This window comes from Metabacillus kandeliae, from assembly GCF_021166585.1.
Taxonomy (GTDB): Bacteria; Bacillota; Bacilli; order Bacillales; family Bacillaceae; genus Metabacillus_B; species Metabacillus_B kandeliae.
Map to the genome: position 1 here is coordinate 346,030 of NZ_JAJOZE010000001.1, position 57,671 is coordinate 403,700.

General features: G+C 45.1%; 59 protein-coding genes, 1 pseudogene and 1 other annotated feature (2 of these 61 only partly in view). Of the genes and pseudogenes, 53 read left to right on the forward strand and 7 right to left on the reverse strand.

Annotation, left to right across the window (positions count from 1 at the left end):
- The 28 genes from LRR81_RS01620 to pheA all read left to right on the forward strand — a co-directional run.
- On the forward strand, nt 1-870 hold the 3' portion of the coding sequence (locus LRR81_RS01620) for a type II secretion system F family protein (protein WP_231787555.1). The gene continues 339 nt to the left of window position 1, outside the view; only the last 870 of its 1,209 coding nucleotides appear in the window; the start codon falls outside the window, past its left edge; the stop codon is at nt 868-870.
- Between the two features lie 93 nt (nt 871-963).
- On the forward strand, nt 964-1,416 hold the full coding sequence (locus LRR81_RS01625; RefSeq protein ID WP_231787556.1) for a type II secretion system protein: 453 nt from the start codon (nt 964-966) through the stop codon (nt 1,414-1,416).
- Nucleotides 1,417-1,479: 63 nt separating this feature from the next.
- Nucleotides 1,480-2,253 carry a prepilin peptidase gene (locus tag LRR81_RS01630; protein ID WP_231787557.1) on the forward strand — a complete coding sequence of 258 codons (774 nt, stop codon included), beginning with the start codon at nt 1,480-1,482 and terminating at the stop codon, nt 2,251-2,253.
- A gap of 38 nt (nt 2,254-2,291) precedes the next feature.
- Nucleotides 2,292-3,290 (forward strand): type IV pilus biogenesis protein PilM, encoded by a 999-nt coding sequence (gene pilM / locus LRR81_RS01635; RefSeq protein WP_231787558.1) that lies wholly within the window; start codon nt 2,292-2,294, stop codon nt 3,288-3,290.
- On the forward strand, nt 3,291-3,881 hold the full coding sequence (locus LRR81_RS01640; protein ID WP_231787559.1) for a hypothetical protein: 591 nt from the start codon (nt 3,291-3,293) through the stop codon (nt 3,879-3,881).
- Nucleotides 3,878-4,654: a hypothetical protein gene (locus tag LRR81_RS01645; protein WP_231787560.1), complete on the forward strand. Its 777-nt coding sequence runs from the start codon at nt 3,878-3,880 to the stop codon at nt 4,652-4,654. The genes LRR81_RS01640 and LRR81_RS01645 overlap by 4 nt, the downstream gene beginning before the upstream one ends.
- A gap of 115 nt (nt 4,655-4,769) precedes the next feature.
- Nucleotides 4,770-5,783 (forward strand): SPOR domain-containing protein, encoded by a 1,014-nt coding sequence (locus LRR81_RS01650; protein WP_231787561.1) that lies wholly within the window; start codon nt 4,770-4,772, stop codon nt 5,781-5,783.
- A gap of 140 nt (nt 5,784-5,923) precedes the next feature.
- The gene (locus LRR81_RS01655; protein ID WP_231787562.1) at nt 5,924-7,447 is read left to right on the forward strand and encodes a spore germination protein; all 1,524 of its coding nucleotides are present in this window, start codon (nt 5,924-5,926) and stop codon (nt 7,445-7,447) included.
- A 5-nt stretch (nt 7,448-7,452) separates the two neighbouring features.
- Entirely contained in the window at nt 7,453-8,658 is a 1,206-nt protein-coding gene (locus LRR81_RS01660; RefSeq protein ID WP_231787563.1) for a Ger(x)C family spore germination protein, read from the forward strand.
- Nucleotides 8,627-8,788, forward strand: a complete 162-nt coding sequence (locus LRR81_RS01665) for a hypothetical protein (RefSeq protein WP_231787564.1) — start codon at nt 8,627-8,629, stop codon at nt 8,786-8,788. Before LRR81_RS01660 ends, LRR81_RS01665 begins: the two co-directional genes overlap by 32 nt.
- A 3-nt stretch (nt 8,789-8,791) precedes the next feature.
- Nucleotides 8,792-9,922: a GerAB/ArcD/ProY family transporter gene (locus LRR81_RS01670; RefSeq protein WP_231787565.1), complete on the forward strand. Its 1,131-nt coding sequence runs from the start codon at nt 8,792-8,794 to the stop codon at nt 9,920-9,922.
- A 102-nt stretch (nt 9,923-10,024) separates the two neighbouring features.
- Nucleotides 10,025-10,591, forward strand: a complete 567-nt coding sequence (locus LRR81_RS01675; RefSeq protein WP_231787566.1) for a Maf family protein — start codon at nt 10,025-10,027, stop codon at nt 10,589-10,591.
- A gap of 42 nt (nt 10,592-10,633) precedes the next feature.
- A complete protein-coding gene (gene radC, locus LRR81_RS01680) occupies nt 10,634-11,299 on the forward strand; it encodes a RadC family protein (protein ID WP_231788578.1) in 666 nt (221 codons plus the stop codon).
- A 276-nt stretch (nt 11,300-11,575) separates the two neighbouring features.
- Nucleotides 11,576-12,598: a rod shape-determining protein gene (locus tag LRR81_RS01685; RefSeq protein ID WP_231787567.1), complete on the forward strand. Its 1,023-nt coding sequence runs from the start codon at nt 11,576-11,578 to the stop codon at nt 12,596-12,598.
- 158 nt (nt 12,599-12,756) lie between these two features.
- Nucleotides 12,757-13,647 carry a rod shape-determining protein MreC gene (gene mreC, locus LRR81_RS01690; RefSeq protein WP_231787568.1) on the forward strand — a complete coding sequence of 297 codons (891 nt, stop codon included), beginning with the start codon at nt 12,757-12,759 and terminating at the stop codon, nt 13,645-13,647.
- Entirely contained in the window at nt 13,644-14,156 is a 513-nt protein-coding gene (gene mreD / locus LRR81_RS01695; RefSeq protein ID WP_231787569.1) for a rod shape-determining protein MreD, read from the forward strand. Before mreC ends, mreD begins: the two co-directional genes overlap by 4 nt.
- 124 nt (nt 14,157-14,280) lie before the next feature.
- Nucleotides 14,281-14,952 carry a septum site-determining protein MinC gene (gene minC / locus LRR81_RS01700; protein WP_231787570.1) on the forward strand — a complete coding sequence of 224 codons (672 nt, stop codon included), beginning with the start codon at nt 14,281-14,283 and terminating at the stop codon, nt 14,950-14,952.
- 15 nt (nt 14,953-14,967) lie between these two features.
- Nucleotides 14,968-15,771 carry a septum site-determining protein MinD gene (minD, locus tag LRR81_RS01705; protein WP_231787571.1) on the forward strand — a complete coding sequence of 268 codons (804 nt, stop codon included), beginning with the start codon at nt 14,968-14,970 and terminating at the stop codon, nt 15,769-15,771.
- A gap of 531 nt (nt 15,772-16,302) precedes the next feature.
- On the forward strand, nt 16,303-17,088 hold the full coding sequence (locus LRR81_RS01710) for a M23 family metallopeptidase (protein ID WP_231787572.1): 786 nt from the start codon (nt 16,303-16,305) through the stop codon (nt 17,086-17,088).
- Nucleotides 17,081-17,947, forward strand: a complete 867-nt coding sequence (locus LRR81_RS01715; protein WP_231787573.1) for a M50 family metallopeptidase — start codon at nt 17,081-17,083, stop codon at nt 17,945-17,947. The genes LRR81_RS01710 and LRR81_RS01715 overlap by 8 nt, the downstream gene beginning before the upstream one ends.
- A 59-nt stretch (nt 17,948-18,006) precedes the next feature.
- Complete coding sequence (locus LRR81_RS01720) at nt 18,007-19,473, forward strand: Rne/Rng family ribonuclease (protein WP_231787574.1); 1,467 nt, start codon at nt 18,007-18,009, stop codon at nt 19,471-19,473.
- 45 nt (nt 19,474-19,518) lie between these two features.
- Nucleotides 19,519-19,600, forward strand: a sequence feature (ribosomal protein L21 leader region).
- 15 nt (nt 19,601-19,615) lie between these two features.
- Nucleotides 19,616-19,924, forward strand: a complete 309-nt coding sequence (rplU, locus tag LRR81_RS01725) for a 50S ribosomal protein L21 (RefSeq protein ID WP_231787575.1) — start codon at nt 19,616-19,618, stop codon at nt 19,922-19,924.
- Between the two features lie 12 nt (nt 19,925-19,936).
- Nucleotides 19,937-20,275 carry a ribosomal-processing cysteine protease Prp gene (locus LRR81_RS01730; RefSeq protein WP_231787576.1) on the forward strand — a complete coding sequence of 113 codons (339 nt, stop codon included), beginning with the start codon at nt 19,937-19,939 and terminating at the stop codon, nt 20,273-20,275.
- A gap of 12 nt (nt 20,276-20,287) precedes the next feature.
- Nucleotides 20,288-20,578 carry a 50S ribosomal protein L27 gene (rpmA, locus tag LRR81_RS01735; protein WP_231787577.1) on the forward strand — a complete coding sequence of 97 codons (291 nt, stop codon included), beginning with the start codon at nt 20,288-20,290 and terminating at the stop codon, nt 20,576-20,578.
- A 349-nt stretch (nt 20,579-20,927) separates the two neighbouring features.
- The gene (locus LRR81_RS01740; RefSeq protein ID WP_231787578.1) at nt 20,928-21,479 is read left to right on the forward strand and encodes a Spo0B C-terminal domain-containing protein; all 552 of its coding nucleotides are present in this window, start codon (nt 20,928-20,930) and stop codon (nt 21,477-21,479) included.
- 33 nt (nt 21,480-21,512) lie between these two features.
- Nucleotides 21,513-22,805 (forward strand): GTPase ObgE, encoded by a 1,293-nt coding sequence (gene obgE / locus LRR81_RS01745; protein WP_231787579.1) that lies wholly within the window; start codon nt 21,513-21,515, stop codon nt 22,803-22,805.
- A 67-nt stretch (nt 22,806-22,872) separates the two neighbouring features.
- Nucleotides 22,873-23,316, forward strand: coding sequence for an ACT domain-containing protein (locus tag LRR81_RS01750; RefSeq protein ID WP_231788579.1), 444 nt, complete (start codon nt 22,873-22,875; stop codon nt 23,314-23,316).
- A gap of 15 nt (nt 23,317-23,331) precedes the next feature.
- On the forward strand, nt 23,332-24,189 hold the full coding sequence (gene pheA / locus LRR81_RS01755; protein WP_231787580.1) for a prephenate dehydratase: 858 nt from the start codon (nt 23,332-23,334) through the stop codon (nt 24,187-24,189).
- Nucleotides 24,190-24,534: 345 nt separating this feature from the next.
- Here the strand turns inward: pheA and LRR81_RS01760 are convergent, their stop codons facing one another.
- Nucleotides 24,535-25,083, reverse strand: coding sequence for a transcription repressor NadR (locus LRR81_RS01760; RefSeq protein ID WP_231787581.1), 549 nt, complete (start codon nt 25,081-25,083; stop codon nt 24,535-24,537).
- A 24-nt stretch (nt 25,084-25,107) separates the two neighbouring features.
- Entirely contained in the window at nt 25,108-26,229 is a 1,122-nt protein-coding gene (locus tag LRR81_RS01765) for an IscS subfamily cysteine desulfurase (protein ID WP_231787582.1), read from the reverse strand.
- A 112-nt stretch (nt 26,230-26,341) separates the two neighbouring features.
- Here LRR81_RS01765 and nadB point away from each other — a divergent pair, with 112 nt between their 5' ends.
- From nadB to yajC, 11 genes and pseudogenes are all read left to right on the forward strand, one after another.
- Nucleotides 26,342-27,904, forward strand: a complete 1,563-nt coding sequence (gene nadB / locus LRR81_RS01770) for an L-aspartate oxidase (RefSeq protein WP_231787583.1) — start codon at nt 26,342-26,344, stop codon at nt 27,902-27,904.
- Entirely contained in the window at nt 27,905-28,765 is an 861-nt protein-coding gene (nadC, locus tag LRR81_RS01775; RefSeq protein ID WP_231787584.1) for a carboxylating nicotinate-nucleotide diphosphorylase, read from the forward strand.
- Nucleotides 28,762-29,877 carry a quinolinate synthase NadA gene (nadA, locus tag LRR81_RS01780; RefSeq protein ID WP_231787585.1) on the forward strand — a complete coding sequence of 372 codons (1,116 nt, stop codon included), beginning with the start codon at nt 28,762-28,764 and terminating at the stop codon, nt 29,875-29,877. The genes nadC and nadA overlap by 4 nt, the downstream gene beginning before the upstream one ends.
- Before the next feature lie 870 nt (nt 29,878-30,747).
- Nucleotides 30,748-30,894 (forward strand): annotated as a pseudogene (gene safA, locus LRR81_RS21400) (SafA/ExsA family spore coat assembly protein); the annotation flags it as partial.
- A gap of 1,623 nt (nt 30,895-32,517) precedes the next feature.
- Complete coding sequence (locus tag LRR81_RS01790) at nt 32,518-33,048, forward strand: intercompartmental signaling factor BofC (RefSeq protein WP_231787587.1); 531 nt, start codon at nt 32,518-32,520, stop codon at nt 33,046-33,048.
- Nucleotides 33,049-33,207: 159 nt separating this feature from the next.
- Nucleotides 33,208-33,810 (forward strand): Holliday junction branch migration protein RuvA, encoded by a 603-nt coding sequence (gene ruvA, locus LRR81_RS01795; RefSeq protein ID WP_231787588.1) that lies wholly within the window; start codon nt 33,208-33,210, stop codon nt 33,808-33,810.
- A 10-nt stretch (nt 33,811-33,820) separates the two neighbouring features.
- On the forward strand, nt 33,821-34,825 hold the full coding sequence (ruvB, locus tag LRR81_RS01800) for a Holliday junction branch migration DNA helicase RuvB (RefSeq protein WP_231788580.1): 1,005 nt from the start codon (nt 33,821-33,823) through the stop codon (nt 34,823-34,825).
- A complete protein-coding gene (locus LRR81_RS01805) occupies nt 34,818-35,018 on the forward strand; it encodes a DUF2905 domain-containing protein (protein WP_231787589.1) in 201 nt (66 codons plus the stop codon). Before ruvB ends, LRR81_RS01805 begins: the two co-directional genes overlap by 8 nt.
- A gap of 76 nt (nt 35,019-35,094) precedes the next feature.
- Nucleotides 35,095-36,123, forward strand: coding sequence for a tRNA preQ1(34) S-adenosylmethionine ribosyltransferase-isomerase QueA (gene queA / locus LRR81_RS01810; RefSeq protein ID WP_231787590.1), 1,029 nt, complete (start codon nt 35,095-35,097; stop codon nt 36,121-36,123).
- Between the two features lie 49 nt (nt 36,124-36,172).
- Nucleotides 36,173-37,321 (forward strand): tRNA guanosine(34) transglycosylase Tgt, encoded by a 1,149-nt coding sequence (gene tgt, locus LRR81_RS01815; RefSeq protein ID WP_331716323.1) that lies wholly within the window; start codon nt 36,173-36,175, stop codon nt 37,319-37,321.
- A gap of 99 nt (nt 37,322-37,420) precedes the next feature.
- A complete protein-coding gene (yajC, locus tag LRR81_RS01820; protein ID WP_231787591.1) occupies nt 37,421-37,705 on the forward strand; it encodes a preprotein translocase subunit YajC in 285 nt (94 codons plus the stop codon).
- A gap of 107 nt (nt 37,706-37,812) precedes the next feature.
- On the opposite strand, the gene LRR81_RS01825 is transcribed toward yajC, so the two are convergent.
- Nucleotides 37,813-38,190, reverse strand: a complete 378-nt coding sequence (locus LRR81_RS01825) for a TIGR04086 family membrane protein (protein WP_231787592.1) — start codon at nt 38,188-38,190, stop codon at nt 37,813-37,815.
- A gap of 162 nt (nt 38,191-38,352) precedes the next feature.
- Between LRR81_RS01825 and LRR81_RS01830 the strand changes: the two genes are divergently transcribed.
- Nucleotides 38,353-39,009: a DUF421 domain-containing protein gene (locus LRR81_RS01830; RefSeq protein WP_231787593.1), complete on the forward strand. Its 657-nt coding sequence runs from the start codon at nt 38,353-38,355 to the stop codon at nt 39,007-39,009.
- A gap of 2 nt (nt 39,010-39,011) precedes the next feature.
- Here LRR81_RS01830 and spoVB read toward each other — a convergent pair whose 3' ends face one another.
- Complete coding sequence (gene spoVB, locus LRR81_RS01835) at nt 39,012-40,574, reverse strand: stage V sporulation protein B (RefSeq protein WP_231787594.1); 1,563 nt, start codon at nt 40,572-40,574, stop codon at nt 39,012-39,014.
- 119 nt (nt 40,575-40,693) lie between these two features.
- On the opposite strand from spoVB, the gene LRR81_RS01840 reads away from it, so the two are divergent.
- The 4 genes from LRR81_RS01840 to LRR81_RS01855 all read left to right on the forward strand — a co-directional run bounded on the left by LRR81_RS01840 (nt 40,694) and on the right by LRR81_RS01855 (nt 44,664).
- A complete protein-coding gene (locus LRR81_RS01840; protein WP_231787595.1) occupies nt 40,694-40,987 on the forward strand; it encodes a post-transcriptional regulator in 294 nt (97 codons plus the stop codon).
- A gap of 37 nt (nt 40,988-41,024) precedes the next feature.
- Complete coding sequence (gene secDF / locus LRR81_RS01845) at nt 41,025-43,265, forward strand: protein translocase subunit SecDF (protein WP_231788582.1); 2,241 nt, start codon at nt 41,025-41,027, stop codon at nt 43,263-43,265.
- A 164-nt stretch (nt 43,266-43,429) separates the two neighbouring features.
- Nucleotides 43,430-43,870, forward strand: a complete 441-nt coding sequence (locus LRR81_RS21405) for a LapA family protein (RefSeq protein WP_408631574.1) — start codon at nt 43,430-43,432, stop codon at nt 43,868-43,870.
- 227 nt (nt 43,871-44,097) lie between these two features.
- A complete protein-coding gene (locus LRR81_RS01855; RefSeq protein WP_231787596.1) occupies nt 44,098-44,664 on the forward strand; it encodes a YhcN/YlaJ family sporulation lipoprotein in 567 nt (188 codons plus the stop codon).
- A 356-nt stretch (nt 44,665-45,020) separates the two neighbouring features.
- Here LRR81_RS01855 and LRR81_RS01860 read toward each other — a convergent pair whose 3' ends face one another.
- Both LRR81_RS01860 and LRR81_RS01865 read right to left on the reverse strand, forming a co-directional pair.
- Entirely contained in the window at nt 45,021-45,254 is a 234-nt protein-coding gene (locus LRR81_RS01860) for a hypothetical protein (protein WP_231787597.1), read from the reverse strand.
- Nucleotides 45,251-45,520: a hypothetical protein gene (locus LRR81_RS01865; protein WP_231787598.1), complete on the reverse strand. Its 270-nt coding sequence runs from the start codon at nt 45,518-45,520 to the stop codon at nt 45,251-45,253. The genes LRR81_RS01860 and LRR81_RS01865 overlap by 4 nt, the downstream gene beginning before the upstream one ends.
- A gap of 74 nt (nt 45,521-45,594) precedes the next feature.
- On the opposite strand from LRR81_RS01865, the gene LRR81_RS01870 reads away from it, so the two are divergent.
- Nucleotides 45,595-46,065 (forward strand): Hsp20/alpha crystallin family protein, encoded by a 471-nt coding sequence (locus LRR81_RS01870; protein ID WP_231787599.1) that lies wholly within the window; start codon nt 45,595-45,597, stop codon nt 46,063-46,065.
- On the opposite strand, the gene LRR81_RS01875 is transcribed toward LRR81_RS01870, so the two are convergent.
- Entirely contained in the window at nt 46,049-46,294 is a 246-nt protein-coding gene (locus tag LRR81_RS01875) for a hypothetical protein (protein ID WP_231787600.1), read from the reverse strand. The genes LRR81_RS01870 and LRR81_RS01875 overlap by 17 nt on opposite strands.
- 85 nt (nt 46,295-46,379) lie before the next feature.
- Here LRR81_RS01875 and LRR81_RS01880 point away from each other — a divergent pair, with 85 nt between their 5' ends.
- From LRR81_RS01880 to LRR81_RS01915, 8 genes are all read left to right on the forward strand, one after another.
- The gene (locus LRR81_RS01880; protein WP_231787601.1) at nt 46,380-46,793 is read left to right on the forward strand and encodes a hypothetical protein; all 414 of its coding nucleotides are present in this window, start codon (nt 46,380-46,382) and stop codon (nt 46,791-46,793) included.
- A gap of 165 nt (nt 46,794-46,958) precedes the next feature.
- Nucleotides 46,959-48,674: an NHL repeat-containing protein gene (locus LRR81_RS01885; RefSeq protein ID WP_231787602.1), complete on the forward strand. Its 1,716-nt coding sequence runs from the start codon at nt 46,959-46,961 to the stop codon at nt 48,672-48,674.
- Nucleotides 48,658-49,656 carry an alpha/beta hydrolase family protein gene (locus tag LRR81_RS01890; protein WP_231787603.1) on the forward strand — a complete coding sequence of 333 codons (999 nt, stop codon included), beginning with the start codon at nt 48,658-48,660 and terminating at the stop codon, nt 49,654-49,656. Before LRR81_RS01885 ends, LRR81_RS01890 begins: the two co-directional genes overlap by 17 nt.
- 28 nt (nt 49,657-49,684) lie before the next feature.
- Nucleotides 49,685-51,106 carry an extracellular solute-binding protein gene (locus LRR81_RS01895; RefSeq protein WP_231787604.1) on the forward strand — a complete coding sequence of 474 codons (1,422 nt, stop codon included), beginning with the start codon at nt 49,685-49,687 and terminating at the stop codon, nt 51,104-51,106.
- A 117-nt stretch (nt 51,107-51,223) separates the two neighbouring features.
- Nucleotides 51,224-54,112, forward strand: a complete 2,889-nt coding sequence (locus LRR81_RS01900) for an Ig-like domain-containing protein (protein ID WP_231787605.1) — start codon at nt 51,224-51,226, stop codon at nt 54,110-54,112.
- A 231-nt stretch (nt 54,113-54,343) separates the two neighbouring features.
- Nucleotides 54,344-56,425 carry a heparinase II/III domain-containing protein gene (locus tag LRR81_RS01905; RefSeq protein ID WP_231787606.1) on the forward strand — a complete coding sequence of 694 codons (2,082 nt, stop codon included), beginning with the start codon at nt 54,344-54,346 and terminating at the stop codon, nt 56,423-56,425.
- Between the two features lie 27 nt (nt 56,426-56,452).
- Nucleotides 56,453-57,055, forward strand: a complete 603-nt coding sequence (locus LRR81_RS01910) for a YesL family protein (protein ID WP_231787607.1) — start codon at nt 56,453-56,455, stop codon at nt 57,053-57,055.
- A 54-nt stretch (nt 57,056-57,109) separates the two neighbouring features.
- Nucleotides 57,110-57,671 carry the 5' portion of an ABC transporter permease gene (locus LRR81_RS01915; RefSeq protein WP_408631575.1) on the forward strand. It continues 410 nt past the right edge of the window, so only the first 562 of its 972 coding nucleotides appear in the window; its start codon is at nt 57,110-57,112; its stop codon lies off the right edge, out of view.

The following is a 57,671-nucleotide window of genomic DNA, read 5'->3' on the forward strand; positions in this document are numbered from 1 at the left end:
CTTTCTTCTGCTGCAGCCAAGCACTCGAAAATCTTCTCCAGCATGTTCATTAACATGATCAGGGCAGGAGAAGCCGGGGGAAACATGGATGAAACGCTTGACAGACTAGCTGTTCACTATGAAAAGCAAAACAAGACAAAGCAGAAAATCCAGTCTGCGCTAGCCTATCCAATTACAGTAGCATTTGTTGCAGTTGGTGTTGTCATCTTTCTATTAGTTTCTGTTGTGCCAACCTTTGTGACCATGTTTGAAGGATTTGGTGCCCAGCTTCCTGCCATTACACTGTTTGTCCTGAATTCCAGTAATTTTATGCAGGCTTACTGGTGGCTTGTGATCGGTATAATGGTGCTTCTGGCCGTGATTTTTATTTTGCTCAGAAGAAACCCTGCCAGTAAATATTACTTGGATTTAATAGGACTGAAGATTCCGTTCTTCGGCAAAATGATTCAAAAAGCCGTACTTGCCAGAATGACGAGAACGCTCAGTTCGCTCTTTTCAAGCTCTGTTCCTATCCTACAGGCAATGGGAATTGTAGAGAAGATTGTTGAAAACGAAGTCATTGCAAAAGTGATTGGCCAATCAAAGGTTTCACTTGAGAATGGACTCTCCTTAACAGATCCTATGAAAAAGCATTGGGCCTTTCCTCCGCTGGTCACACAAATGATCGCGATCGGGGAAGAAACAGGTTCACTGGACGCCATGCTGGGCAAAGTCGCGGACTTTTATGAAGAAGAAGTAGAGAACAGCACAGATCAATTAAAAGCCATTATTGAGCCAATAATGATTGTAGTGCTTGCAGCTATAGTAGGGACTATTGTAATAGCTATAATGATTCCAATGTTTGATATATTCAACCATATTAAGAAATAATTTTACAAAATAGTAGTATATTTAATCTAGTTCTTCAGTTATAATAATCATGTAATTTAGGAATTATTTACTAATCCTTAGGGGGAAAACAAATTGTTGAAAAAACTGTCGAAAGATCAGCGCGGTATGACCCTGATCGAACTATTGGCTGTTGTTGTTATTTTGGGGATTATTGCTGCTATTGCGATTCCGGCTGTTGGTGGGATGATTAAGAACTCTAAAATTGATGCGCATATTGCTAATGCTCAGCAAATTGCTAATGGTGCAAGATTATATGTGACTTCCGAAAAAATCGAGGTCCCTGCAGGAGGAGTTACTGTACCAATATCCACCCTCATAACTAACGGCCATTTAGAAAGTATCAAGAACCCTAGCGCGAGTGGTGAGTATGATACAACAAATACAACAGTAGTAATAAAGAAATCAGGTAGCAATTATGAATATGATGTAACATTGGCGGCAAGTGCAACTGTTAAATATACTACTGATGCAGGAGCAATAAAAGATGCTAAAAATTTAACAAGAACTGATATACAAAATCCATAATGTGATTAAAGGTAGCCCCAATTGGGACTACCTTTATAATTTATTAATTACGGGGTGAAACAAATGGCTATAATATCACTTTTTATTCACACCTACCTATTCATCCTAGGCGCCGCACTCGGCTCCTTCTTCAATGTCGTCGGTCTCCGCGTCCCGCAAAATCAGTCCATCGTTTCACCAGGCTCATCCTGCCCTGTATGCGGCCATAGAATTAAACCGTTAGAGTTAGTCCCGATTTTTTCTTATATTGTTCAAAAAGGAAAATGCAAGTCTTGCAAAACATCAATCTCTCCTATTTATCCAGTGATGGAATTGATCACTGCCATTCTTTTTACGACTTCGCCTCTAATGGCGGGATGGTCAAAGGAACTGGCGATTGCCTGGACGTTAATTTCACTCTGTATGATTGTCAGTGTGTCAGATTTGGCTTATATGATTATTCCTGATAAGGTGCTTCTTTTCTTTTTGCCTTTAGTGCTGATTGAGCGCCTCTTTTTCATCCCGCTTGATCCTTGGTATGACGCGCTGATCGGTTTGTTTGCCGGCGCCTTTATCCCTTTTGTGATCATCCTGATCAGCAGGGGAGGCATGGGGGGCGGCGATATGAAGCTGCTTGCTGTGCTTGGCGTCTTGCTTGGCTGGAAGCTTGTGCTGCTTGCCTTCTTTCTTGCGACTGTCATAGGAACGCTTGCGGGTGTTTTCGGCATGCTTCTCGGCAAGGTGAAAAGAGGAAAACCGTTTCCGTTCGGTCCGTTTCTTGTGATCGGTGCTCTCTTGGCTTACTTTTTCGGCAGCAGCCTGATCCAGTGGTACACCGGCACTTTTTTTACTTACTAACGTCATCCTGATGAAATTTGCTTAAAAGGAGCATTACTATGAATCTGCCATTCTTTCGCTCTCAAAACAGCTTTTCCAATATCCTGATAACGGATTATGCTATTCAGTTTCTGGAGCTTCGGTCTGCAAACCCGCTTGTTGTGCAGCGGTTCGGCGAGCACTTTCTGCCGGCCGGTATTGTGGTGAACGGTAAAATTATCGATCAGGACAAACTGTCATTAATCATGGATGAATGCATCCAGGAGTGGTCCTTAAAAAGAAAAAATATCCGGTTTGTTGTACCGGATGCTTTTGTCATTATCAAAAAAATCACCATTCCCTCAGATATTAAAAATGACGAAATCAAAGGCTACCTTTATTTGGAACTTGGCAGCAATATTCATTTGCCTTTCGAAGAGCCTGTTTTTGATTATCAGGTCATTGGCAGCAGCGAAGGAGAAAGGGAAGCGATCCTTTTTGCCGCTCCTGAGCAAGAGGTGAAAAATTATGCCGACTTTTTTGAATCAAGAAAACTGAAGCTTTCCGCAGCTGATATTTCGCCCCTTTGCGGTTTCAGAGTGCTGAGCGATTTGAAAAGCGCCCATGAAAATATTCTCTTTGTGCAAATTGATATGAAGTCAGTGACATTTACGATTTTTGAAAAAGAACAGCCGATTCTGATGCGGAATCTTCCTGTTGCTCAGCAGCTGAAAAATTGGGAACATCAGACTGATCAGCTCACAGGCCAATATTTTCAATTCAGCCTAAAAGATGAGTCCAAAGAAGAAGCGCTTCTATTGTATGAAGACAGTCTCGGTGAAATTGAAAAGCTTCTTGGATTTTATAAATTCAGTGTCAGCCAGGGTGAGCAGGAAATCGGAAAAATTGTCATAGCAGGGGATCATCCATTCCTGCCTGATTTCTTTGAAAAAATTTCTTCTATAACAAACCTTCCTGTTATTCCGCTTAGAAGAGAGCAGGTTGAAACGAGTAAAAATGGGCCGCTTCCGGAAAAGTTTAAAGTACTGCTCGGACTAGCGCTTAAAGAGGTGGAGTAAATGCTGCCTAATATTAATTTACTGCCGGAAAAAAAGCAGAAAAATTATACATCGCTTCTGCTCCTTGGCATGATCGTCGTTTTGCTTGCAGGCTCATTCGTTTTTCTGAATACCCAGCTTGAGGCAAAAAGAACTGATTTAAGAACGATGAAAACAAAGGACATCGCACTGCAGAATCAGCTTTCAGCTGTTCAGCAGGCTTCTTCTGTTTCATCAAATCCAACGGCAGCCCAAACCCTTGCAGATGCCGTCACATGGACAAAAACCTACCCGGTGGAATTTGTTCCAATACTGATGGATTTGACGAAGCTTCTGCCTGAAGGAGGATATTTTACAGACTTCAGCTATACGGAAGCAGATAAAATAGAAGTATCCATTCAATTTGAGACGAGCCGCGAAGCTGCCTTTTATTTAAACAGGCTGAAGACGGATATTCCGTATTTTCAGGAAGCTGCTCTTAAGAAAGTGGAGGAGCAGGAGCTGAAAGATAATTCCGAAGCCAATGTTCTGCCGCGCTATAAAGCAGACTACTCGATCGAACTGAACAGAGCAAAGTGGAAAGAGCTGCAAAAAAAGGGGGATAAAGAGTGATCAGCTGGACGAAAAAGCATACGCTCATACTTGTATTCTCCCTTGCCGTTATTGCAGGCATATACTATTTAATCTACACCAGCCAGGAAAGCCCGCTATTGCTGCAGCAAAAAAACACACAAAAAAGCATTGAAACAACAGAGCAGCTATTGGCAGACGCTCAAAAAGCAGCCCCTGAAGAGAAAGCTGTCACCCCGTTTTCTTTAGCTGAATTGGAAAAAGAAATACCTACGAACCGCTTCGAAGAAGAATTTTTGATGGATATTGAAAAGGCTGAGGTCCTGTCAAACAGTACATTGAAGGATGCGTCTTTTACAGACGAATCATTTACTGATCAGGATCAGCAGAACACAAGCAGTGTTGACGCAGCTCAGCCTGCAGCGTCAAGTACGCAGGAAGCTGCAGGAACCACTGAGCAGGCTGCAAATCAAGCTGGTGCCGATAAAACAGCCGCAGCTCTTCCTTTAGGATTGCAAAAGCTGACAATTGCTGTCTCGGCACAGTCGAATGGGTTTCAGGAAATGAAGAAATTCCTGCAAACGCTGGAATCACTAAAGAGAATCACACAAATAGAAGGACTTTCCATTAAAACGCAGCCGGAAATCACATCACAGGATCAGGCTCCTGAGCCGCTTGAATTTACAGCTACCATTTCCGCTTTTTATATGCCGGATCTGCCTGATTTGAAAAATCAGCTGCCGCCTTTTCCGAAAACATTGCCGGCGGATAAAAACAATCCCCTGCAGTCTTTTGAAGTGAACGGTGGAGAATAAGGGCATTAATTAGCGAAAAGCTTTTGTAACAAGACGACAAATGTCTTGTTCTTTTTTTTGTTTCCTTTGCTATCATAACAAGCAAATAGAAAGCATAGAGCGGGGTGATAGCACAATGGACAAGCAAACGAACAGGGCATTAAAGATCATACTGAATGGAAAAGAAGAGATCAGCAATGGGAAAGGGAAGCTTGCTTCCCTGATGGATAAGTCTTCTGCAAAAAAAGAAAAATTAACTGTGTCGACTTGGGAAGAAAAAGCAAAATCTGAAACAGCAGCGGCAGAAGAAAAGGCAGAAAAGGATGAATTCCCTTGGCTGCTTCCTGATGAAAGTGATATTTACGAAGAGGATCCAAAGGTAGTTGCGCCCCCGAAGAGCAAGGGGCCTAAAAAAACATTGCCGGTTTCTTTCCGAAAGCTTGGGGAAGGAAAAAGCAGGAGAGAGTTTCCTCTGAAGCAGCTTCTTATTACAGCTGTTATCGCAGTAGCGATGGGGCTCGGGTTTGGCACAATGGCGCTGAAATTCATGTCAGCCGATCCTGAAGCACAGGGTGCTGCACAAGGGGGCGGAAGCAATCCTTCACTGCCTGCCTCAGTTTCTTCCCAAACGAATGAGCCGGCACAAAAGCCGGCAGCTGGCGGAGCAGCACTGGCAACTTATGTTGTACAGGCCGGGAAATTCTCCTCAGAGGGGAGTGCTGACAGCGCGAAAAACAGCTTGATCAGCAAGGGCTACCCTTCGGTAAAGGTAAAAGAGCAGGATTCTTACTTTGTCTATGCCGGACTGGCTGGCGAGAAAGGACAGGCACAGGCCATCGGCAAAGGCATTACAGAAGACGGCATAGAGGCATGGGGAGGAAAAGCGAAATCCTGGACTATTCCTAAAGAAGCAAAAGCTTTCGAAAAAGATATTCTCACACTGTCCTCTCTTTCAGCAGATGCAGCTGCAGGAAATCCAGCAGACGCTTCCGCTGTTGCGGCAGCAATTCAAAAGATAGAAAAATTGCCTTCAAGCAGTTTTGCCGGCAAGCTGAAAGAAGCGGCAGAAGCCTTGAAGAAGAGCCCAGACGCTAAAGGAGGAAAAGAGTCGCAGCAGATTCTTCTCACAGCTTTGGCTGGACTACAATAATGATGAGCGAGGAGGATCCTTTTAAAGAGGATTCTCTTTTTTGTTTGAAACCGTGATGATCCTTTTCCTGCTAAATCTGCATACATTTTTCATCTATCCGCATACTAACAAATATTACCTAAAGCGTGAGGGGGCTTCATATGGCTGCATCCCGGGAAAGCAAAACAGACGTAAGCCGCCTCGGAACAGAGCATTTAGCAGAGATACCCGTTAATAAACAAATTAAAGCTAACTTTGATGAACTGCAGAAAATTTTCGGGAGTACCGCAGACCTGAAAACAATTGTTTACCATTTTCCAAATGCATCGATAGGCTTTGTTCATCTTGAGGGGCTGACGGACAGGGCGCAGCTGGAGGAGATGGTGATTCTTCCTATTCAGGGGAGAATTGAAAAAGAGGCAGAAACCGATTTTTCTGCTGAGCCGGAGAAACTGCAGCAGGCAATTGCGGTAACAGCGGAAATTATGGCTGCTCATTCTGCAAAAGATCTTTCTGACAGCCTTCTTTCAGGACATGCTTTAATGTTTATTGAAGGAGTATCATTCGCTTATACCCTCCCTATTCAAAGCTGGAAAACAAGATCAATTGAAGAACCTGTTGCTCAAACGATGGTCAGGGGACCGAGAGAGGGCTTTGTCGAATCTCTTTCAACAAATATGTCTCTATTAAGAAGAAGAATTACTTCCCCGAGTTTGCATTTTAAGCAAAGAAAAATCGGAAAGCTGACGAAAACCAACCTGCTTCTCTGCTACATTGACGGGCTGGCAGAGCCGGAAATATTGGAGACAATTACTAAAAGGCTTGATGAGCTTCAGATAGATAAAATTTTTGATACAGGGATGCTTGAAGAGCTGCTTGAGGATAAAGGATACACACCGTTCCCGGTTTTTCAGGCGACAGAAAGGCCTGACGTAACAGCGGCCGCACTTGCTGAAGGAAAAGTAGCGATCATGCTGGAGGGAACCCCGTTTGCGCTCATTGTCCCAGTAACCTTCTGGTCATTCTTCCAGGCAGCGGAAGATTATTATACGCACTACGAATTATCAACATTTGTCCGCGTCATCAGAATGCTGTCCTATTTTATCGCACTATCGCTTCCAGCCATTTTTATCGCATTGATTACGTTTCAGCCTGAGCTGATCCCATCAGCATTGCTCGTCAGCCTCGCAGCTCAGAGGGAAGGCATTCCTTTTCCTGCATTTGTGGAAGCGCTGCTTATGGAAATGATATTTGAAATATTAAGGGAAGCCGGAATCCGGATGCCGAGAGCGATAGGTTCAGCGGTATCCATCGTAGGGGCGATTGTTATTGGAGAATCTGCCGTGGCCGCAGGGCTTGTTTCACCAGCCATCGTTATCGTGGTTTCATTAACAGCGATCGCAAGCTTTGTGTCGCCTTATTATTCCTTTTCCGGTGCGGCAAGGATGCTCCGGTTTTTATTGATGGTTGTCGCTTCAACACTGGGGATCTTCGGAATGATCATATTCCTGTTTATGCTGATTACTCACCTTTGTTCTGTTACATCTCTTGGAAAACCGTATTTTGCACCGTTGGCACCTTTCAGTTTTAAAGAGCAGAAGGATGTTCTTTTCCGGCTGCCTTTATGGTGGTCAGAAACAAAGCTGTATAAAAGTTATATGAAAAGAAGGGCGAAAGGAGGGTAATCAGTTTGAAAAAACTGCTTGTGTTAGCAGGCCTTGTCATGTTGCTCACCGGCTGCGGCAGAACGGAGCTTAACGAATTGGATGTCGTATCAGCGCTTGGCATTGACCAAACTGAGAATGGCCTTCTTGTCAGCATACAAATTGTGAATCCCGGCGGAACTGCTGCAGCAACAGGAAAAACACCTGAAGCTCCCGTGTATACCTTTTCTTATGAAGGAACTTCTTTGACTGAGATTATGGAAAATGTCAAAAGCTCTTTTTCGCGCAAGTTCTTCTTTTCACATCTATCACTGGTAGTTCTGGGAGATGAATTTGCCCAAAAAACAGGATTCCTGCCGATCACCGATTTTATTGAAAGGCAATACCAAATAAAGGACAATGTCCCGCTTCTTATTGCTGAAAACTCAAAGGCCGTTCAAATTCTTAAAACCTATACACCTGTTCAAAAAATACCGGCGATTGCCATTAAAGACAGAGTTTACAATAATAAAACCGCGATGGGTTTAAAAAAGGGAACAGAGTACAGGGATCTTGCCCAGTCCTTAAGTGAGTACCAGGACCCAGTTGTACTGGGAGTGAAAAAGAAAGTACCAGCTTCAGATGCTGAACAGTCAGAAATTCTGAACAATATAAACGGCAATGAAAAGGCCTTTGAGATTATGAACGTAGGAGCGTTTAAAGGGACGAAGCTGGTTGACTGGCTGAAGCTTGATGAGTCGAGAGGCTGGGCTCTTGCTTCAGGCTATGCCGGCGGGCCCGTTTATTTAACCGTTCCTTGTCCGGATGACAGCAAGGGAATGGCAGGTGTGATGCTGAAGAAAATTAAAGGCGGACTTAAACTGGAAAAAGGCTCTTCTCCTCTTAAGTATAAGGCAAGTGTTGAGGCAAAGGGGATGATCAGTGAGATCACCTGCAATATTCCGATTGAAAATCCTGAAACCATTCAGCAGCTGAACAAGGAAACAGAGCGTGTGCTCACGGCAAATCTCCTTGCTGCAATGGCGAAATCAAAAAGCATAGGATCTGATTACTTAGGTCTGCAAAAACTGCTGTATCAAAATGATTACTTCAGGTGGAAAAAATCAAAAGATAACTGGGAGCAATTATTTCAGAATGCCCAATTGGAAACAGAGGTTAAGGTGAATATAAAAACAGCTGGAACAAGGGTGAAAAGCATTTATGAAGATAAACAAACGCGTGGCAGCCATTAATATCATTCTTTGGGGATGGGCGGGAGCATATGCCATATTTGCTTTTTGGGGGATCGATCTGTTTCCGCTTCCAAAGTGGACAGAAGCCCTTTATAAGCCGCTCTATCCTTTTTTCACTGGAGGAGAATAACAAATGAAGCATACGCTAACAAAAGGGCATCTGCTTATGCTCACAGTCAGTTTTATTACAGGAAGTTCCCTGCTGATGGCTCCTGGGATTACAACTGCAGCAGCAAAAAATAACGGCTGGATCTCTATGCTGATCGCGGCCTTTTGCGGTCTGCTGCTGAATTTGCTGCTTGTTTTCTTAATCAAAAAGTACCGGTACCAATCTATCTTTGACTGTGCAGAGAAGGCAGCAGGACCCTTTATTGGCGGAGTGATCACTCTGCTTATTGTTTTTTATTCGCTTCATCTCGCCGCATATGTTGTCAGGAATGTCAGCAATTTTATGATCACTTCTGTTAACCCGGAAGGCAGTACAGCTATTTATGAAGCGGCGCTTCTTACGGCTGTATGCTTTACAACTTTGTATGGCCTTAATAATCTTGCGCGCTTAAATGAATTTTTGCTTCCAGGTTTATTTTTTCTTCTAATAGCTTCCTTTGGGCTTGTGATAAATCAATTTGACGGAAGTCACTTAAAACCATTTTTCCGTGACAATCCTGGCTCTCTTGTTATGGGGGCTTATCCGACGGTAGGATTTCCTTTTATAGAAATTATTTCATTAATGTCCTTATTTTCCTATGTCAGCAACAAAAAGCATCTCGGAAGATCCTTCTTGCTCACGCTTTTTCTTTCCGGCTGCTTTCTGGCAGCTTCAGTTGTTCTTTGCATAGGGGTTGAGGGGTATGATCTCGTCTCCCGCCAGCCCTATGCCACATTTGAAATTATGAGAGGCATTACAATTGTTAAGCTGTTTGAACGAATTGAAATTTTAACAGGCACATTTTGGATTTTTGGGATTTTTATTAAAATCACCATTTGCTTTCTGGCTGCCATGCTCGGACTTCAAAAACTGGCGCGGCACAACTCCTATTATTCATTTTTGCTGCCGTCCGCAGTGTTCGTATGGGTGATGAGCCTTGAATTTCACCCTGATACAGTTGACTTCAGCCATTATGTTACAAGTGTATGGACACTTTGGTGGTTTACATTATATGTTCTGGTCTGCCTTGTTTTACTAATCGGCATCATGAGAAAAAAACATAAACCCGAAAAACCGTCCTGGAAAAATCAGCTGCCTGAGCCTGTTAAAAAGTAGATTTGCTATTTAAAATCTCTTTTTTTCTAAATTGTGCAATAGAAGCCGGTTTGATAAGATACGGATGTCTCCCTTATGAAACTGAAGAATGGACGTGACTGAATGGAATTGATACTGGCTTCCGGTTCTCCAAGAAGAAGAGAACTGCTTTCACTAATCGGGCTGTCTTTTACCGTGAAGAAGCAAGAGATGGAGGAAGTTATTGAAGAAAACGCGGCTCCTGAAGAAGCAGCGTCCTGTCTTGCCTATCAAAAAGCTTTATTAATCGCTGAGAAATATCCGAATGCCTATGTAATTGGAGCCGACACGGTCGTAGCGGCAGAAGGAAAGATTCTCGGAAAGCCAATAAGCACAGAAGAGGCTTTTGAGATGCTGTCGATGCTATCTGGCAAATCACATGAAGTGATAACAGGTGTATCCATTTGTTTCAATGGAAAAAATAAAACCTTTTATGAAAAAACGGAAGTGGATTTCTGGCCGCTTGCAGAAGAAGAAATCAGACGCTATATCGCAACAGGCGAGCCGATGGATAAAGCAGGGGCTTACGGAATTCAGGGGAAAGGCTCTCTCTTAGTCAAAGAAATCAGGGGAGATTATTTTGCCGTAGTCGGCCTCCCGCTTGCAAGAACGGTCAGAGAGCTGAAAGCTATGGGCTTTCCTATGGAATAATCAAAAAGGGGGAGAATTGTGAGTGCCGATTTATTAAAAATCATGGATTTTCCTGAGGAGGAGAGGCCGAGGGAGCGCATGCTGCTGAATGGTCCTGAAAGTCTTTCCAATCATGAACTGCTTGCCATTCTTCTCCGGACAGGAACGAGGCGGGAATCTGTTCTCCAGCTTTCCAACAGGCTCTTAAATCATTTTGAGGGCCTTCGCCTTTTAAAGGAAGCATCAGCAGAAGAAATGACGAGCATTTCTGGAATAGGAAAAGCGAAGGCTGTTCAAATTCTGGCGGCGCTTGAGCTTGGAAGAAGAATAAACAGGCTTGCCTATGAAGACCGCTATGTGATCCGATCCCCGCAGGACGGCGCCAATTTTGTTATGGAAGAAATGCGCTTTTTGACCCAGGAGCATTTTGTCTGTCTATATCTGAATACAAAAAACCAGGTCATCCATAAGCAGACAGTCTTTATCGGCAGCCTGAACGCTTCCATTGTTCACCCGCGGGAGGTTTTCAAAGAAGCGCTGCGAAGATCTGCTGCCTCCTTTATCTGCATGCATAATCATCCCTCAGGCGACCCTTCTCCAAGCAAAGAAGACATCGAAGTAACAAAAAGGCTTTCCGAATGCGGAAAAGTACTTGGAATCGAACTTTTGGACCACCTTATTATCGGCGACCAAAAATATGTCAGTTTAAAAGAAAAAGGCTATCTGTAAGACTTTTTTTTTTAGTTATTTACGCTATAATAAGGTTTATGAGTTTTTTAATTGAATAAAAAAGCTGTAATCCTTATTAAGCCGGCTCTATGCATAAGAGCTGGCCGGAATCCAGCGTCCAGCCCCCTGAACCGCTTCGATAAAATTCAAAGTGCCAAACCCGGACTTTTCGAATTTTCCCGTGTGCTGCGGCTAGGAGCTGATAAGACGCTTGCGCTTTTCTTATTCACTTGCCTTCTTCAAAAAGTAATTCGTTTCAGAAAGGGAGATACAGTAATGTTTGGTATTGGTACAAGAGACCTTGGAATAGATTTGGGAACCGCTAATACTCTAGTATTCGTAAAGGGCAGAGGAATTGTGGTCAGGGAGCCTTCAGTAGTTGCGCTTCAGACGGATACAAAGCAAATTGTGGCGGTTGGAAATGATGCGAAAAATATGATAGGACGAACTCCCGGAAATGTGGTCGCACTAAGACCTATGAAGGATGGCGTAATTGCAGATTATGAAACAACTGCGACAATGATGAAGTATTACATAAAGCAAGCAACAAAAAACAAAGGTCTCTTTTCAAGAAAGCCATATGTGATGGTCTGTGTGCCATCAGGAATTACAGCAGTAGAAGAGCGCGCTGTTATTGATGCTACAAGGCAGGCTGGGGCAAGGGATGCTTACCCGATTGAGGAGCCGTTTGCTGCAGCGATCGGAGCAAACCTTCCAGTTTGGGAGCCTACAGGAAGCATGGTAGTGGACATCGGCGGAGGTACAACAGAAGTCGCGATCATCTCTCTTGGCGGGATTGTGACAAGCCAGTCCATACGCGTGGCAGGGGATGAAATGGATGAAGCTGTCATCAACTACATCCGCAAAACATACAACCTTATGATCGGTGACAGAACAGCCGAATCTATCAAAATGGAAATTGGCGCTGCCGGAACTCCTGAAGGAATTGATAATATGGAGATTCGCGGAAGGGACTTGCTGACAGGCCTTCCAAAAACGATTGAAATTACAGCAAAAGAAATTGCTGAAGCTTTAAAAGATACAGTCTATTCAATTGTGGAAGCGGTAAAGAACACACTTGAAAAAACACCGCCGGAGCTTGCTGCAGACATCATGGACAGAGGCATTGTGCTGACAGGCGGAGGAGCTCTTTTAAGAAACCTTGATAAAGTCATCAGTGATGAAACAAATATGCCTGTGCTGATTGCCGAAAACCCGCTTGATTGCGTTGCGATCGGAACTGGAAAAGCCCTTGAGCATATTCACTTGTTTAAAGGAAAAGGCAGAGAAAGCCGCTGAATCCAGTAATGAACCTGCCGGAAATCCCAGCAGGAAAATAGAAAAAAGAAAGCGGAGGAAAAGGTGTTTTGTTCCTCCTCCTTTTGTTTTATGCAGCAAATTAAATCCGGAGCCGCACAGGAGGCTGCCGGAGAACTTAGTTTAAGAGGTGTAAAGTCATGCCGCAATTTTTCTTCAACAAACGGTTAATTTTGCTGCTGATAAGCATTATCCTGCTTGTGGCACTGATTGGCTTTTCAATAAAGGGAGACAGGAAAATCACATGGCCTGAACAATTTGTAAAAGACTCAACAGGCGTGTTTCAAAATATTTTCCACCGTCCGTCCCAGTATTTCGCTGGTTTTTTTGAAAATATGAACGAGATTAAAAATACATACGAAGAAAACAAGTATCTTAAATCAAGACTTGATCAGTATGCACAGCTCGATTCGGATCTGCAGGATGTAAAAGATGAGAATAATAAATTGCGAGAAGAGCTCGGCAGGCAGGACAGCCTTCGGAGCTACAAGCCGACACCGGCTGTTGTGATTGCCAGAAATCCAGATAAGTGGTTCGAGTATATCACGATCAACAAAGGCAGCCAGGCTGGCATTCAGCAGGATTCAGCAGTCATTACTTCAAAAGGGCTTGTCGGAAAAGTGAAAAGCGTTGATCAGTTTACGTCAACTGTTCAGCTTTTAAGTGCAAAAGACCGGAAAAACCTGATTTCTGCCATTGTGCAAGGCAAAGATCGCAAGGGAAGCAAAGTGTACGGCTTGATTGAAGGCTATGACAGCAAGCGCAAGAAACTGCTTCTCCGCCATATCGGATCAGACATGAAAATCGAAAAAGGCCAGGATGTTGTGACGAGCGGCACAGGCGGAGTGTTCCCTAAAGGCCTGACAATCGGAAAAGTTTCTGAGGTACAGCCTGATTCCTACGGTTTGACGAAAATGGCTTATGTGGAACCGTCAGCTGATTTCTACGATCTTGAAAATGTTTCAGTCGCAAAGCGCGATGTCAGCACTGCTGACGCAGAGGCGCTAGGCAAGGGAGATGACAATCAGTGAAGCGTTTTTTGCTCCCTTTTTTCATCTTTCTTCTGTTCATAGCTGAAAGCATTTACGCAGATCTGGTTCATTTGCCGTTTCTATCAGATCAGCTGATCTTTGTGCCGAGATTTTCTTTTCTAGCCATCTTGTTCATTTGCGCATTTTTTAACCGGAATACCGCCATTCTTTACGGAGCGATTTTTGGCCTGCTGTATGATATTGTATATACAGAGGTACTCGGAATCTACTTGTTTTCCTTTCCGCTCCTTGTCTATTTAATGTCAAAAGGGCTGAAGGCTCTTCATAATAACGTGCTTGTGGTAATCTTCCTATCCCTTGTTGCTGTAACCCTTCTGGAATTTTTCGTTTACGGCATCCAAGAGCTGATTCAAGCATTGCCAATGACCCTGAATGATTTCGTCACGCTTCGTCTTATTCCGACGCTTGCGCTGAATTTGGCAGCTGGTCTGGTGCTTGTTTATCCCATCAAGAGTTTTCTGGCAGGGCTGAGAAGAGATCTGGACTGATGCCAATGGGTTTTAGAAGCTTTAAGGTTTTATGCGCGATCTTTTCCTGAAGCAAGAAAAAAGCCTGAAAAAAAGGAAAGATGACCCGGCATGTCGAAAATGTATTGCTATTGAGGTGAACTTCTTGAAAGCCCAAAAACACCAGTTAGTGATGATTAAAGGGACAAAGGACGGCCTTTCTCTCTTTATGGATGACATGTGCTCCTACAGCCAGCTTCTTAGCGAGCTTGAAACCATGCTGTCTGCCAGGCAATATGTACAGGAAAATGGTCCTGCTACAGGGGTTATTGTCAAGGCAGGAAACAGGTTTCTGACTGTGGAGCAGGAAGAAGAAATAACAGCAGCAATCAGCAAGAATAAGAGTTTAGCAGTTGAAAAAATTGAATCCAATGTTTTGACGAAGTCTGAAGCGCAGCAGCTTGCCGCAGAGAAGAATATTCACACGGAAGTTAGAATGGTGCGCTCAGGCCAAGTGCTGAAGACGGAGGGAGACCTTCTTCTGATTGGAGATGTGAACCCGGGAGCATCCGTTGCAGCAGGCGGGAATATTTATATTCTCGGCTCGCTGAAAGGAATGGCCCATGCCGGCATTAACGGCAACCGCGAAGCAGTGATTGCGGCTTCAAAAATGGTGCCTGCCCAGCTTAGAATCGCAGAAGAATGGAATACTGCGCCTGAACACCCTGAATCGTCTGAAAGCGAAATGGAATGTGCTTACATAGACGGCGAAGGCCGGATAAAAATAGACAGGCTTCAGCAGCTTTCACATATTAGACCGAACTTATATCGGCTTTGAGGGGGAATGATAACCATGGGTGAATCGATCGTTGTAACCTCTGGGAAAGGCGGGGTAGGCAAAACGACAACGTCTGCCAACTTGGGTACGGCACTTGCCATCATGGGAAAACGTGTCTGTCTCGTTGACACAGATATCGGCCTGAGGAACCTGGACGTCGTAATGGGCCTTGAAAACCGGATCATTTACGATCTCGTGGACGTAGTAGAAGGGCGATGCAAAATTCACCAGGCTCTTGTTAAAGACAAGCGTTTTGATGACCTGCTGTTTCTGCTCCCTGCAGCCCAGACAAGCGATAAAACAGCTGTTTCTCCTGAACAGATGAAGAAGCTGATTGACGAGTTAAAGCAAGACTATGATTATATTATTATTGACTGCCCAGCAGGCATTGAGCAGGGATATAAAAATGCCGTTGCCGGAGCGGACAGGGCAATTGTTGTGACAACCCCTGAAATCTCCGCAGTGAGAGATGCGGACAGGATCATCGGCCTGTTGGAAAAAGAGGAAATTGAGCCTCCGAAGCTTGTAATCAACAGAATCCGCAACCATCTTGTCCAAAACGGAGATATGCTTGATGTGGATGAAATTGTGGCCCATCTTTCCATTGATTTGATCGGAATTGTGGCAGATGACGATCAAGTGATCAAAGCCTCCAACAGCGGCGAGCCAATCGCCATGGATCCGAATAACAAGGCGGCAATTGCCTACCGAAACATTGCGCGCCGCATCCTGGGAGAGGCTGTGCCGCTGCAAAGTCTTGAAGAAACAAATAAAGGTTTTTTTGCTAAACTGAAACAGTTTTTTGGCGTTCGCGCCTAACTGTGCAATCCCGGAAGCGGGATTGTTTTTTTTATTTTATTGATATTTGCGCATTCAGATGCTGGGGCTGAACGAGCGGCTTGCGCTTTTCATTGTCCAGCTCCAGCGCCTAGACCGATCTGAGTCGCTTCAGAAAATCCCAAAAAGTCTAAGACCGGACTTTTCGGGATTTTCTTCCAGCGCTTGTCGGGGCTGATCAAGGCGCTTGCGCTTTTCATTGTCCAGCTCCAGCCGCTAGCCCCTCGAGGTCATAAGCCGTTCATCCAGAGAAAGGAAAGACCGCCTTTCTCCGGCTGACCGTCTTATGCTTGTCGGGGCTGAACGAGCGGCTTCCGCTTTTCATGATCCAGCTCCAGCCGCTAGCCCCTCGAGTCGCTTCACAAAAATCCAAAAAGTCAAAACCGGACTTTCTGGATTTTTGCTCCAGCGCTTGTCGGGGCTGAACGAGCGGCTTCCGCTTTTCTTATCATCATATTTCCCGGGGACAAGTCATAAACTTGTACAAATCACTAGAAAAAGGGATTGATGAGGATGCCGTCTCGCCGTGCGGAGGAAGTCAGAAGAAGGATTGCGAAGAGAAGAAGAGAGCGCCTTGAGCTTACAGGGGGTTTAGAGGAAAAACCGCAAAAACCTGTTAGAAGTGTTCTGACGGAAGAAGAGAAATTCGGATTTCCTGAACTTCCGGCAAGCTATGAAGCAGAACCAGTGACAGAACAAAAACCGGGACATCCTTTGTTCAAAAGCAATTTGTTTATGCTGAAGCTCCTGCTTTCCGCCTGCCTGGTGCTGTTTGCAGCCATCACCTTTAAGAATCAGTCTCCTGTGCTGGATAATGCCAGAACTTTTATTACGAGCAACATGGAAAAGGAATTTCAGTTTGCGGCCGTTTCTTCCTGGTATCAAAAGCAGTTCGGCCAGCCTTTGGCGTTTTTTCAGCAAAATGAGAAGGACAGCAGCACACCTAAGCAATATGCTGTACCGGCAAGCGGCAAAGTCCTCGAATCGTTTAAAGACAATGGGCAGGGCATCATGGTCGAGACAAATAAGCCGGCAGTTGATGCCATGAATGAAGGAATTGTCATTTCAGCAGGGGAAAATCCGGAAACAGGACTGACGGTTGTGCTGCAGCATGCGGACGGAAGCGAAAGCTGGTACGGACATTTAACTCAAATTGATGTGTCACTCTATGATTTTGTAAAAACGGGAAAAGAAATAGGTTCTATTAAAGAAGGCGCCAACAAAAAAGGAACCTACTATTTTGCCATTAAAAAAGGGGAGCGCTTTATCGATCCGATACAGGTGATTTCTTTTGACTAGCATTCTTCAGCTTCTCTTCAAAATTCATATCCATCCTCTTCTTTGGGCACTGATGCTTCTCAGTGTAGTTACCGCCCAGTTTAAAACAATGCTTATGCTGCTGATTATCGTGCTGATTCATGAGCTGGGCCATTCGGTCTGTGCAATGTATTTCTCCTGGAGAATTAAATCAATTGTGCTCCTTCCGTTTGGCGGAGCGGCAGAGGTAGATGAGCACGGTAATCGGCCGTTAAAGGAAGAAATGCTTGTCATTGCAGCGGGCCCTGCACAGCATATCTGGATGGCAGGCGCAGCGTATCTCCTTCATTTGCTTGGGGTTTTGGGAACCTCAGATTATCAGCTGTTTATGTTCTATAATTTGTCTGTTCTTTTATTTAACTTGATTCCTGTCTGGCCGCTTGACGGTGGGAAATTTTTATTTTTGCTTTTCTCGCTGCATAAGCCTTTTCAGCATGCTCATAAAGGTATGCTCCTCGTTTCGTGGGGGATACTGGCGGTTTATTGCGCTGTTTTAGCCTTTGCTGATCCGCTTCAGCTGAATCTCTGGGCCATAACGCTTTTTCTGTTTTATCAGCTGACAATGGAGCACAGGCAAAGGCGCTTTGTGCTGATGAGATTTTTAATGGAAAGGTACTATGGCAGGCAGCAGGATATTGCCAAGCTGAAGCCTATTACAGCTGATCAGAATGATTCAATCTTTCATGTGCTCCTTCAGTTTCAGCGCGGCTTCAAGCATCAGATTATCGTAGAACGGAATGGGGAAAAATGGTCACAGCTGGATGAAAATGAGCTGCTGCATGCTTATTTTAATGAGCATAGGACAGGTTCAACTGTTGGAGAACTCGTGTATGCTTATTGACGAAGCATCTGAAACATGATGAAATAAGGGGAATAACAGGATATCGAGAGGGAAAGATCTTGCATACATTGCTAATCAACGCGAAAACACTTGAAAAAAGAGCGGCTGTCCTTGAAAACGGCAAGCTGACGGATTTAAAAATTCAGCAGCCTGCACATGCCGCCATTACCGGCAGCATTTATGCCGGAAGAGTAGTGAAGGTCGTTTCAGGCATGCAGGCTGCCTTTGTTGATATTGGACTTGAGAAAAATGCGTACCTTTCAGCTGCAGATCTTCCTGCATCTGTCTCATCTTCTAAAAAGCATGACATCGTTTCGCTTCTGCACGAGGGAGAAAAGCTGTTTGTGCAGGTGAAAAAAGAAGGAGACGAATGGAAGGGGCCAAAGGTGTCGGCAAAGCTTGAATTTACCGGCACCTCGCTTGTATATATGCCTTATGGAAACTACATTGCTGTTTCGAAAAAAATTGAAGACGGGAAAGTAAGCGGGGAACTAAGAGCACTTGGAGAAGCCCTTGTCCAAAACACAGAAGGCGTCCTTTACCGCACTGCAGCAGCGATGAAAAGCACCGATGAACTGAAAGAAGAATGGCTCGCATTAAAGGAAGCAGGGCATCGCCTTCAGATGGACAAAGTGAACAAGGTTCCATCCGTCGTTCTGTCAGCTGATAATTTTATAAAGAAGCTTGCAGAAGAACACCTGTTTGAGAATGCTGAAAAAATTTTATACGATGATCACCAGCTGCAAAAGGAGATTACTCAGTATTTGCCTGAGCACCGTTTTGAAGTCCTGGAATACTATACCGGGAAAGAAGGGCTTTTTTCTGCTTTTAAAATAGAAGAAGAAATAGATAAGCTTCAGAAAAGAATAGTTTGGCTGAAAAACGGCGCTTACCTTGTGATTGACAGGACAGAGGCAATGTTCGTCATTGATGTGAATTCTGGCAAATATACCGGAAAAACCTCTTATAGAGAAACTGCTTTGAATGTGAATCTGGAAGCGGCCCGTGAAATTCCCCGGCAGCTGAGGCTGAGGAACATGAGCGGCATTATTTTAATTGATTTTATTGATATGAAGGAAAAAAGTGATCAGGAAAAGGTTTTAAAAGTGATCGCAGCAGAGCTGAAAAAGGACCGCATACATACAAGAATGGCGGGCTTGACAGAATTGAATATTCTGCAGCTGACAAGAAAGAAAACGGAGGGAAGCTTATCGGCTTTGCTTCAGGACCATTGCAGTGTCTGCGGCGGGACGGGAAGGGTTAAAGGAGCAGAAGCGCTCGCATTTCAGCTTGAAAGACTTTTGTGGGAGCATCAGTACATGGAGGAAGATGGTATGTGGATTGAGGCGACCCCTGATATCATTAGCCTGCTGAAAGGGGAGGGCGGAACTCATCTGGAGCAGCTTGAGGCAGCCCTGCATTTCCGGATCTTCCTGACAGAGCTTAAAGAACCTGCACCGCACTTTCATATCAGGCTTACAGGAAGCACAGAAGAACTTTTAACACGAATGAAGAAAAGTAATTGACTATGCCTGCCTGCTTTGGTATCATTGAAATGTTAGTTTGTAGCACCCGTGCTACAACCGCTCAGCATCAGGTTATAAGACAGAGCTTCGGCTTTGGCACCTGTCACTGGCGAGTCTGAGTATAAATGGGAGGTGCATTGGAATGTACGCAATTATTGAAACAGGCGGTAAGCAAATCAAAGTAGAAGCTGGCCAAGCTATCTACATTGAGAAACTTGCAGCTGGTGCTGATGAAACAGTTACTTTTGACAAGGTTTTATTCGTAGGCGGCGACGACGTGAAAGTTGGAAGCCCTCTAGTTGAAGGAGCTACTGTTACTGCTAAGGTTGAAAAACACGGCCGCGCGAAAAAAATCACCGTTTTTAAATACAAAGCGAAGAAAAATAATCGCAAGAAACAAGGTCATCGTCAGCCTTACACAAAAGTTGTTATTGACGCAATCAACATCTAAGGCAGTGATGTAATGATTCAGGCAGTGATTAACCGTTCCAAAGACGGTTCCATCCAATCCTTTTCATTATCGGGCCATGCCCAATCTGCAGATTATGGCAAAGATCTGGTCTGTGCAGGAGCAAGTGCTGTTGTGTTCGGATCCATTAATGCTGTGATGGCGCTCGCGAAGCTTGAGCCGATTCTGGACCTTGGTTCAGATGGAGGCTATCTTCGTTTCGAATTGCCGGAAGAGCTGGAGCCTGATGCATTCAGCAAAGCACAGCTGCTGCTTGAAGGAATGCTCGTTTCCCTGCAGACCATTGAAAGAGATTACAGCAAGTACATGAAAGTAAGATTAAAAAACATATAGGAGGTGGATTTCATGCTAAGATTAGACCTTCAGTTTTTTGCTTCCAAAAAAGGAGTAGGTTCTACAAAGAACGGACGCGACTCCATTTCGAAACGTCTTGGCGCTAAGCGTGCAGACGGTCAATTCGTAACAGGCGGATCAATTCTTTACCGCCAGCGCGGAACAAAAATTTATGCTGGTGAAAACGTAGGTATGGGCGGCGATGATACACTATTTGCGAAAGTAGACGGTGTTGTTCGTTTCGAACGCCTGGGCCGTGACCGTAAGAAAGTCAGCGTATACCCAGCAGCTCAAGAAGCTTAAGAATGATCAAGCTCCAGCCGATTGCCCGGCTGGAGTTTTTATTTTCTGCAGTGCTGCAGAAGCTGCTGTTCAAAAAGCAGCGAAATGAATAAAAATTATTTGCATCCAGCGCAATCAGCCAGATGCTGATCTCAGGGAATTAGTCCCGGAATCCGGAAAACAGGGTGCATCTTTGAATAAACCGTTTTTTCCTCCCCTTAAGTTTGATATAATTTGATTACTATTGTTGCTAAAAGAAACTTTTTCCTTTTAGCGATAACTCTTGGGGCGAAATGAAAAAAGTTCAATCACCGTGTGCATCTTTTGACAAGGCTCCCATCAGCAATAAAGAAATGAGTGGAGTGCGAAAATGAAAAAAACAGACACAGAGTGGGGAATCGTCGATATAATCAGCCATTATCGCCATGATTGGATGAACAGACTCCAGCTGATTAAAGGTAATTTATCTTTGGAAAAGTTCGACCGAGTGAACGAGATTGTCGATGAAATCATCATAGAAGCGCAGCAGGAATCCAAATTGTGCAATCTGAAAGCTCCCGAATTCGCAAGTCTGCTTATGACCTTTTCATGGGAATCCCACCCTTTTACGCTTGAATACGAGGTGCTGGGGGAGATCAGCGACCTGTCTCTTTTTGAACGGAAAATGATCAGCTTTTGCAGCGGACTTTTCCGCATGCTGGATGAATGCGCTGACTGCAAAACAGAAAATCATCTTGTTGTGTCAATTGAAACGAAAAACTTGAATGGCCAGACAGGTTTCATTTTTGATTTTCAAGGCATGATAACAGATAGTGAAAAACTCGCTTCTTTTTTCTATAAATGCGAAGAGGACGGCATCTCCTTGATTAATCTGGACATCCATACATACGAATGGACAGCAGCGCTCGTTTTCACATCATAAGCTTTATTGGTTTTTTAGAACGGAGGAAAAAATATGTTTGTCGATCAGGTGAAGATTTATGTAAAAGGCGGTGACGGAGGGAACGGAATGGTTGCCTACCGCCGTGAAAAATATGTTCCGAAAGGCGGTCCCGCTGGAGGTGACGGAGGCAAAGGAGCCAATGTGATCTTTGAAGTGGACGAAGGTCTGCGCACACTGATGGATTTCCGCTATCAGAGGCATTTTAAAGCAGACAGGGGACAGCATGGAATGTCCAAGAATCAGCACGGAAGAACGGCTTCCGATATGATCGTGAAAGTTCCCCCCGGCACTGTAGTAACAGACGAGGAAACAAACCAGGTGCTTGCTGATCTTGTCGAGCATGGACAGAGAGCTGTAATCGCTAAAGGCGGACGCGGCGGACGGGGAAATTCCCGTTTTGCCACACCGGCAAATCCTGCCCCTGAAGTAGCGGAAAACGGAGAACCTGGACAGGAGCGCAACGTTATCCTGGAATTAAAGCTATTGGCTGATGCAGGTCTTGTCGGCTTCCCGAGCGTAGGAAAGTCAACTTTCCTTTCTGTCGTGACTTCTGCCAAGCCGAAAATTGCAGAATATCACTTTACAACACTTGTTCCGAACCTCGGCGTTGTTGAAACTGAAGACAACCGCAGCTTTGTGCTGGCGGATCTTCCTGGATTGATCGAAGGAGCTCATGAAGGTGTAGGCCTTGGTCACCAATTCCTGCGCCATATTGAACGGACAAGAGTGATCGTGCATGTGATTGATATGTCTTCAGGCGAAGGCCGCGACCCTTATGAAGATTATTTAACCATCAATGAAGAGCTGAAGGAATACAACCTGAGGCTGACCGAACGGCCGCAGGTCATTGTAGCCAACAAAATGGACATGCCGGAATCTGCAGACAACCTGGAAATTTTTAAAGAAAAACTGCAGGGAGAGCATAAAATCTTCCCGATTTCAGCCATTACCCGTGAAGGGGTCCGGGATCTTCTCTTCGAAATCGCCAACCTTGTGGAAAGCACGCTGGAATTCCCGATTTATGAGGAAGAGGACGAGGATGCAGCAAATGCACGAGTCATGTACAAATTTGAAGAAGAAGAAGCGCCGTTTGCCATCACAAGAGACAGCGACGGAGCTTATGTCCTCTCAGGAACCAAGATTGAAAAACTGTTTAAAATGACAGATCTAACAAGAGATGAGTCGATCCGCCGCTTCTCAAGACAGCTGAGAAGCATGGGTGTAGATGAAGCTCTTCGCGAAAGAGGCGCTCAAAATGGCGACACTGTGCGCCTGCTCGAATTTGAATTTGATTTTGTTGATTGACCCTGACGGAGAGCGATAACGCTCTCCGCTTTCTTTAACGTGAACGACAAGAGGGAGAGATGGGATGATGAAAGAAGAAAGCTTCTATCTTGTCCGGGAGGATGTCCTGCCGGAAGCCATGCAGAAAACCCTTGAAGTGAAGAAATTGATTGAACGGGGAAAAGCGGGCTCAGTAGCAGAAGCAGTGCAGCGTGTAGACTTAAGCCGAAGCGCCTTTTATAAATACAGGGATGCCGTATTCCCGTTTCATACAGTTGTAAAAGAAAAAATCATTACGCTCTTTTTTCAGCTTGAAGACCGCTCCGGAACACTGAGTGAGCTTTTGGCCATGACCGCTTCGGCAGGCTGCAATGTGCTGACCATCCACCAGACGATTCCGCTGCAGGGGCGCGCAAATGTCACGCTCTCCCTCAATATTAACGGAATGAATGAAGATATAAACAAATTAATGTCCAGACTGAAGCGGATGGAATTTGTAGAAAAAGTCGAAATCCTTGGTTCTGGCGCATAGGGAGATGAACAGAAAGTGAGCAAAATTGGATACCTTGGACCTGAAGCAACCTTTACGCATATGGCGGTCAGCCGTTTTTTCAATCCTGAAGAAGAAAAAATCCCCTTCCGGACCATTCCGGATTGCATGGATGCAGCTGGTGCAGGCCAAATTGACTTTGCCGTTGTTCCGCTTGAAAATACAATTGAGGGCTCTGTTAATCTGACAGTCGACTACCTTGTTCATGAACAGCCTCTTTATATCAGAGGAGAAATAACAGCTCCTATTGCCCAGCATCTCATGGTTCACAAGGAAAACGCCGAAAACTGGAAGGCAGCGGAGAAAATCCTTTCTCATCCGCATGCCATTGCCCAGTGCCATAAATATTTACATAGCCGGTTTAAAGAAATCCCGTATGAAAATGCCGCTTCCACAGGAGCATCCGCTCAATATGCAAGCGGGCATCCTGAGGAAAAAATAGCAGTCATCGCCAATGAAATGGCCGCAGCTGTGTACGGGCTGGAGATTGTTCAGCACAATATTCACGATTACAACTATAATCACACGCGCTTTGTCATCCTGCATCCTGATGAGAATGCCGCCGTTCACGGTGCCCCAGGTCAAAATGGAAGAGAAAAAACAACCATCATGATCACACTTCCGTCTGATCAGTCTGGAACACTGCACCAGGTTCTTTCCGCATTTGCCTGGAGAAAGCTGAACCTGTCAAAAATAGAATCGAGACCAATGAAAACAGGTCTAGGAAACTACTTTTTCCTGATTGATATCGAACAGGGCATGGACGGCATTTTGATTCCGGGCGCGACCTCCGAGCTTGAAGCACTTGGCTGCGGAGTGAAGGTGCTCGGAAGCTATAAGGCGTTCAGTTTGTAGGTGAGCGGGCAGCAGGAAAGCTGCACGGAAACAGGGCAAGTTGCATGTAAACAGCTTAACCCGCATGTGAATGGGCGAAGCCGCATGTAAACAGTTTAACCCGCATGCAAACAATGAAAGCTGCAGATAAAAAGCTGAAACCTGCAAATAAATTTCAAAAACCTGCAAATAAATCTCGAAAAGCCGCAAATAAAAAGGCGTAACCCGCATGTATTCACTAGGTTTTTCACTTAAAATATCAAAAAAGCAAAGAGGCAGACTCTAATCTGCCTCTTTTTGCGTAAAATTTTCCATTTTATTCGGAATTCCGTCTTATTTTTAGCTCCTGACCGGCAACTCCGCTCCTCAATCTTTCTCCGAAACTAAAAAGCCAGCCTCATCAAGCGCCTTTGCCGCCTGATCCAGTTTTTCTTCAGAATCTGAACTCAGAGTATGAAGGTGCAGTCCTTCTGTCAGCTGGGAAAGGTAGGCAGCGTTAGTAGATTGTATTTTTTGAATAAATTCCTCTGCTTCCTTTCTCGAGGAAACCATGATAGAGGCAGTAAGGTCGCCGTACACGGGATGCTCCACAATCACATCCTTGACTGTGACCCCGTGATCGACAATTAAATTCAGTTCATCTGCTGTTGCTTCAGGTGCATGATAGCTTGCAACAATTTTTTCAAACTGAAAGTGAGGCCGGTTCTCTTTTACGTAAACATACCCTTGACTTGTCGCCATAATCGGGTGATTTTTTGCTTTTAAAAGTGAGATATCCTGGACAATTACTTGCCTGCTCACATTTGTTTTTTTAGCGAGGCCGCTGCCTGTCAGGGGATGATCGCTTTGCGTCAGCCACTCCAGCAGTTTTTTTCGTCTTTCTTCGCCTGTGACCTTATTGTCCACCTTTTTCAATCCCTTCTTCTTCCTCCTACTAATTTAACATGCTGAAAGGGCATTCGTGAAGGCGAGCAATTCAGCTTCAGCAGTAGAGGGGGCCATTGAGACGCGGATAAAGCGCAGTGCTTCCTCATCGGAATACCCGAGCGAAACAACCGCTGCTGAAGGCTTTTGCATGCCGGCCTGGCAAGCGCTGCCGGCTGAAATGGCGATGCCTCTTTGGTTGCAGGTCAAAAGGGCATACTGTCCCTCTGTTTTTTCCAGAATCAGTCCGGCAATTCCCGGAAGCTGATAGGGATCCTCACCTTCTGCAAATTCAGCTTTTATCCCTGCAGCACGCAGCTGCCTTTTCAAATAAGCCCTCAGTTCCTTCAATCTGCTGGCATTTTGGCTCATTGATCCGGAAAGCTCCTTTGCTGCAACGGCAAAAGAACAGGCACCTGGAACGTCTGCTGTCCCGCCGCGAAAGCCTTTTTCATGAGTCGTACCAGGCAAGGCAGGCTTCCATGCTGTGCCAGGATTGATCCAGGCAGCTCCTATCCCTTTAGGTCCGCAAATTTTATGTGCAGAAATAGAGACAGCATCAAGATTCCACTCTTTTACCTCAATTGGAATCTTGCAGAAGGTTTGCACACAGTCGCTGTGAAAAAGAATCCCCCTCTCCTTTAGCGAATGACATAACGGCCCGATATCCTGAACAATGCCTGTTTCTGAATTGCCATGCTGGATGGTAACAAGCGCCGTATTTTCTGTAAGCAGCGGACTCAGCTGCTCCGAAGTTATCCGTCCGCTTCCATCAGGCAGGGCTTTTTTGACAATATAGCCGTGCCCTTCAAGGTGTGCCATAAAGTTTGTAATAGAAGAATGCTCCATTGCACTGTAAATAATCTCTCTTTTTTTCGGATCTGCCACTCCATTTAGCAGGGATACAATAGCCAAAATGCTTGCTTCACTGCCGCACCCTGTAAAATAAATCCCTTTCGGATCACCGCCGAGACAGGAGGCGATGGCATGCCTTGAAGCTTCCAAGAGCTCTGCCGCTCTCCCGCCGATATCATGCAGGCTGCTGCTGTTGCCAGGTGCCTTTTCAGCTGCTTCCGCATAGGCTTTTATCGCGTTCATCGACATGGGTGACGTAGCTGCGTAATCAAGATATATCATGTATAAAGTCTCCTAAACTTTTGATCTGCGTTAACAGGAAATAATTCTTGTTTTTAGTTTAAAGTTATGTAAAGATAGGTGTCAAGACAGATGTAAAGTAAGGTGATGGAAATTGCCTCATTCCGACGTATTGATTATTGGAAGCGGCATTGCAGCATTAGCTGCGGCAGATCAACTTTGTGAAACTATGAGCGTAAGGATTTTAACAAAAGGCAGCTTTTTTGACGGCAACTCCTATTTGGCGCAGGGAGGCGTTGCGGCTGTGCTCAGTACAGAGGACACGTGGGATTCCCACTGCAAAGATACGATGGAGGCAGGAGCCTTTCAGAATGATCCAAAGGCTGTAAAGCAGCTTGTTGAAAACGGCACAGATGCGATTATGACCCTCATCTCAAACGGGATGGCTTTTGATCATAATGCATCAGGGAGTCTCGCCCTTGGCAGGGAAGGCGCCCACAGCTATAACCGCATCGCGCATGCCGGTGGAGATGCGACCGGAAAAGCTTTGCTGCAGTTTCTACTGAAAAAACTGCAGGATAAAGTCGCATTTGCCCAGCATACAATGGCCATTGATCTTTTGATGCATGAAAACCGCTGCACAGGGGCTGCTGCAAGAAATAAAGCAGGTGAGACTGTTTCTTATACAGCAAGCCATACCATCATCGCTGCAGGCGGATGCGGAGCGCTCTATGAGCACACCTCCAACCATCCGTTCCTCACAGGTGACGGCCTGGCGCTTGCTTACAGAGCAGGGGCAGAACTCGGGGATCTTGAATTTGTTCAGTTTCATCCGACAATGCTTCTGAAAAACGGCAGTGCTGCCGGTCTGATCTCTGAAGCCGTAAGAGGGGAAGGGGCATTCCTGCAGAACGAACTTGGCGAAAGATTCATGCAGCACGTTCACCCATTGGCAGATCTCGCACCAAGGGACATCGTGGCAAGAGAAATATTCCGTCAGAATAAAAATGGCCAAAAGGTCTTTTTAAATACACTTCCAGTAAAAAATTTCGAGCAGCGCTTTCCAACCATTACTGCCCTGTGCCGCAAACACGGCATTAACCCGGTAGAGAGTTTAATTCCGGTCGTTCCCGGCATGCACTTTTTTATGGGAGGCATCATGACAGACCTGCACGGCAGGACTTCTGTAGAAAATCTGTATGCAGCTGGAGAAAGCGCCTGCACAGGTGTGCACGGGGCTAACAGACTTGCAAGCAATTCTTTGCTTGAAGGGCTTGTATTCGGTAAAAAGCTCGGAGAATACATTCAGTCAAAGCCTGCAGCATTCAGCAGTCAAGCTCCTTTTCTGAAACAGTCTGTCCACCAGGTACCGCATTTTCCGGATAAAAAGGAAATTCAAGCGGTCATGACAGCGTATCTTGGAATCCAGCGGACAGAAGCAGAGCTGAGCAGAGCTTCCGAATGGTTCAGCGCTTACCAGCACATCATCTCTGATTATCCCTATTATGTGAAGAATTGCACAAACGAACAGTCAGAGATTGCCAATATGCTGACAATCGGTTCATTAATCACCAAGTCAGCGCTTGCCAGAAAAGAAAGCCGTGGAGGCCATTACAGACTCGATTATCCTGAAGCGCTTGACAGCTGGCAGGGAAAGCAGCTGATCCATTCGATCGCAGGAACTAAAATTAAAGTAGGAAAAACAGGGGTGGCCTAAATGAATGAGCTAAAACTGAAAAAGCTATTGGAACAATTTTTTATAGAAGACATCGGGGATGGCGATTTATCAAGCAGCGCAATTTTTGGCGAAAAAGAATCCGGAGAAGCTATTATTCTTGCAAAAGAAGACGGGATATTCTCCGGAGGGAAAATTATTGCCGCAGGATTTCAGCTCCTTGAACACGATGCTGAAATTACGCTGTACAAACAAGACGGAGAACCCATTCATAAGGGCGAAAAAATCGCGGCTGTTCAGGCATCTGTCCGCACGATCCTAAGCTGTGAGCGGGTGATACTGAATCTGATTCAGCGCATGAGCGGAATTGCAACAGCAGTATATAGCGCCGTTAAACAGCTTGATTCTGAACACACAAAAATTACAGACACAAGAAAAACGGTCCCTGGATTGCGAATGCTGGATAAATATGCTGTCAGATGCGGTGGCGGGAAGAATCACCGCTTTGGACTTTATGACGCCATTATGATTAAAGACAATCACATCGATTTTTGCGGCTCCATCACAGAAGCTGTCAAAAGGGCGAGATCCGCAGCAGGCCATAACGTGAAAATTGAAGTTGAAATTGAAACAGAAGAACAGCTGATGGAAGCCATTGAAGCAAAAGCCGATATCATCATGTTTGATAACCGCTCACCCGAAGAGGTTAAGCGCTTTGCAGCCCTCACGCCGGACTCTATCATTACCGAAGCATCAGGAGGAATACATTGGGATGAGCTTCCGCTTTACGGCAAAACAGGCGTCGGCTATATCTCGCTCGGCTATTTAACTCATTCAGTCAAAGCGCTTGATATCAGCCTGTACATGAAAAATACGGAAAAAGTAAAGGAGGAAGCTCAATGAGTCTTCTAGACGTTCTAAAAACCAATAGCATGGTAATGATTCCTGAAAGATACAAACAAATTCCGGAAGAAAAAATGATTGCAAGAATTAAAGAAATCAAAAAAGAATTCGGAGAAAGACTTTTAATCCCAGGCCACCACTATCAAAAGGATGAGGTCATCCAATTTGCCGACTTGACAGGAGATTCCCTGCAGCTTTCACAGGAATCAGCCAAAAACCGAAAAGCGGAACACATTGTATTCTGCGGCGTTCATTTTATGGCCGAAACGGCAGACATGCTGACAGGAGATGACCAAAAAGTCTATTTGCCTGACATGAGGGCAGGCTGCTCAATGGCTGACATGGCTGACATTCAGCAAACAGAAAGAGCCTGGGAACACCTCACAAGCCAATTCGGAGATACCATTATCCCGCTTACCTATGTCAACTCGACAGCAGCCATCAAAGCATTTGTCGGAAAGCACGGAGGAGCCACCGTCACATCTTCCAATGCGAAAGAAATTGTCAAATGGGCTTTTCAGCAAAAACAGCGCATCCTTTTCCTGCCTGATCAGCACCTTGGAAGAAATACAGCCTATGACCTCGGCATTCCGCTTGACCAAATGGCCGTATGGAACCCAATCTCAGATGAACTTGAGTACGAAGGAAGCAAGCTGATGGACCTGAAAGTTTTATTATGGAAAGGGCACTGCTCTGTGCACGAAAAATTCACAATGAAAAACATCGAGCACATCCGGAAAACAAAGCCGGACATGGCGATCCTTGTTCACCCTGAATGCACACACGAAGTTGTGATCCACTCAGACTTTGCCGGCTCCACTAAATACATCATCGACAAAATAGAAAATGCCCCGTCCGGCAGCCAGTGGGCAATCGGTACAGAAATGAATTTAGTCAACAGACTTATTCAGCAGCATCCGGACAAAGAAATTGTTTCTCTCAACCCGTTCATGTGCCCTTGCCTCACCATGAACCGGATTGATCTTGCCCACCTGCTCTGGTCGCTTGAAGAAATAGCTGAAAACGGTGCAGGCGTAAATCAAATTAAAGTGCCAAAAGAGGTTACGCGTGATGCTGTGACGGCACTGAATCGGATGCTTGTGGTGGGGTGAGGGGGTCTTGGGGAGGCTGCTCTCACAATACTCACTTTAGAGACCTGTCCCTCACTGCTTTAAAGCAGGAGAGGACAGGTAACCCGCTCTTATAAACCTTATCATTTCTAGGTTTTTCCTAACTAGGGACATACCTTTAACACACTGCCATACTGAGGGACAGGTGCAGCATATCAGGCACCTGTCCCTCGTTCCGTTAATTGGCAAAAGGACGGGTGGTGGAGTATTTAAGTCTTTCAGCATCAACCATTCTGCTTGAAGGGGACATGTCTTTATTCTGGCAGTGTACCGGGGGACAGGTGCCTCTTTTTAAAGGGGTCAGGTACTTTTCACCTTACCCAAAAGAGTTCCCTTCAGGCAAAAGCCCCTGTCCCCCTCCTAATATAGTTACCTGGCCCTCAGTGCTTTAAAGGAGAAGGGGACAGGTAACCGGCTTTAGTAAACCTTCGTCATTCCTATGTTTTTTCAAAACAGGGACATACCTTTAATCAACTGCCATACTAAGGGACAGGTGCAGCATATCAGACACCTGTCCCTCGTTCCGTTAAATGGTAAAAGGACAGGTGCTTTTGTACTCAATTCCTTCTGCCCCAATTGGTTAACAGTATGGGGACATACCTTTAGCCTGCTGCTGTACCGGGGGACAGGCACCTCTATATGTATATTTTGAAAACAATCCTGCCCCGCCCACGCCAACAAGGACAAATAACCAATCCATACCCTCCTGCATATCTAAATAAAGGGCATTCACCCACCTCTATGGATAATAGGCATAATCCGTCCCTCAATCGAATAAATTTGTGGTGAAGAATAATGACGTTTAGCTGTATGCTGCATTGTTATACAGTTGATGAATAGGAGGGGCAGCTGTTGAAAATCCATATTGTGCAAAAAGGGGATACCCTTTGGAAAATTGCTAAGAAATACGGGTGTGATTTTGAAGAGTTGAAGAAAATGAATACGCAGCTGAGCAACCCGGATGCCATAATGCCGGGGATGAAAATCAAGGTTCCTGCCGGAGGAGCAGGAAGTAATTTAAACAGCAATCCTGGAAAAAAAGAAATGCCTATGAATATTTCTCCGAAAAAAGAAATGCCGATGGAGCATCCTTATGCTAAAGAAAAGCCGAAAGAAGCACCAATGAAAGAGGAAGTAAAGGCAGAGAAGAAAGAAGCACCGGTTATGCCTAAAATGCCGAATATTCCTCAACCGCTGTATCCTGAAATTGATATTAATAATTATTATTCCCTTAACATGAATCTTCCGCAAAAACAGCCTGTGCTTCCGAAAAAGCCGGCGAATGTACTTCCAGAGGCAAAGCCTAAAGAAGTGATGCCGGCTAAGAAAGAAACAGCTGTTTCTCCTGCGAAGAAAGAGGAGGCTGCCAAAGGAATGGCAATGCCAAACAACATGCCGAATGCGAACATGCCAGCGAATGTAGCGCCGGCACAAACTATGCCAGCTTATCAGGGACCAGAATGCATGCCTGTATCGCCTGTAATGCCAGGGTCAGGTTTTTGCCCTCCAGGGTTCGTGCCAGGTCCATGGTGTCCGCCTGGCTATGTTCCAGGACCAATGCCGTACGGTTATGCTCCAATGCAGCAAGGTGTGATGGGAGCTTATGAAAACGAGCCGAACGTGATGGGGGCTTACGAGAACCAGCCAAACGTGATGGGCGCTTATGAAAACCAGCCAAATGTAATGGGTGCATATGAAAACAACGCCAACGTCATGGGAGCTTATGCCAATCAGCCAAACGTAATGGGAGCCTATGATAACAATGCAAACGTAATGGGAGCTTACGCTAATCAGCCGAACGTCATGGGCGCCTATGAAAACAACGCCAACGTCATGGGAGCTTACGCTAATCAGCCGAACGTCATGGGAGCCTATGAAAACAATGCCAATGTGATGGGTGCCTATGAAAACAACGCGAACGTGATGGGTGCTTACGCAAACCAGCCAAACGTGATGGGCGCCTATGAAAACAATGCGAATGTGATGGGTGCTTATGCGAACCAGCCGAACGTGATGGGCGCATACGAGAACAATGCGAACGTGATGGGAGCATACGAGAACAACCCGAATGTGATGGGAGCCTATGCGAACCAGCCGAATGTGATGGGAGCTTACAATCCTGGCTATGATGATTGCGGATGCGGCGGACCTGCTATGGGCGGCTACAGGTTTGGCAGTCCTTATGGCGGCGGAATGCCAGGCGGTGCATTTGGAATGCCTCAGTATGGAAGCCAGTACGGCGGTATGCCTTGGTACGGCGGCCATTATGGCGGAATGCCGGGTTATGGTCAATATGGCGGAATGCCTGGATACGGAGGACAGTATGGCATGCCTCAATATGGCGGCCAATACGGCGGAATGCCTGGATTCGGCGGCCAGCAGGGAATGCCTCAGTACGGACAGCAGGGGCAAATGTTTGGAAGGCCGTTTTATGAAGATGGATATGAAGATTAATGGTTTGAAGACTGCTTGAGACGATCCTTTATCGTCTCTTTTTGTTTTTTATTTGCGCTTTATAAAAATAGGAGCAGGAGGGCTAAAAGAGAAAGATTTGGCAACAATAAAAAAGAATAAAGCGGGGCAAGCAATATGGCTGCTTGATAATTACCTCTATTATAAAGGGTGAGCCAGTTGAAGAGATTGAAATCTATATTAGTAATAGCCGTTTGTTTTCCGATTCTCTTTTTTACCTTCCAGCTGTTCGGTAAAAATTTAAGCGAGGCAAAGACAGGGGAACCCCTGAAGGTAAATGTGCTGCTTGAAAGAGTTTATCTTGATGGTGAAACAAGTGAAGAAAAGAAGACGGAAACTGTTTGGTCAATGGAGGATTTTTGGGCTGAATATGAAGGATGGAAGCTCCTTGAAGAGGGGCCTTCCCGTATGATTTTTCGGAAAAAGGTGGATGATATTTCACCTTTAATGAAGGCGAATGGCTACTTCGGCATAACAGACAATGGCATTTTAACGATCTTTTTAGGAAAGCCGGATCATCCTTCAAAAGTTATCCAGTCATTTTTTCAGATTGATGTTGGAAAGCTGGAAACGAAAAATGTTCAAGAATTGGATAAAGGAATCAGAGTGGAGAACAGGAAAAATTATGTGAAAGTAATTGAATCCTTCAGGCGCTATTCAACGGTCCCGGAAAAAAAGTGAAAAGCTGCATATGCGGCTTTTTTATTATTTTCAGGCTCTCAAGGAAATGAATTTTCAGCCTTGCTGTCCAGAAGAAATGACGAACATATGTTAACAAATTGTGCTCAAAATGGCGTGTTTTATGATACAATGAGTTTCAGTCAATAAGAGGTGAAGCCATTGATCGAGTTTGTTAAAGGGATTGTAGATGAGGTTACTCCCGAATATGTTGTTGTGGAGAATGCGGGAATCGGCTATAAGATTTATACTCCAAACCCTTTTATCTATAAAAGAGACAAAGAGGAAAAGGTGTTTACATATCAGCATGTCAGAGAAGACATTTTGGCCTTGTACGGTTTTCAGTCGCGGGAGGAAAAGAGCCTCTTTACAAAGCTGTTAAATGTAACGGGAATAGGACCAAAAGGAGCTTTAGCGATCCTCGCTTCCGGAAATCCCGGGCAGGTAGTGGAGGCTATTGAAAGAGAAGATGAAGCGTTTCTTGTCAAGTTCCCGGGGGTAGGCAAAAAAACAGCCCGGCAGATTATTCTGGATTTGAAAGGGAAGCTGGCGGATGTAGCGACTGAGCTTATGCCTGATTTATTTACACATGAAGAGATCGGCAAAAGGGACGAAGCTTCAAGGTCCCTTAATGAAGCTCATGAGGCACTGCTTGTTCTCGGGTATGCCGAGAGAGAAATCAATAAAGTTCTTCCGTCCTTGAAGGAGGAAAAGCTTACAACAGATCAATATGTAAGAAAAGCATTGCAAAAGCTTTTAAAGTAGGGTGATCATGATGGATGACAGGCTTGTATCAGGCCAGGCAGAGCCGGATGAATCCGCACTGGAGCTAAGTCTGAGGCCGCAAAAGCTTCATCAGTATATCGGCCAGGAAAAAGTGAAGGAAAACCTGAAAGTATTTATTGATGCAGCAAGAATGCGTCAGGAAACGCTGGATCATGTGCTGCTGTTTGGGCCTCCAGGGCTTGGGAAAACGACGCTGGCGTCAATTATCGCCAATGAAATGGGTGTTAATATCAGAACGACTTCAGGCCCTGCCATTGAAAGACCTGGGGATCTTGCGGCCATTCTTTCCTCGCTTGAGCCTGGAGATGTGCTGTTTATTGATGAAATTCACAGGCTGCAGCGATCCATTGAGGAAGTTCTTTATCCGGCAATGGAGGATTTTTGTCTTGATATTGTGATAGGGAAAGGATCAACAGCCCGATCTGTAAGGCTTGATCTCCCGCCTTTTACCCTTGTAGGTGCGACTACAAGGGCTGGACTGCTTTCAGCGCCGCTGCGCGACCGTTTTGGCGTTCTTTCGCGGCTCGAATATTACCGGGAGAATGAGCTGTCTCTTATTGTGGAAAGGACAGCAGAAATTCTTCAAATAGGAATTGACGGCAAGGCAGCAGAAGAAATTGCCCGGCGTTCACGGGGCACCCCGAGAATCGCCAACAGGCTGCTCCGAAGGGTTCGGGATTTTGTTCAAGTGAAGGGCGAAAGGCTCATCACAGAGGAATTTGCGAAAAATGCTCTTGAAAGGCTGCAGGTTGACAGGCTGGGGCTTGATCACATTGATCATAAACTGCTGCTTGGGATTATTGAAAAATTCAGAGGCGGACCGGTTGGAATTGATACAATTTCGGCTACAATAGGAGAGGAACCGCATACCATTGAAGATGTGTATGAGCCCTATCTTCTTCAAATAGGGTTTTTGCAGAGGACTCCAAGGGGGAGAATGGTAACAGATGCTGTTTACCGGCACTTTAACATGGAGGTCCCTCACAATGAATGATTTTCCGAAGGTTATGATGATTCTGGGTGCCGTTCTTTTGGCGGCAGGATTTTTGCTGCAGTTTATCGGAAAGCTTCCGGGCGATATCATTTTTAAAAAAGGCGGCACAACCGTCTTCTTTCCGATTGTTACGTGCATCGTAATCAGCATCATTTTATCTCTCGTGTTTTCTTTCTTTGGAAGAATGAAATAAAAATCAGTAACATTTTGAGTGCCTGTCCGTATTAAAATGAGACGGGCTTTAATGAAACAGAAATCAGGTGACAGATATGAAGGTAGAAATGTTTGATTTTCATCTGCCGGATGAATTAATCGCCCAGACGCCGCTTAAGCAAAGAGATGCTTCAAGGCTGATGGTGCTCAATAAACAAAATGGCGAAATTCAGCACGAATCGTTCCGCGGCATTCTGAACCATTTGAATGAAGGGGACTGCATCGTTTTGAACGATACCAGGGTGATGCCTGCCCGTTTGTTTGGAACAAAGGAAGATACAGGAGCTAAAATAGAAATTCTTCTGCTCAAACAGCTGGAAGGCGATCAATGGGAAACGCTTGTAAAGCCTGCGAAAAGAGTTAGAGAAGGCTCTGTGATTCAGTTTGGCGACGGCCTGCTTGAAGCTGTCTGCACCGGGACAGCAGAGCATGGCGGCCGGGTTCTGGAATTTAAGTACAGCGGCATCTTCTATGAAGTGCTGGAGCAGCTTGGAGAAATGCCGCTGCCGCCTTACATTAAAGAACAGCTGGATGACCGGGAAAGGTATCAAACCGTTTATTCTAAAGAAATCGGCTCTGCTGCCGCTCCGACAGCAGGTCTTCATTTTACAGAGGAAATCTTAGAAGAGATTGAGAAAAAAGGCGTTCATATCGCTTATATTACCCTTCATGTCGGCCTAGGAACATTCCGCCCTGTCAGTGCAGAGACCATTGAGGAACATGAAATGCATTCTGAGTTCTACCAAATGAGCGAGGGAACGGCGCGTCTCTTGAATGGAGTCAGGGAAAATGGAGGCCGTATTATAGCGGTCGGCACAACATCTACAAGGACACTGGAATCTATTGCAGGCAAGTATGATGGACAGTTCAGGGAAGAAAATGGCTGGACGAATATTTTCATTTACCCCGGCTATCATTTCAGCGCCATTGACGGCATGCTGACAAATTTCCATTTGCCTAAATCATCTTTGATTATGCTGGTCAGCGCGCTCGCAGGAAGAGAACCGATCATGCATGCCTATGAAACTGCCGTGAAAGAAAAATACCGGTTTTTCAGTTTTGGCGATGCGATGCTTATTATATAAAGCGCGCGGAATGCTGCTCTAAAGCAGCGAAATAAAGGAGGGAAAATGGGTGGCAGCTGATTCACCAATTCGCTATGAATTGATTAAAACCTGCAAGCAGACAGGAGCAAGGCTCGGGATGGTGCACACCCCGCATGGGTCATTCGAAACGCCTGTATTTATGCCTGTAGGAACTCTGGCTACAGTTAAAACAATGGCACCTGAAGAATTAGTGGAAATGGGTGCCGGCATTATATTAAGCAACACCTATCATTTGTGGCTGCGTCCGGGACACGACATTGTGAAGGAAGCAGGCGGCCTTCATTCTTTCATGAACTGGGACAAGGCTATATTAACGGACTCCGGCGGCTTTCAAGTATTCTCGTTAAGCGAGTTCAGAAAAATTGAAGAAGAAGGCGTGCATTTCAGAAACCATTTAAACGGCGATAAATTATTTTTATCACCTGAAAAAGCAATGGAAATTCAAAATGCTCTCGGCTCTGATATTATGATGGCATTTGATGAATGCCCGCCATACCCTGCAGAACACGATTATATGAAAAGAAGTGTGGAACGGACGAGCAGATGGGCAGAGCGCTGCCTGAATGCCCATGGAAGGCCGAATGATCAAGGACTTTTCGGCATCATTCAAGGCGGAGAATATGAAGAATTGAGAAAGCAGAGTGCAAGAGATCTGACATCCCTTGACTTCCCAGGCTATGCTATCGGCGGATTATCTGTCGGCGAGCCAAAGGATGTCATGAACAGGGTGCTGGAGTATACCACACCGCTTCTCCCTTCTCATAAACCGCGCTATTTAATGGGAGTCGGTTCACCGGATTCGCTTATTGACGGAGCAATCCGCGGCGTCGACATGTTTGACTGCGTCCTGCCGACGAGAATTGCGAGAAACGGCACACTGATGACAAGCAATGGCCGCTTGGTAGTCAAAAATGCGAAGTTCGCACGGGATTTTGGTCCGATTGACGAGAACTGCGGCTGCTACACATGCAGAAACTACTCACGGGCTTATATCAGGCACCTGATCAAGTGTGATGAAACGTTTGGCATACGGCTTACTTCTTATCATAATTTGTATTTTCTGTTAAACTTAATGAAACAGGTGAGACAAGCGATTCGGGAAGACCGCCTTGGCGACTTCCGCGATGAGTTTTTCGAACGCTATGGCTTTAATAAGCCGGATGCAAAGAATTTTTAAGCAAAAGAGATTTTATTGCTGAATCTGTTTGAAAAAAACGCGGCGGCATTTATGCCGCAGGCATTTTTATAAACGTTTGCAGAAAGGGGTGAAAACTACATGGGAATTTTATCAACAATCGGCCCGCTGATTTTAATGTTTGCGATTTTCTATTTCTTGCTCATTCGTCCGCAGCAAAAGCAGCAGAAGAATGTGCGCGAAATGCAATCAGCATTAGCAAAAGGCGATAAAGTCGTTACAATCGGAGGCCTTCACGGCACCGTTGACGCAATTGATGAAGATCAATTCGTTTTAAAAGCAGGCGACGGATCACGTCTGACATTTGACCGCCGCGCAATCCGCGAGGTGCAAAGAAAAGAATCTCCGTCACTTAGCAAAGAATAATACATAGAAGAGTTTTCTTCTGATGAAAAAGGAAGGCGCCGCAAAGGTGCCTTCCTTTTTTGATGCATTTACTTTGTCTTCAGGGGCTGTTCAAGGCGCTTCCGCTTTTAGCGTGAAGAAGAAAGGTTGACTCCCATCATGCCGCCGAGCATGGCTGTGAGCATAAAGCCGCCATGAAAAGCGGCTTGGCTGAGTGTAAAGGAGGACCCGAGGCCGAGGAATTGAAATAAGATGATAATCAGTGTAAAGAGAAGGGAAGTAATGCCTCCGATGAGCCAGCCCTTTTCTTTCCCTTTGCCGCCAGAGACAAATCCTCCAATAAAAAGTGTGAGAAATGATAATGCAACCATCACCCATTTTAGCGTTCCTTCCGTTAAACCGGTAAATTTCAGCAGGAGCGAAATGATTAGACTGATGATCAGCGCCATTGCAAAAATAGTCAGCAAGCCATGCATGATGGCTTTTCCCCATCTTCCTGTTTCCATGCGGCATCTCTCCTTCAGGCTTGTTTCCCTATGTTTATACAAGCATATTCCGCTGCGCCGAAAATAGAATCCATTTTCCTCAAAATGGAAAAAGAAACCTGAATGCTTCCAGTCTGTGTGCAGAGAATAAATATAGACGAAAAGCGGCAGGGAGGCCATTTCATGGAAACGTACCTTAGTATCATTTTGCGGACCGTTCTTCTTTATTTTTTGATTATCGTGATTTTCCGCCTAATGGGAAAACGTGAGATTGGCGAGCTGAGTGTGCTGGATTTAGTTGTTTTTATTATGATTGCGGAAATGGCTGTTACAGCTATAGAAAATACGGGCGAGCCAGTGATGCATACGGTCCTGCCGATGCTTCTCCTTTTGGGCATACAAATCAGCCTTGCGCTTATTTCGCTGAAATCTCAAAAGGTCAGGCATTGGATCGACGGCAAGCCAACGATTATTATCAATCATGGCAAAGTTGATGATAAGGCGATGAAACAGCAGCGCTATAATTTTGATGACCTTCTTATGCAGCTCAGAGAAAAGGACATCAATAAAATTTCTGATGTTGAATATGCCATCTTAGAACCGTCAGGAAAGCTTTCTGTTATAAAAAAAAGCAAAACAAAACGGGAGGATCTGCAGCTTCCGTTTATTGTAGACGGAATTATTCAGCACGAAAACTTGAAGAATTTAAACAAAACCGAATTTTGGCTCAGAAAGCAGCTGAAAAAGCACGGCCACAAAAACCTGAGGGATATTTCTCTTTGCACATACGGCAACGGCGTTTTTTATGTGGATATGAAAAATGAAAAAGAACAGCATTAATGTTATTTCTTGGCCCCGATCCATTTGCCGAAGAGCGGAACACGGCGAAGCTCTTCGAGTGAAACCAGTTTAAACAGCATAAGCAGCAGCAAATAAATCAGCGAAGTTAAACAAATGGAAAGCAAAAGGCTGCTTACAGAGGGAAGCTTTGAAAAAAACAAGGTACATGCATAATGGCTGACAGCACCGGTCAGGATGATGGCAAAAAAGCTGTACAAGTAATCTTTTGCATAAATGGACATGGAGATCACCTTCATTACTGTTGCAAGATGCAGCAGGGTGACAAGCATGATGCCTGCAGTTATAGCGAGTGCTGCTCCCGTGATGCCGAGGGAGGGCCGTGATGCCAGGAGAAAAATCATCCCTGTTTTGGCGGCTGCCCCAATCAAGCTGTTAAACATGGCAGCTTTCGCCAGGTTCAGCGCTTGTAGAACTGCCTGCAGGGGCCCCTGTATATACTGAAAAATAAAAAATGGGGCCATCAGCTTGACCAGCCCTGCTGCGTCATTATTTCCATACATAGCAGTCATCAGGGGCTCTGCAAAAAGATACAGCACGAGGACGGCAAGGCCGCCTGTCACGATGCTGAGCCTGAGAGCCTGTCTGAGCCTGTGTTCAACAAGCTGATGGTTCTTTTTCGCCATGGCTTCGCTGATGGCTGGTACAAGCGAAGTTGACAGAGAATACGTGATAAAAGAAGGCAGCATCAAAAGGGGAAGAGCGTAACCGGAAAGCTCACCATACTGCCTGGTCGCCATAACGGCCGTTATTCCTGTCAGGGCAAGGCTTTGTGCCACAACAACCGGCTCAAAAAACCAGGCAATCGATCCGATCATCCTGCTTCCGGTCGTCGGCAGGGCTACCTCCATCAAACTTGCAAAGGTTGCTTTTCCCTTTTTTGCAGATGCAAAAAAATTTTTTCTAATCTGCATTTTCTTTTTGCGCTTAAAAGAAAACCAAAGGTACACAAAGGAGACCGCCTCGCCAATCACGGAAGAGATCATGGCGCCTGCAGCTGCGTATTCAATTCCGAAGGGATAAAGCATGTTTGTCAGAAGAGCAATAAGCGAAATCCTGACAATTTGCTCAAGCACTTGTGAATAAGCAGCAGGCTTCATATTTTGCTTTCCCTGGAAATAGCCTCTTAGAACAGACGAAACAGCGACAATAGGCACAACAGGAGAGATGGCCAGAAGAGGGTATAAGGTCCTTTCATCTGTGAGCAGGGTGCTGGATATCAGGGGAGCAAGGATAATCATCAGCGGAGTAATTATAAGGCTGAGCCCGCCAGTTATGGAAAGAGAAACAACAAGAATTTTTTTGACCTTCTGCTGGTCTTTTTCCGCTTCAGCCTCTGCTACGAGCTTTGAGATCGCAACCGGAAGGCCGCACTGTGTAATGGTAATGGCCAGAACAAGCGTCGGTACGGCCATTCTGTAAAGTCCAACGCCCTCAGGCCCGACGAATCTTGCCAAGACAATATTGTTGATAAACCCAAGCACTCTCGTAATCATTCCGGCAGCTATTAAAATAAGCGTCCCTTTTAAAAAAGTTTGCTTCGACATTCCTCTACCTACCTTCTCAAACAGCGTCTTTTCATATACAATTACTATATGCCGAGCATCTGACCAAGCATGACAAGTTTGCAGGGGCGTACAGTTTAAAAAGCACAGGAGTGTGGGCGATGGAGAAACATCCGGCAGAATTATACCATCAGCATGTGATGCCTTTTTTAAAAAGCAAGCTGGAAGAATTTAAAATTATTGGGTATAATCATGTCACGGAAAAACAGTTATGGGACTTCTTGACCAGCAGAAAATGGAAAACGATGAGGGAGCCTTTCGTGCATGAGCTCGTAAGGGATATTATGTCTGTAAAACCAGGAGATTTTATGAATCATACGACAGTGGAATCCTTTAAGTCTGCTGCTTGGTTTGATTCGCCGGAAGGCAAGCAGCTTTTAGATGATTTAATTTGACAGCTGTGAGGGAGACTTTAAGGAGGATACATAGATGATAAAAAAAGGACGCGTAGCCGCGTTTTTTCTTGTGACCATTATTATTGGGGTAATTGTTGGGCTCTTCAGCAATAATGCTGCAAAAAATATTCCGCTTGGCCTTGATTTGCAGGGCGGTTTCGAAATTCTTTATAACGTTTCACCGGCCAATAAAGGAGATCATATCGACAGAAGCACGCTTCTAAGCACAGTTGATGCTCTTCAGCGCCGCGCCAATGTGCTCGGCGTCAGTGAACCGAACATTCAAATTGAAGGAAATAACCGCATCCGCGTTCAGCTTGCAGGGGTTAAGGATCAGAATAAAGCGAGGGAAATTCTGTCCACACAGGCTCAGCTGACCTTCAGGGATGTAAATGACAAAGAAATGCTGAACGGCTCTGACCTGTCAGAAGGCGGAGCAAAGCAGCAATTTGATCCGAATACGAACAGCCCGGTTGTATCGGTAAAATTGAAAGACAAGAACAAATTCAAACAAGTCACCCAAGATATATTGAAGATGGGTGTTCCAAACAACAAGCTGGTTATCTGGCTTGATTATAAAAAAGGGGACAGCTATAAAGCAGAAGCTGCAAAGCAGGACCCTAAATTCCTTTCTGACCCGTCTGTCAATGAAGTGCTGAATACGACAGATGTCCAGATTACAGGCAACTTCACCGTAAAAGAGGCGCAGAATCTTGCCAACCTTTTAAATGCAGGAGCGCTTCCTGTAAAGCTTGATGAAACGTACTCCACATCTGTCGGAGCTAAATTCGGCCAGGAGGCTCTTCAGACAACTGTCCTTGCCGGAATTATCGGAATCTCAATTATTTTCTTGTTCATGCTCTTTTTCTATCGCTTGCCGGGGCTCATTGCCGTTATTACGCTAAGCGCCTATATTTATGTTATTCTTCAGGTGTTTGACTGGATGAATGGCGTGCTGACCCTGCCAGGTATTGCCGCCCTGATTCTCGGGGTCGGGATGGCAGTAGATGCGAACATCATTACCTATGAGCGGATAAAAGAAGAAATCAAGCTTGGAAAGTCGGTCCGTTCAGCATTCAGAGCCGGAAACCGCCGCTCCTTTGCTACCATTTTTGACAGCAATATCACTACGATTTTAGCTGGTGCCGTGCTGTTCTTCTTTGGGACAAGCGCTGTAAAAGGATTTGCGACAATGCTGATTGTCAGCATTATCGCCAGTTTCCTGACAGCGGTATTCTTAACAAGACTGCTGTTATATCTCTTGGTTGAAAGCCGGTGGCTTGATAAAAAAGCTACATGGTTCGGAGTCAAGAGAAAACAAATTCTTGATATTAACAAAACTGGTCCTAACACAGAAGCACCGACCCGTTATGATCGAATTGATTTCCTTAAGTACAACAAGCCATTTGCAATTTTTTCAACAGCTGCAGTTATTATAGGGATTGTGGTGCTGTTCATTTTCAAACTGAATCTTGGCATCGACTTTGCCAGCGGAACGAGGGTGCAGGTAAATGCAGACAAGCCTCTTACCGCAGAATCAGTAACGAAAGAATTTCAGACTGTCGGACTGAAGCCCGATGAGGTGGTTCTGGCAGGGAACAATAACAACACGGCTGTTGCCCGTTTTGTCGGAGTATTGGACAAATCGAAAATTGCTGAAGTAAAAGATCAGTTTGATAAAAATTTCGGCTCGAGCTTGAGTGTGAGCACGGTATCGCCTGAAGTTGGAAAAGAACTGGCGCGAAATGCCCTTTACGGTATTTTAATTGCATCAGTAGGCATTATCATTTATGTGGCGATCCGCTTCGAGTTTTACATGGCGGTTGCTGCCATTGCATCTCTTTTGTATGATGCATTCTTTATTGTCGCCTTCTTCAGCATCACACGCCTTGAAGTCGATGTCACATTTATCGCCGCAATTCTGACCATAATCGGCTATTCCATCAACGACACGATCGTTACCTTTGACCGGATCAGGGAGCTTGAAAAGAAATACCGCATGAAAACAAAAGAAGATTTGCGGATCATTATGAACAAGAGCTTGCAGCAGACCTTTACAAGATCAGTTAACACGGTATTAACTGTATTAATTACGGTGATCTGCATGCTCATTTTCGGAAGCGAATCCATCCGCAACTTCTCAATTGCGCTTCTCGTCGGCTTGATTTCCGGTGTTTATTCTTCCCTCTACATTGCTGTTCAGCTTTGGGGCTATTGGAAGGGCAAACAGATTGAAAAGAACCGTGAAGCGAAAGCAGTGGAAAAACCGCAAGTGTAAAAAGCAAGAGCGCACAGATATGCCATGTGCGCTCTTTTTTTACTTTTAAAAGTTCCTGTTGCAGGTGTGCGGGTTTCAAATCTGCTGAGGGCGGGGTAAAAATACATAATGTAAAGAAACTTGCTTCATTCTATAAAAGAATGAAGCAGAGAGGGGGAATACGCTTGAAAAGGCAATGGAGCATTATACTGACGATTATCTTTGCGCTGATTGTGGCTATTTTTGCCGTAAACAATGTCAGCAGCGTATCGGTAAACTTTTTATTTGGACAAACAAGATGGCCTTTAATCCTTATTATACTGGGCTCTGTACTAATGGGCGGATTGCTGCTGGGATCCACAGGCATGTTCCGCACCTATTCTCTTAAGCGCCGTGTTAAGGAGCTTGAGAAGGAAAATGATGAATTGAAAATTCAAATTGAAAAGCATCGTACTGCAGAAAGCACTGCTGCTGCAGCTGAAACTGAAACTGCAACTCCGATCGAAACAGAAGAAGCACTGCATGAACATAAGAATGAACCTTCTGCAGCACGGGAAGCAGAGGAAGAGCAAAAGATTTCCTCAGCTAATCAGAAAAGACAAAGCAGAATGGAGCGTCATCGTTAAAATAATGGAGAGTGTTCAATCTTATTGAGCACTCTCTTTCTATTTTAGGCTGGGTTAAAGAGGAATGCTGGAGGCTCACTGCCTGCCCTGCGGAAAGCGGACGCCTGAAACGGAAATCAGCATCCAAATTTAACAGAGCCATATTTTAAATGCTTTTCCTGTGCATGCATAAGTTTAGTAAAACTGCGCACCTTAATGTCATGAGAACAGGAAAGGTGGCCGTAAAAATGAAAGTTGCTAAAATAGGCGCTGTTATTCTGCTTGGAACCATGCTTACAGCAGGATGCGGCATGAGCAATTCCGAAAATAAAAAAATGAACCATCCGCAAAATACGTCTTATGATCAAAATCAAAAAAGCAATATGAAGGACAACATGCAGAACAATTTGAACAACGGTGTCAAAAATCTTGGGAATGACGCAAATCAAACCGCCAACAGAGCAAAAAATAATGTCACAGGAAAAATGTCCCTTGCTGAAAAAGAAGCAAAAAATGCTGCTTCGCTCAAAGAAATCAAGCATGCATATGTCATTGCGACAGACAATAATGCTTATGCAGCAGTTGAGCTTACAGGCGATAAAAACCAAAAGCTCACTGAGGACGTGAAAGGCAAAGTAGCAAAGCAGGTAAAAGCAGTAAACCCAAGCATTCGCAATGTATTCGTCAGCGCCAACCCTGACTTTGTTGACCGCATGAAAGACTATTCCAAAGATCTTCAAAAAGGCAAGCCTGTAAGCGGACTCGCCAATGAATTCGCAAAAACCATTCAAAAGATATTTCCGAATAGACAATAACAGAAAAGAACCGCTGCTGCGGTTCTTTTTGTTTTTAGAACGAATAGCGTGTGTTTTTCCCCTCCAGCGCTTGTCGGGGCTGAACGAGCGGCTTCCGCTTTTCTTAATTGTCCAGCTCCAGCCGCTAGCCCCTCGAGTCGCTTCGGAAAAATCCAAAAAGTCTAAGACCGGACTTTTCGGATTTTTCCTCCAGCGCTTGTCGGGGCTGAACAAGCGGCTTCCGCTTTTCTTAATTGTCCAGCTCCATCCGCTAGCCCCTCGAGTCGCTTCGGAAAAATCCAAAAAGTCTAAGACCGGACTTTTCGGATTTTCCCTCCAGCGCTTGTCGGGGCTGAACGAGCGGCTTCCGCTTTTCTTTACACAACACTGTTTTTTATGGAATTAGAATCCGTAAGGTCAGAGTCGAGAACAGAGCTGATGGGGATGTAAATAGGGGCGAGGTCGCCGTTTTCTTCTCCGAAGCCCTGGTTTTGCTTGATGGAGAGGAAATAATCAATTTGCTGAAGGGTGCCGACATTGAATGTCCCGCTTCTGTCTATTACGTTAACCTTAAACCCCATTATGTTTACGACCATTGGGGAAAAAATCATTTCGGCTGCTCCTCCTTTTTAACGGGAAAAGAATTGGAATCAAATGAGGAGAGAGAATCAAACTGGTCCCTGTCGTCCACGATTCCTTTAGGCTGGAAAAAACCTGACATGTCTCCCATGCTTTGGCCAAATCCCTGATTTTTCTTGTCTGAGTTGCTCCATTCTGCGAGAAGGTTCTGCCCGACGTTAACAGCAGAGGCATTTTCAAAGGAATTAATTTTCAACATGAAAATATTAATATTTATATAAGGCGAAGGCGGTCTCATTTTCATCCCTCCTTTTCCTCTCAATTTTATGACGGCCAGCAGATGAATATGTTGACTCCTTGGGGGAATCAAAAGTGGACGCTGAAAAATTAAAGCAGTGGATTAACCTTTCCAAGAACATGTACGGCGGTGATTTTTGGAGAGGCATTTTCGATGATGACACGATGAAACAGTTTATGCAGGATCTCCCCTTTTCGGACACCGGTGCTGTAAGCAGGCCGGATAATAAAAACGGATTTCCTGCTATAGATGTAGCGGAGACAGCGAAAGAACTCATTTATATCATTTATCTTCCAGGGGTTGATAAGCACCAGGTGCAGCTGGCATCTTACGGAGAGTACTTAGTTGTAAGAGGCTCAAGGGCTCTTTTGTTTCCGGAGCAGGTGTATAAAAGCATTGAGGGCCACTACGGAGAATTTGAACGGAAAATCAAGCTTCCCGAATATATTGTCCCCGCAGAGGCGGCAGCGAAATTTATGAATGGCGTCCTTTTTGTCAGTTATTCCAAATCTATGCTGAGAGGGGACATTATTCCGATTGAGTAAAATGCTCTGTTTTAATGGAATCGGCATCTGCCCCGTCGTTATCCAGCACAATCTGGATGGGCTGAAAGACAATTGTGCCATCTGAATTCTGCTCTCCAAATCCATTGTTTCGTTTATTGGACAGCGAGCGGTTCACAAGCATTGATTTTCCGACGTTCATCGAACAGCCTGCTCCTATTGTATTGATTTTCATTCCGGCAATTTGAATGCCGGATCCGGCTATCTGCATGGAAACTCCCCTTTCATCATATTTTCCGCCTGACACACATAGAATGTAGGACAAGCCCTCTGAACCTGAACGAAGCGGTGATAAGATGTCATTAAAAAACCTATTCTCCCTATTTAAAAAAGATGACCAAATCGCCAAGCTCCATGAAAAACTGGATACTGTTGAGAAGAAACTGGAAGCACTGGACAATCTGAAAGACATGATGGCAAAGAGCAGCAAAAAGGAACCCGCTAATGGAACGGTTATTGAAGAAGTCCAGATTAAAGTGGATAAATTTGTTCTGGAAAAGCTTGAATATAATATTCATATGGGCCAGATCGGCATCAAAGAGCTGAAAGGGCGCTTAAATATTGGAGCAACCTATGGGGAATTATTTCCCTTTCAGATGGATGAACAGCTTGGTGAAAAAATAGACGAAAAAGTCGAGGAGTGGAAATCAGACCATGCAGCACAAAAGAAAGCTGAAAACACGCCTCATGTAAACATTCGAGCCAGTTAGCCCCTGGTTTTTTTTACGGAAAAAAATGATTTGACAAAAGTTTAGAATTTTTTGAATAATAGTATACAGGTAAATAACAGGTGAAAGGAGCTGTTTTCCATTTTCCGCAATCATGGTGTCCCCATCCATGCGGCTGAAAACAGAACGGCTGCTGTATGCAGAAATATGAACGGAGAAGAAAGGCTTGTTATCGGTGCAAAAGGCTTTGTTCTGGTTGTTGATCCGGCAACAGAAGAGTGCAGCCAGCTGAATTTGCCATCTAAAACAGATTATCCTTATGTGACGTTTTCCTCGAGCACCGGAATGTTTTATACAGGATGCGGGAGTTTCTTTATTGAACTGGATCCGTTTCAAATAAAAATCATTACGCAGCTATCACCTGTACAGGAAGAAGCTGCCGTGTTCAGTATTTGCGAAGCAATGGACGGAAGCATTTGTTTTTGTACGTATCCAAGCCTGGAATTATGGCACTATGATCCTGATGAAAGAAGGTTTCGCTTTCTAAAAAAGCTGAGTTCAGAAGAAAAATATGCAGGAACGCTCGCTGCGGGAGAAGATGGCTGGCTTTATGCCGGAGTTGGAACAGAAGCTGGCTTTGTAGCGGCATATTATCCGCAAACAGGTGAAGCGAAGGAGCATTTTGATAAAAGCAAAACAGGCAAGCGGACAGGGTATGTCAGGAAAGGAACAAACAATAGAATATACGGCCAGCTCTCTGCAAGGGATTTGAGAGAGCCTTCAGATGAAGAGGCGTGGTTTCTTTTTTCAGAAGGGGAAGCTTTTCCTGTAAAAAAAGATGAGGTGCAGGAGCCGCTGTACTGGGGAAAAGGCTTTTCTGCCTGTTACGGGCAGCTGAAAGGAAAGCATAAAATTCAATCCTTTAGTCTCCCTGATAAAGTTCTGGAAACAGCTGAAAAGACCATTGAGCTTAACTACGTTTCAGAAGGAGCAGAACTGAGCGTGCTGGCATTCGGTCCTGACGGGAAGGTTTACGGCACATCGATGCATCCCCTGCAATTTTACGCCTTTGATCCTGGAAAAGAGAGCTTTCACGTGCATGGCGGACTGGAAAAGGGAGAAGGGGGCAACATCTGCGCCTATGCTGTATCAGGCCAATGGCTGGCAGGAGCTGCTTACACAAATGGAAAGCTGTATCTTCTTGATGTAACAGCAGGCGGAATTCCTGAGCTGAAGGGAGAGCTGAAAGAAGTTCATCGCCCGCGCTGCATGGCTGTTCATCCTGATGGAAAGGAATTTTATATCGGAGGGTATCCAGGCTACGGGGAAAGAGGCGGTTCTTTGGGCATCGCTGATTTCACAGAAGGAAGGATCGAAACGATTCCAAACAGCCTGCTGTTTTCAGACGAAAGCATTGTGAGTCTGTCGATGCTCCCCGGCGGAGATCTGCTTGGAGGCACAAGCGTGCTGACACCGGGCGGCGCAGCCCAGACTAAAGAACATGCCCGTATTTTCAGGATGAAAGGCAGGCCGCTATTCAGCGTTTCCGCTGAAATGGTGATAGAAGGCGAAGAAGAAATTGCCGGCATTCTTTCAGCTGATGAAGAAGGAGCAGCACTGACAGGGAAAAGCACCTTTATTGTTTTTAGCTTGGAGAACCTGCACACTTTAAGCCAAATTCAGCTTGAGAAATTTGGACGGCCTGCAAGGAACGGCTTGTTGAAATGGAAGGAATTCTACTTGTGCCTGCTGGAAAAAGCAGCCGTTCTTGTGAACAGCAAAACGCTTGCTCTCCAAGTTATCCCATCACCTGTTTCCATAACGGCTGGAAGTGCCATATACAGGGATAACGTCTATTTTGCGAGCGGAAGCAGCTTATGCTCGCTGAAGCTAAAAGGAGGAGCACATGCCGTATTCTCTTGATCAGCTGGAAAAGAAGGGAATCCCCCCGCTCCCGGCTGCCAGGCCCTGCTGGGAAAAGCAGCGCATTGCTGTGAGTAAAGCGTGGAGTGAAATGGTAAAAAGAATAGCAGAACCTGCAGGGACGGATTATGAGACAGTGCGAGAAGAAAAGGAAGAGGGCTATATCCGCAAAAAAATTATCTATAAAACAGGAGACGGCGATCAGGTGCCGGCTAACCTGCTGATCCCGGAAAAGCTGGAAAGGCCATGCCCGGCTGTTCTGGCTCTTCATCCGACAGATGCATTCGGAAAGGACGACATTTCTCATCCAAGAGGGAGAAAGGAACGGCAGTATGGAATAGAGCTTGCAAAGAGAGGATTTGCCGTACTTGCTCCTGATGCGATTACAGCTGGAGACAGAGTCCTGGCTGATAGCCTCCCGTTTCATACAGCAGCTTTTTATGAAAAGCATCAAGGCTGGACGGCAGCGGGGAAAATGATATCTGATCATAAGCAGGCTGTGTCGGTTTTGGCAGGGCTGCAGGAAACAGACAGCGGAAGAATCGGAGTAATCGGCCATTCGCTCGGCGGGTACAACGCCTATTTTTTATCAGCGCTGGATGAGCGGATCAAAGCCTGCGCCATCAGCTGCGGCTTTAGTGTTTTTACAGGAGATCCGGAGAGAAACAGATGGGGGGAACGGGAGTGGTTCAGTCACTTTCCAGAGCTGACTCAGTGGGTGGAGAGAGGGGAAGTGCCGTTTGAATACCATGAAATTCTTGCCCTCCACGCACCGCGCCCGCTGTTTGTTTATATGGCAATGAATGACCCGATTTTTCCCCATTGGACAAGAATAGCGGAAGGACTGAAAGAGGTGGACGGTCTTTACCAGGTGCTTGAAGCCCATGAGAGGCTTATGATCCTGATTGGAAACGGCGGCCATGATTTTCCTGCTTCAGTCCGTTCAGCAGCCATCCGTTTTTTAGGCCAATGGCTGCTTTAAACAAACAGAAAAACCAGGAGAGATGCTCATGCAATTGCGAAGGGAAAGCAGTTTTGAAAAAAAATATAATGTATTTACAGCAGAATTAAAGGATGAAATTTTGAGCGGGCGGATGAAGGAAGGGGATTTTCTATTGCCGGAAAACGCCCTCAGCAAAAAATATGATATCAGCAGAGTGTCAATCAGAAAAGGACTTGCCGAGCTTGTTGAAAATGGATACATCGAAAAAATTCCCGGAAAGGGAAATAAAGTGGTGTTCAGCGCAACAGCTCACGTGACAGAAATTAAGCTTGCCTGGTTTTCTTCCTCCTATGAACTGGAAAGCGTCAGAAAAATATTAAAGGCGTTCCACAAGGAGCATCCTTATATCCGCGTCACATTTGACGTGCTGCCTGAAGCAGAGTATGTCAGCCAGATTTCGCACAATATTAAACAAAACAGCGGCCCGGATTTGTTTATGGTGTCAGATTCCCAATTCCGCGAAATGAAAGAGGACGGCAGCCTGGAGCATCTTGAAGCCTATCAATCAGCCAACCTGACAGAGGAAAACAGCTACAGAAAAGTATTTGAGCTTTTTTCCCATCAGGGCGCAGCCTATGCTGTTCCTTTTATTTTTTCTCCTGTTGTGATCTGCTATAACAAAAGGATCCTGCGCCAGGCTGGCATTCAAGAGCTGAGCGAATTAAAAAATTGGGAGGAGCTGCTGTTTGCCGCTAAAAAAATGACAAAAGTTTCGGAAGACGGCACAGTGGAGCATTATGGTTTCTGCTTTTCCTCTTCCTATCACAGGTGGCCGGTTTTTGTTCTGCAGAACAACGGGAAACTGATGGCTTCAAACAGAAGCCGCTCAGCTGTAGCTGATCCTGAAGCAAGAGCAGCACTGGAATTTTGCACAGATTTGATGTATAAGCACCGGGTTTCCCCGATTTTTGCACATGGAAGCGATCATCTTGCAGAGGATATTTTCAAAAAAGGAAAAGCGGGAATGATTCTGACAACCTATTATTATTTAAACGAGTTCAGAGACATGGATTTGGAATGGGACATTATGCCTGCGCCTGCAGAGGAGAGAAAAGCTGCACTGTTAATCGGCGGGGGACTGGCAATCAATAAAAATACTCCGCACAGAGGGGCCGTGCAGTCACTTGTAGATTATATGGTTTCTGAAAAAGCACAAAGCATTGTCAAGCAAAACGGATGTACAATTCCTGTATTAAGAAAAGCGGCTGAAGATGACAGTCTGCTGAAAAAGGACCTGCATCCGGCGCAATATAAAACCTTTTTAAAAGTACTGCCCTATGCACAGCCGGTCGGAGACCTGAATTTAACGTCCAAAGAGGCGAAGATGCTGCAGAGCGAGCTGAATCTTCTTTGGGCCAATATGGAAACCCCTCATGAAGCCTGTATGAGAATTGAAAAAATCCTTAATAAGATGCTTGCTGAATCATAAAACTGGTTATGTTTACTTATTTTTGGAATAATCAGATAAAAGAAGTTTACAGATTTTAGAAGCCGGGATACCCTTAAGTTAATAGACAAGTAAAATACAAGTACAAAGGAGAATATCATGAATCTGCGTTTTCTTCGTATTTTGACTGTTTTGCTTATGGGGATTTTCTTGCTTTCAGGATGGAAGGAAGCAGGAGCGGCTGAAGAAACAGAATGGGTTAAAATATTGCCTGAGAAAATTAATCTGCATGCTGGACAGGCTGTTCCTCTTACTCTTTTAGTAAAAGAAAAGGGTGAACGCCCGCGCTATGTGCCCCGGCCGGAATTTAGATCAGAAAATGAAGATACGGCATTTGTAAAAGAGGGTAAATTATACGGGAACAAGCCCGGAAAAACAGCTGTTACAGCAATCTATAATGGAATAAAGGATGAAAGCATGGTGGATGTAAAAGAAAAAGCAGGAAACTACTCAGACTATCACGTTCAGATGAACCTGCCGGGTGATCTTTCGGTTGGAAGCTACATAAAGACTCCTATAACAATTGAGGCGAAGACAGTTCGAAAAAAAGGTTTTGATGGGGTTTCAGCCAGGATCGAAAAGCTTGAAGGACCCGGAGATGCAGTCATTGCCATTGATTCAAGCCCGAAGAGAGCACTGCTGAACAGCGGAGAGCTTTTGGCTGCTCCGGAAGACCTATCTCCAGCCTATAAGCAGGCCATACAAACGGAAATAAAATTTACGAAAGCAGGGCACTACAGCTTCGAAGTCATGATAACAGGCGAAGATGGTGAATTTATAGCCCGCACAGCAGTGAGTGCTGAAGTGAAGCCATCTTTTCAGGATCTTGGCGTTCAAATTCATAAGCTCATGGCAATGAGAGGGGCTTTCGGAAAGGATGAGAACGGCCGTGCTGTCGCCTACACCGTACTTGCAGGAAGGCCTGCTGAGCTTGCTGCAGTGGACATTGAAACAGAAACGGTGAAAAAGGTTGTGCCGCTGCCTGAAGCGGAAGCAGCATGGGCTGTAACAGTGGCATCTGACGGCAAAGTATATGCAGGCTCCACGCCGAATGGCAGCCTTTATCAGTACACTCCCGGCGATGAGGAAGCCGTTAATTTAGGAAAGCCTGTTAAAAATCAAACTGTCATTTGGGATCTTGTACCAGGAAAAGACGGAAAGGTATACGGCGGCACGTATTATGACGGCCATACCTTTGAATACAGCCCAGGAAAAGGTTTTACAGACTTCGGCGAAATGGTGCCTGGTGAGGAGTATGTCAGAAGCGTTGCCTACAGCGAAACAGAAAACGCCTTGTACGCCGGGGTCGGCGCCCATGCCCATTTAATCAAGTATGATTTGAATACAGGCAGGAAAACAGATGTCCTCCCGCAAGCCTACAGAAAATCCATCTCTGTATATGATCTCCAGGCAGAGGGCGGAAAATTATTTGTCAAGCTGGAGCCTGATTTCAAGCTTGTTGTGCTTGATGAAAAAACCCTTGAAGTTGATTTTGAAGGGCCGATTCAATCAAGAGGCGTTTCACCGCTGACGCCTGATGGCAGGCATGTTTACTATACAGCAGACGGCATATTGCAGGAATACAGCCTTGATGAAAAAATAGCAAAGCCTGTGGAAATCGGCAGTCAAAAAGTCAATGTGGAAGGTCCTGCAATTGGCTTCGGCTATGCTGACTTGAACAATGGACCATTTGCATCAGATACTCTTGTCGGCTTCAGCGGCAACTACGAAGGGAAATTTTTTAAATTCAGCAAAGCTCAAGGGGCATTGAAAATTACGAACCTGCCGCTGCCTCCGCAATCAACCAATATTTATAATATCGGAGGAGGACCTGATGGCAAAATATACAGCAGCGGCTTTATCGGCGGGGATCTTGGCATCTTCAATCCGCTGACAGGGAAAACACAGCAGGAAACAGGACTTGGGCAAGCAGAGGGAATGACATCAGTCGGAAGCAGAATGTTTTTCGGCATTTACCCGAGAGCGCGGATTTTTTCCTATGATACTTCACTTCCGTGGAATAGAAAAACCAATCTCAAAGAGCTTTTTAACCTGCATGGCGAAAATGAGCAAAACCGTCCTGTTGCGATGATTTCTCTCCCTGAACGAAATGAAATTTTTGCCGGGACAATTCCGGATTATGGAAAAATCGGAGGCTCTCTCTCCTCTTACAGCCTGACGACAGGGAAAGTGACCATCAACCGTAATATTGTGGAAAATCAAAGCATCATTTCGCTGGCAGAATACAACGGAATGGTGTATGCGGGATCAAGCATCTTCGGCGGCACTGGTTCAGATCCTGTTGCTAAAGAGGCAAAGCTGATCGGATATGATGCATCATCCGGCAGCAAGCTGTTTGAAACAGCACCTGTTCCGGGAAAGGCATCGATTGGCGCCCTTTATGCGGACGAAACGGGGAAATTATGGGGTATTGCCCAGGACACGCTCTTTCTTTTCGATCCTGCATCGCAAAAAACGGTTTACCGCAGTTCTGAATTTCCAAATGCCGGAGCGATGAGAATCGGCACAGACCTCATTAAAGGCAGCGATGGCATGCTGTACGGAACGCTTGGCAAACAGTTTTTCAAAATTGATACAGCCTCCAAAAAAGTAACCTTTCTGCATGATGATGCGAGTAAAATAGCTGCTGATAAACTCGGGAATTTCTATTTCATCCAGGGGGACGAGCTGTCAAACGGAACGAACATTTGGCGCTATACGAACACAGACCCTGTCATCAGAGTAGAGGCGCTGCTTTTGAACAAAAGTGCGCTCACTATGGAAAAGGGAAGAATCATGCAGCTTGAGGCAAAAGTTATTCCGGAGTTTGCCACAAATAAAAAGCTGACGTGGAGCTCAAGCAATAGCGGAACAGCCAGTGTGGACCAAACCGGACTTGTAACAGCTGTTTCAGAAGGTACAGCCGTTATTACCGCTGTATCTGAAGATGGCCGGGTAAAAGCATCGGCTGAAGTTCAAGTAGAATAGAGAAAACGCCCGGTCTAAGCCGGGCGTTTTTCATTTGGGCAGGTGTAAGGCATAAGTCCTGTCTGCTCTGCATCATACAGGACTTACGATTCTTCTTTTACAGAATATTCCGTTTTTTGTATTGAAAGAGTCTGTAAATTGTGATAATTTTTAGGTGTGGCCAAGAATTGGAATGTTTTTCTATTTAATGTCATATACAAGTTAAATACAGGTATGCAAAGGGGAGCTGCTATGATTGAAGTATTAGATCTTCCTCTCATTGAAGCAGGTGAAGAAGCAGAACTGTTTGTTTTTCATAATGAAAAAAGAATCAGTGTCACCCCTGTGATTAAAAACCCCGGGATTGTTTCCTGGAAAAATGGAGCCGTAAAAGGGGAAAAACCGGGGACTGCGGAAATAGCCATAACCTGTCAAAATGAAACAGTTTTGAAAAAGATCAAGGTCCTTTCTAAACAGCAAAAATTAAATGTAAGCGCTTTAAAAAAACGTCCCAGAATCCTTTTTAAAGAAAATGCAGTTACCGAAATTAGGAACAATCTCCAGCATTATCTGGACGCATGGGGCGCTTTTCTCTCAAGAGCCAATCAATTTGCAGAAGAAACTTCCTTTTTAGTCACATATGGCAATGCTCCTGACAGAATACAGGTTAAACTCCCCCTCAAGCAGCTTCCAGCAAGAAAAAGCCCTAAAGGCTATGTGGATTATCCCTTTTGGACCATGTTTTCAAGAGCTGTGGAGGAACGGATACAGGACCTGTCCATTGCCTGGACTTTAACTGGTGCTTCCATCTATGCCGAAAAGGCGAAAGAGCTGATGCTCGGCCTCGCAGAATTTACAAGATGGTACGAATACCCAAAGAGAGGCGCTGAGGGGAATTTAAGCAATGCTCATTTTCTGATGGGTCAGGCGATAGGCTATGACACTCTCTATTCCATTCTTGCTCCAGCAGAAAAAGAGAAAATCAAAAATTCCATTGTGACACATGGTTTAAGGCCGCTTGCAGCTGATCTTAATAACATGGACACCCACAACATTATTTGTTCCAAGCAATGTGCCATCATGCTTGGCGCTCTTGCTATAAGAGATGAATATCCCCATGCGGAAAAATACATAGCAGGCGCTCATCATTATTTAACATCTTACCTTGATGAAAGAATAGATACGCCTGAGACAGAGGGCCTGCTCTATACGGCTGCAGCCTGCAAGCATATCATGATCGCTGCTGCAGCGTTCAAGAGGGCGGCAGATGATGACTCGCTGATTATGCATCCTTATTTAGCAAACGTTTTGCCGGAGCAATTTATTTACTTTATGGCTCCCGGCAAGAAAGCATCCTTTGCTAATTTTTCAGACTCCGGCCACAGCATCCATATTGCTCCAATCATGGGAGCACTGGCAGATGTGAACCAGGATCCTGTTTCTAAGTGGTTTTTGGAAAAATATGTTCCTGATGACAGCAGAAGCTTCCTTTACCGAAAAAACAGTGAACCAGCTCTTGCTCCTTCAGAAGTCTTTGAAAAACCTTATGTAAAATCCCTTCCGATAGGGTGGGCGTGCATAAGAAGCGGCTGGGGCGACGCGGATCATATGCTTGCTGTTTGCTCCAGTTCATCCAAGCGGGACCACAATCACTTTGACCAAAATCATTTCATCCTGAATGCCGGCGGAGAGTGGCTCATAACAGATCCAGGCTACCAGGACTACAGGCCTGGTCCGAGAAGCCAGTTTACCTTGGGCAGCAAGGGGCACAACACCCTTTTAATCAATGGGGAAGGGCAATGTACAAGAGGCGGAGGCAGAATTTCTTCTGTCAGGAAAGGCAATAAGGCTGTTCTCATAAAGGCAGTTGCTGATGATTGCTATGGAGGAAGGCTGCACAGCTTTACAAGGAGCATTATAGGACATGAATCAGGGTTTTATATCCTGTTTGACTCTATAGAAAAAAGGAGCCGGGGGGATAAAGCGGTTCTTTTGTTCAACAGCACACAGGCTTTTTTATCAGCAGACGGAACGCCATTAAAAACCGGAAGCACTGCCGGACGGCAGATCACGATCGCAGGAGAAAATCATGCAGCAGATCTAATCTTTCCGCAGAAAGATGCTGAACTTAAATTAGTGAAGCAAAGAGGAGCTCTGGATCATGAAAAAGCAGTTTCCGCTGCCGCAGATGAACTGCTTGTTACCATCATTGTTCCCCGAATCAGCAAGCAGCCATCGCCGTTCAGATTTGAATGGCATGAAAAGGAGAACTGCCTTTGGTTTCAGAGAGAAGGGAAACAAGAGATAGAGAAAATAGAGTTACCGCTCCATTAATTCATACCCATTAGGAGGGCTGCAGGAATGACAGGAGTCTTTGGGAGACTTGGCACAGTGTTTGATTTTTTAGTAAAGCTATCCTATTTAAATGTTTTATGTCTTTTCTATTCCCTGCTCGGCGGATTTTTTCTTGGCATCTTTCCGGCAATGGCGGCGGCGATGACTGTGCTGCCGGGTGTTTGCCGGAATGAGGATCTGAAAATTGGAACGGAATTTAAAAAAGCTGCTATCTTGCATTTCAAAAAAGCTAATCAATTAGGCTGGCTGTTTAGTATTCTGCTGTTCATTCTTTATGTTGATTTTGGGTTTTTCCGCTCGTTTGGAAGCATTGCAGCATTAGCAGCTTCATACGTTTGCTTTATCCTGATGGCTGTTCTGTTTTTCTCTTTGCTTTTCGCTATCCCGCTTCTTGTGAATTATGGAGGAAGCGTCATTTCCTGTTTGAAGAACAGTATAAAACTAACACTTGGTTTCCCTTTGCTGACTCTGTCTGCCGCAATTTGCCTGTCAGCTGCCCTGCTGCTGTTTCTGGCAGCGCCTGGACTGCTTCCAATGCTTGCTTTCAGCCTGCCATTTTGCGCTATTCAATTTTTATGCAGCCGCCAGTTCAGGAAGCTGGCTTCCTAAACCAGCCGGTTTTGCATACAAGTTAAATACCTGTATTCGATAGGAGGGAACAGAATGGAAAATCAGCCGGCAAATGCGCTCCCGCCTGCTGCAAGAGCTGTTAACGCGCCAAAGCCGTCTCTTGCGGCGAGGGTCAAAAGGCATTTGCATAAGGAAAGGTATCTGTATTTACTGATGCTGCCTGGCATTCTGTATTTTCTGGTTTATAAATACATTCCGATGTTCGGGCTTGTGATCGCGTTTAAGGACTACAATCCGTTTCAGGGAATTTGGGGCAGTCCTTGGGCAGGCTTTAAACATTTTCAGACGATTTTTTCGAGCAAGGAAGTTGTGCAGGTTATCTGGAACACGCTCAGTATTTCGTTTTTGCAAATACTCTTTGCTTTTCCCGTTCCGATTGTTCTGGCATTAATGCTGAATGAAGCCCGCAGCAGCGTGTTTAAGCGGCTGATTCAGTCCGTGATATACCTTCCCCACTTTTTATCATGGGTGGTTGTAGCAGGCATTACCGTTATTTTTCTGAGAAGCGAAGGCTTGATCAACACCATGCTCCAAACAATCGGTATACAGGGGATTCCATTCTTAACAGATCCCCGTTTTTTCCAGCCGCTTATTG

Bases quoted from the DNA above. Each gene is read 5' to 3' on its own strand.
- LRR81_RS01670 (WP_231787565.1), top strand. From the start codon at position 8,792: ATGAAGCATACGCTAACAAAAGGGCATCTGCTTATGCTCACAGTCAGT.
- rpmA (WP_231787577.1), top strand. From the start codon at position 20,288: ATGCTAAGATTAGACCTTCAGTTTTTTGCTTCCAAAAAAGGAGTAGGT.
- LRR81_RS01880 (WP_231787601.1), top strand. From the start codon at position 46,380: ATGTCATTAAAAAACCTATTCTCCCTATTTAAAAAAGATGACCAAATC.
- rplU (WP_231787575.1), top strand. From the start codon at position 19,616: ATGTACGCAATTATTGAAACAGGCGGTAAGCAAATCAAAGTAGAAGCT.
- nadA (WP_231787585.1), top strand. From the start codon at position 28,762: ATGAGTCTTCTAGACGTTCTAAAAACCAATAGCATGGTAATGATTCCT.
- LRR81_RS01675 (WP_231787566.1), top strand. From the start codon at position 10,025: ATGGAATTGATACTGGCTTCCGGTTCTCCAAGAAGAAGAGAACTGCTT.
- LRR81_RS01900 (WP_231787605.1), top strand. From the start codon at position 51,224: ATGAATCTGCGTTTTCTTCGTATTTTGACTGTTTTGCTTATGGGGATT.
- LRR81_RS01750 (WP_231788579.1), top strand. From the start codon at position 22,873: ATGAAAGAAGAAAGCTTCTATCTTGTCCGGGAGGATGTCCTGCCGGAA.
- LRR81_RS01895 (WP_231787604.1), top strand. From the start codon at position 49,685: ATGCAATTGCGAAGGGAAAGCAGTTTTGAAAAAAAATATAATGTATTT.
- LRR81_RS01855 (WP_231787596.1), top strand. From the start codon at position 44,098: ATGAAAGTTGCTAAAATAGGCGCTGTTATTCTGCTTGGAACCATGCTT.
- LRR81_RS01730 (WP_231787576.1), top strand. From the start codon at position 19,937: ATGATTCAGGCAGTGATTAACCGTTCCAAAGACGGTTCCATCCAATCC.
- LRR81_RS01830 (WP_231787593.1), top strand. From the start codon at position 38,353: ATGGAAACGTACCTTAGTATCATTTTGCGGACCGTTCTTCTTTATTTT.
- ruvB (WP_231788580.1), top strand. From the start codon at position 33,821: ATGGATGACAGGCTTGTATCAGGCCAGGCAGAGCCGGATGAATCCGCA.
- LRR81_RS01885 (WP_231787602.1), top strand. From the start codon at position 46,959: ATGAACGGAGAAGAAAGGCTTGTTATCGGTGCAAAAGGCTTTGTTCTG.
- LRR81_RS01905 (WP_231787606.1), top strand. From the start codon at position 54,344: ATGATTGAAGTATTAGATCTTCCTCTCATTGAAGCAGGTGAAGAAGCA.
- LRR81_RS01640 (WP_231787559.1), top strand. From the start codon at position 3,291: ATGCTGCCTAATATTAATTTACTGCCGGAAAAAAAGCAGAAAAATTAT.
- LRR81_RS01890 (WP_231787603.1), top strand. From the start codon at position 48,658: ATGCCGTATTCTCTTGATCAGCTGGAAAAGAAGGGAATCCCCCCGCTC.
- yajC (WP_231787591.1), top strand. From the start codon at position 37,421: ATGGGAATTTTATCAACAATCGGCCCGCTGATTTTAATGTTTGCGATT.
- queA (WP_231787590.1), top strand. From the start codon at position 35,095: ATGAAGGTAGAAATGTTTGATTTTCATCTGCCGGATGAATTAATCGCC.
- radC (WP_231788578.1), top strand. From the start codon at position 10,634: ATGGATTTTCCTGAGGAGGAGAGGCCGAGGGAGCGCATGCTGCTGAAT.
- mreC (WP_231787568.1), top strand. From the start codon at position 12,757: ATGCCGCAATTTTTCTTCAACAAACGGTTAATTTTGCTGCTGATAAGC.
- LRR81_RS01765 (WP_231787582.1), bottom strand. From the start codon at position 26,229: ATGATATATCTTGATTACGCAGCTACGTCACCCATGTCGATGAACGCG.
- LRR81_RS01740 (WP_231787578.1), top strand. From the start codon at position 20,928: ATGAAAAAAACAGACACAGAGTGGGGAATCGTCGATATAATCAGCCAT.
- LRR81_RS01865 (WP_231787598.1), bottom strand. From the start codon at position 45,520: ATGAGACCGCCTTCGCCTTATATAAATATTAATATTTTCATGTTGAAA.
- pilM (WP_231787558.1), top strand. From the start codon at position 2,292: ATGAATCTGCCATTCTTTCGCTCTCAAAACAGCTTTTCCAATATCCTG.
- LRR81_RS01650 (WP_231787561.1), top strand. From the start codon at position 4,770: ATGGACAAGCAAACGAACAGGGCATTAAAGATCATACTGAATGGAAAA.
- LRR81_RS01910 (WP_231787607.1), top strand. From the start codon at position 56,453: ATGACAGGAGTCTTTGGGAGACTTGGCACAGTGTTTGATTTTTTAGTA.
- LRR81_RS01875 (WP_231787600.1), bottom strand. From the start codon at position 46,294: ATGCAGATAGCCGGATCCGGCATTCAAATTGCCGGAATGAAAATCAAT.
- nadC (WP_231787584.1), top strand. From the start codon at position 27,905: ATGAATGAGCTAAAACTGAAAAAGCTATTGGAACAATTTTTTATAGAA.
- LRR81_RS01685 (WP_231787567.1), top strand. From the start codon at position 11,576: ATGTTTGGTATTGGTACAAGAGACCTTGGAATAGATTTGGGAACCGCT.
- LRR81_RS01825 (WP_231787592.1), bottom strand. From the start codon at position 38,190: ATGGAAACAGGAAGATGGGGAAAAGCCATCATGCATGGCTTGCTGACT.
- LRR81_RS01805 (WP_231787589.1), top strand. From the start codon at position 34,818: ATGAATGATTTTCCGAAGGTTATGATGATTCTGGGTGCCGTTCTTTTG.
- spoVB (WP_231787594.1), bottom strand. From the start codon at position 40,574: ATGTCGAAGCAAACTTTTTTAAAAGGGACGCTTATTTTAATAGCTGCC.
- LRR81_RS01665 (WP_231787564.1), top strand. From the start codon at position 8,627: ATGAAGATAAACAAACGCGTGGCAGCCATTAATATCATTCTTTGGGGA.
- LRR81_RS01860 (WP_231787597.1), bottom strand. From the start codon at position 45,254: ATGATTTTTTCCCCAATGGTCGTAAACATAATGGGGTTTAAGGTTAAC.
- LRR81_RS01630 (WP_231787557.1), top strand. From the start codon at position 1,480: ATGGCTATAATATCACTTTTTATTCACACCTACCTATTCATCCTAGGC.
- LRR81_RS01710 (WP_231787572.1), top strand. From the start codon at position 16,303: ATGCCGTCTCGCCGTGCGGAGGAAGTCAGAAGAAGGATTGCGAAGAGA.
- obgE (WP_231787579.1), top strand. From the start codon at position 21,513: ATGTTTGTCGATCAGGTGAAGATTTATGTAAAAGGCGGTGACGGAGGG.
- minD (WP_231787571.1), top strand. From the start codon at position 14,968: ATGGGTGAATCGATCGTTGTAACCTCTGGGAAAGGCGGGGTAGGCAAA.
- LRR81_RS01655 (WP_231787562.1), top strand. From the start codon at position 5,924: ATGGCTGCATCCCGGGAAAGCAAAACAGACGTAAGCCGCCTCGGAACA.
- LRR81_RS01840 (WP_231787595.1), top strand. From the start codon at position 40,694: ATGGAGAAACATCCGGCAGAATTATACCATCAGCATGTGATGCCTTTT.